This is a genomic window from Achromobacter sp. 10T422, assembly GCF_056394065.1.
Window position 1 is genome coordinate 681719 of record NZ_JBFTHD010000002.1, and the last position, 56184, is coordinate 737902.

General features: G+C 65.3%; 54 protein-coding genes (2 of these 54 only partly in view). 34 read left to right on the plus strand and 20 right to left on the minus strand.

What is annotated here, in order from left to right; genetic code table 11:
- The 3 genes from AC1DB0_RS07265 to AC1DB0_RS07275 all read left to right on the plus strand — a co-directional run.
- A protein-coding gene (locus AC1DB0_RS07265) for an efflux RND transporter permease subunit (protein ID WP_476757607.1) crosses the window boundary here: on the plus strand, positions 1-143 show its 3' end. 3040 nt of this gene lie to the left of the window's left edge; the window shows 143 of its 3183 coding nt (coding positions 3041-3183); the start codon falls outside the window, past its left edge; the stop codon is at positions 141-143.
- 40 nt (positions 144-183) lie between these two features.
- Positions 184-870, plus strand: a complete 687-nt coding sequence (locus AC1DB0_RS07270) for a heavy metal response regulator transcription factor (protein ID WP_476757606.1) — start codon at positions 184-186, stop codon at positions 868-870.
- 127 nt (positions 871-997) lie between these two features.
- Positions 998-2377 carry a heavy metal sensor histidine kinase gene (locus AC1DB0_RS07275; protein WP_476757605.1) on the plus strand — a complete coding sequence of 460 codons (1380 nt, stop codon included), beginning with the start codon at positions 998-1000 and terminating at the stop codon, positions 2375-2377.
- A gap of 84 nt (positions 2378-2461) precedes the next feature.
- Here AC1DB0_RS07275 and AC1DB0_RS07280 read toward each other — a convergent pair whose 3' ends face one another.
- The gene (locus AC1DB0_RS07280; protein ID WP_441372724.1) at positions 2462-3388 is read right to left on the minus strand and encodes a LysR substrate-binding domain-containing protein; all 927 of its coding nucleotides are present in this window, start codon (positions 3386-3388) and stop codon (positions 2462-2464) included.
- A 97-nt stretch (positions 3389-3485) separates the two neighbouring features.
- Between AC1DB0_RS07280 and AC1DB0_RS07285 the strand changes: the two genes are divergently transcribed.
- From AC1DB0_RS07285 to AC1DB0_RS07305, 5 genes are read left to right on the plus strand one after another with little or no spacing between them, the layout of a single operon-like run.
- Entirely contained in the window at positions 3486-4352 is an 867-nt protein-coding gene (locus tag AC1DB0_RS07285; RefSeq protein ID WP_476757604.1) for an amidohydrolase family protein, read from the plus strand.
- Positions 4353-4404: 52 nt separating this feature from the next.
- Positions 4405-5358: a Bug family tripartite tricarboxylate transporter substrate binding protein gene (locus AC1DB0_RS07290; protein WP_175172015.1), complete on the plus strand. Its 954-nt coding sequence runs from the start codon at positions 4405-4407 to the stop codon at positions 5356-5358.
- Positions 5359-5360: 2 nt separating this feature from the next.
- On the plus strand, positions 5361-5891 hold the full coding sequence (locus AC1DB0_RS07295; protein WP_476757603.1) for a carboxymuconolactone decarboxylase family protein: 531 nt from the start codon (positions 5361-5363) through the stop codon (positions 5889-5891).
- A 12-nt stretch (positions 5892-5903) separates the two neighbouring features.
- Positions 5904-6467: a hypothetical protein gene (locus tag AC1DB0_RS07300; RefSeq protein ID WP_441372722.1), complete on the plus strand. Its 564-nt coding sequence runs from the start codon at positions 5904-5906 to the stop codon at positions 6465-6467.
- A 32-nt stretch (positions 6468-6499) separates the two neighbouring features.
- Positions 6500-7351: an alpha/beta fold hydrolase gene (locus AC1DB0_RS07305; protein ID WP_425286185.1), complete on the plus strand. Its 852-nt coding sequence runs from the start codon at positions 6500-6502 to the stop codon at positions 7349-7351.
- An 81-nt stretch (positions 7352-7432) separates the two neighbouring features.
- Here AC1DB0_RS07305 and argF read toward each other — a convergent pair whose 3' ends face one another.
- Positions 7433-8374: an ornithine carbamoyltransferase gene (argF, locus tag AC1DB0_RS07310; RefSeq protein WP_054424607.1), complete on the minus strand. Its 942-nt coding sequence runs from the start codon at positions 8372-8374 to the stop codon at positions 7433-7435.
- A 56-nt stretch (positions 8375-8430) separates the two neighbouring features.
- Complete coding sequence (locus AC1DB0_RS07315) at positions 8431-9612, minus strand: acetylornithine transaminase (protein ID WP_476757602.1); 1182 nt, start codon at positions 9610-9612, stop codon at positions 8431-8433.
- 189 nt (positions 9613-9801) lie between these two features.
- On the opposite strand from AC1DB0_RS07315, the gene AC1DB0_RS07320 reads away from it, so the two are divergent.
- Positions 9802-10092, plus strand: coding sequence for a DUF3579 domain-containing protein (locus tag AC1DB0_RS07320; RefSeq protein WP_013392635.1), 291 nt, complete (start codon positions 9802-9804; stop codon positions 10090-10092).
- An 81-nt stretch (positions 10093-10173) separates the two neighbouring features.
- Here AC1DB0_RS07320 and AC1DB0_RS07325 read toward each other — a convergent pair whose 3' ends face one another.
- Complete coding sequence (locus tag AC1DB0_RS07325; RefSeq protein WP_054423383.1) at positions 10174-10893, minus strand: GntR family transcriptional regulator; 720 nt, start codon at positions 10891-10893, stop codon at positions 10174-10176.
- 248 nt (positions 10894-11141) lie between these two features.
- Here AC1DB0_RS07325 and AC1DB0_RS07330 point away from each other — a divergent pair, with 248 nt between their 5' ends.
- The 8 genes from AC1DB0_RS07330 to AC1DB0_RS07365 all read left to right on the plus strand — a co-directional run bounded on the left by AC1DB0_RS07330 (position 11142) and on the right by AC1DB0_RS07365 (position 20573).
- The gene (locus AC1DB0_RS07330; protein ID WP_054423382.1) at positions 11142-11894 is read left to right on the plus strand and encodes an aspartate/glutamate racemase family protein; all 753 of its coding nucleotides are present in this window, start codon (positions 11142-11144) and stop codon (positions 11892-11894) included.
- A gap of 155 nt (positions 11895-12049) precedes the next feature.
- Positions 12050-13627, plus strand: a complete 1578-nt coding sequence (locus tag AC1DB0_RS07335; RefSeq protein WP_342067707.1) for an ABC transporter substrate-binding protein — start codon at positions 12050-12052, stop codon at positions 13625-13627.
- Between the two features lie 166 nt (positions 13628-13793).
- Positions 13794-14786 carry an ABC transporter permease gene (locus AC1DB0_RS07340; protein ID WP_476758632.1) on the plus strand — a complete coding sequence of 331 codons (993 nt, stop codon included), beginning with the start codon at positions 13794-13796 and terminating at the stop codon, positions 14784-14786.
- On the plus strand, positions 14776-15765 hold the full coding sequence (locus AC1DB0_RS07345) for an ABC transporter permease (protein WP_476757601.1): 990 nt from the start codon (positions 14776-14778) through the stop codon (positions 15763-15765). Before AC1DB0_RS07340 ends, AC1DB0_RS07345 begins: the two co-directional genes overlap by 11 nt.
- A 27-nt stretch (positions 15766-15792) precedes the next feature.
- The gene (locus AC1DB0_RS07350; protein ID WP_441372719.1) at positions 15793-17076 is read left to right on the plus strand and encodes an amidohydrolase family protein; all 1284 of its coding nucleotides are present in this window, start codon (positions 15793-15795) and stop codon (positions 17074-17076) included.
- Positions 17076-18563, plus strand: a complete 1488-nt coding sequence (locus AC1DB0_RS07355; protein WP_476757600.1) for an amidohydrolase family protein — start codon at positions 17076-17078, stop codon at positions 18561-18563. Before AC1DB0_RS07350 ends, AC1DB0_RS07355 begins: the two co-directional genes overlap by 1 nt.
- On the plus strand, positions 18560-19600 hold the full coding sequence (locus AC1DB0_RS07360; protein WP_054423376.1) for an ABC transporter ATP-binding protein: 1041 nt from the start codon (positions 18560-18562) through the stop codon (positions 19598-19600). Before AC1DB0_RS07355 ends, AC1DB0_RS07360 begins: the two co-directional genes overlap by 4 nt.
- Entirely contained in the window at positions 19590-20573 is a 984-nt protein-coding gene (locus AC1DB0_RS07365; RefSeq protein WP_054423375.1) for an ABC transporter ATP-binding protein, read from the plus strand. The genes AC1DB0_RS07360 and AC1DB0_RS07365 overlap by 11 nt, the downstream gene beginning before the upstream one ends.
- A 799-nt stretch (positions 20574-21372) precedes the next feature.
- Here the strand turns inward: AC1DB0_RS07365 and AC1DB0_RS07370 are convergent.
- The 3 genes from AC1DB0_RS07370 to AC1DB0_RS07380 all read right to left on the minus strand — a co-directional run bounded on the left by AC1DB0_RS07370 (position 21373) and on the right by AC1DB0_RS07380 (position 24446).
- The gene (locus AC1DB0_RS07370) at positions 21373-22689 is read right to left on the minus strand and encodes a TRAP transporter large permease (RefSeq protein ID WP_476758633.1); all 1317 of its coding nucleotides are present in this window, start codon (positions 22687-22689) and stop codon (positions 21373-21375) included.
- 36 nt (positions 22690-22725) lie between these two features.
- A complete protein-coding gene (locus AC1DB0_RS07375) occupies positions 22726-23226 on the minus strand; it encodes a TRAP transporter small permease (RefSeq protein ID WP_054428127.1) in 501 nt (166 codons plus the stop codon).
- A 245-nt stretch (positions 23227-23471) separates the two neighbouring features.
- Positions 23472-24446, minus strand: a complete 975-nt coding sequence (locus AC1DB0_RS07380) for a TRAP transporter substrate-binding protein (RefSeq protein ID WP_054428126.1) — start codon at positions 24444-24446, stop codon at positions 23472-23474.
- A 103-nt stretch (positions 24447-24549) separates the two neighbouring features.
- On the opposite strand from AC1DB0_RS07380, the gene AC1DB0_RS07385 reads away from it, so the two are divergent.
- The 9 genes from AC1DB0_RS07385 to AC1DB0_RS07425 all read left to right on the plus strand — a co-directional run bounded on the left by AC1DB0_RS07385 (position 24550) and on the right by AC1DB0_RS07425 (position 33434).
- Complete coding sequence (locus AC1DB0_RS07385; protein ID WP_082387329.1) at positions 24550-27081, plus strand: ABC transporter permease; 2532 nt, start codon at positions 24550-24552, stop codon at positions 27079-27081.
- On the plus strand, positions 27081-27503 hold the full coding sequence (locus tag AC1DB0_RS07390; protein ID WP_082387328.1) for a group II truncated hemoglobin: 423 nt from the start codon (positions 27081-27083) through the stop codon (positions 27501-27503). The genes AC1DB0_RS07385 and AC1DB0_RS07390 overlap by 1 nt, the downstream gene beginning before the upstream one ends.
- Positions 27504-27570: 67 nt before the next feature.
- Positions 27571-28239 carry a 3-deoxy-D-manno-octulosonic acid kinase gene (locus tag AC1DB0_RS07395; RefSeq protein WP_245636528.1) on the plus strand — a complete coding sequence of 223 codons (669 nt, stop codon included), beginning with the start codon at positions 27571-27573 and terminating at the stop codon, positions 28237-28239.
- A 142-nt stretch (positions 28240-28381) separates the two neighbouring features.
- Positions 28382-29485, plus strand: coding sequence for a polyamine ABC transporter substrate-binding protein (locus AC1DB0_RS07400; protein WP_054428123.1), 1104 nt, complete (start codon positions 28382-28384; stop codon positions 29483-29485).
- Positions 29486-29491: 6 nt separating this feature from the next.
- Positions 29492-30619 (plus strand): ABC transporter ATP-binding protein, encoded by a 1128-nt coding sequence (locus AC1DB0_RS07405; protein ID WP_054428122.1) that lies wholly within the window; start codon positions 29492-29494, stop codon positions 30617-30619.
- Positions 30616-31536, plus strand: a complete 921-nt coding sequence (locus AC1DB0_RS07410; protein ID WP_054428121.1) for an ABC transporter permease subunit — start codon at positions 30616-30618, stop codon at positions 31534-31536. Before AC1DB0_RS07405 ends, AC1DB0_RS07410 begins: the two co-directional genes overlap by 4 nt.
- Positions 31533-32342, plus strand: coding sequence for an ABC transporter permease subunit (locus AC1DB0_RS07415; RefSeq protein ID WP_054428120.1), 810 nt, complete (start codon positions 31533-31535; stop codon positions 32340-32342). Before AC1DB0_RS07410 ends, AC1DB0_RS07415 begins: the two co-directional genes overlap by 4 nt.
- Entirely contained in the window at positions 32339-32695 is a 357-nt protein-coding gene (locus AC1DB0_RS07420; RefSeq protein ID WP_175171998.1) for a Spx/MgsR family RNA polymerase-binding regulatory protein, read from the plus strand. The genes AC1DB0_RS07415 and AC1DB0_RS07420 overlap by 4 nt, the downstream gene beginning before the upstream one ends.
- A gap of 16 nt (positions 32696-32711) precedes the next feature.
- On the plus strand, positions 32712-33434 hold the full coding sequence (locus AC1DB0_RS07425) for a DNA-3-methyladenine glycosylase (RefSeq protein ID WP_346553474.1): 723 nt from the start codon (positions 32712-32714) through the stop codon (positions 33432-33434).
- Between the two features lie 80 nt (positions 33435-33514).
- On the opposite strand, the gene AC1DB0_RS07430 is transcribed toward AC1DB0_RS07425, so the two are convergent.
- On the minus strand, positions 33515-34192 hold the full coding sequence (locus tag AC1DB0_RS07430) for a PhoP regulatory network YrbL family protein (RefSeq protein ID WP_245636527.1): 678 nt from the start codon (positions 34190-34192) through the stop codon (positions 33515-33517).
- 142 nt (positions 34193-34334) lie between these two features.
- Between AC1DB0_RS07430 and AC1DB0_RS07435 the strand changes: the two genes are divergently transcribed.
- The 5 genes from AC1DB0_RS07435 to phoU all read left to right on the plus strand — a co-directional run bounded on the left by AC1DB0_RS07435 (position 34335) and on the right by phoU (position 40717).
- On the plus strand, positions 34335-35693 hold the full coding sequence (locus AC1DB0_RS07435; protein WP_476758518.1) for a DNA recombination protein RmuC: 1359 nt from the start codon (positions 34335-34337) through the stop codon (positions 35691-35693).
- 117 nt (positions 35694-35810) lie between these two features.
- The gene (locus AC1DB0_RS07440) at positions 35811-37340 is read left to right on the plus strand and encodes an amidase (RefSeq protein WP_054428116.1); all 1530 of its coding nucleotides are present in this window, start codon (positions 35811-35813) and stop codon (positions 37338-37340) included.
- A 26-nt stretch (positions 37341-37366) separates the two neighbouring features.
- A complete protein-coding gene (locus AC1DB0_RS07445) occupies positions 37367-39076 on the plus strand; it encodes an isovaleryl-CoA dehydrogenase (protein WP_476758517.1) in 1710 nt (569 codons plus the stop codon).
- Positions 39077-39114: 38 nt separating this feature from the next.
- Positions 39115-39795, plus strand: coding sequence for a ribose-5-phosphate isomerase RpiA (rpiA, locus tag AC1DB0_RS07450; RefSeq protein WP_054428114.1), 681 nt, complete (start codon positions 39115-39117; stop codon positions 39793-39795).
- 196 nt (positions 39796-39991) lie between these two features.
- A complete protein-coding gene (gene phoU, locus AC1DB0_RS07455; protein WP_054428113.1) occupies positions 39992-40717 on the plus strand; it encodes a phosphate signaling complex protein PhoU in 726 nt (241 codons plus the stop codon).
- Positions 40718-40817: 100 nt separating this feature from the next.
- Here phoU and AC1DB0_RS07460 read toward each other — a convergent pair whose 3' ends face one another.
- From AC1DB0_RS07460 to AC1DB0_RS07515, 12 genes are all read right to left on the minus strand, one after another.
- Complete coding sequence (locus AC1DB0_RS07460) at positions 40818-42770, minus strand: phosphocholine-specific phospholipase C (protein WP_476758516.1); 1953 nt, start codon at positions 42768-42770, stop codon at positions 40818-40820.
- A gap of 158 nt (positions 42771-42928) precedes the next feature.
- Positions 42929-43201, minus strand: a complete 273-nt coding sequence (locus AC1DB0_RS07465) for an oxidative damage protection protein (protein WP_006218476.1) — start codon at positions 43199-43201, stop codon at positions 42929-42931.
- 129 nt (positions 43202-43330) lie between these two features.
- A complete protein-coding gene (argA, locus tag AC1DB0_RS07470; protein WP_054428111.1) occupies positions 43331-44689 on the minus strand; it encodes an amino-acid N-acetyltransferase in 1359 nt (452 codons plus the stop codon).
- Positions 44690-44927: 238 nt separating this feature from the next.
- Positions 44928-45602 carry an amino acid ABC transporter permease gene (locus AC1DB0_RS07475; protein WP_476758634.1) on the minus strand — a complete coding sequence of 225 codons (675 nt, stop codon included), beginning with the start codon at positions 45600-45602 and terminating at the stop codon, positions 44928-44930.
- A 142-nt stretch (positions 45603-45744) separates the two neighbouring features.
- The gene (locus tag AC1DB0_RS07480; RefSeq protein ID WP_233214170.1) at positions 45745-46422 is read right to left on the minus strand and encodes an amino acid ABC transporter permease; all 678 of its coding nucleotides are present in this window, start codon (positions 46420-46422) and stop codon (positions 45745-45747) included.
- Between the two features lie 21 nt (positions 46423-46443).
- Positions 46444-47190: an amino acid ABC transporter ATP-binding protein gene (locus AC1DB0_RS07485; protein ID WP_054428109.1), complete on the minus strand. Its 747-nt coding sequence runs from the start codon at positions 47188-47190 to the stop codon at positions 46444-46446.
- Between the two features lie 29 nt (positions 47191-47219).
- The gene (locus AC1DB0_RS07490; RefSeq protein WP_054428108.1) at positions 47220-48074 is read right to left on the minus strand and encodes a transporter substrate-binding domain-containing protein; all 855 of its coding nucleotides are present in this window, start codon (positions 48072-48074) and stop codon (positions 47220-47222) included.
- Between the two features lie 10 nt (positions 48075-48084).
- Positions 48085-49032, minus strand: coding sequence for an N-carbamoyl-D-amino-acid hydrolase (locus AC1DB0_RS07495; RefSeq protein ID WP_054428107.1), 948 nt, complete (start codon positions 49030-49032; stop codon positions 48085-48087).
- A 35-nt stretch (positions 49033-49067) separates the two neighbouring features.
- On the minus strand, positions 49068-50564 hold the full coding sequence (hydA, locus tag AC1DB0_RS07500) for a dihydropyrimidinase (RefSeq protein ID WP_476758635.1): 1497 nt from the start codon (positions 50562-50564) through the stop codon (positions 49068-49070).
- 25 nt (positions 50565-50589) lie between these two features.
- Positions 50590-51369 carry an SDR family oxidoreductase gene (locus AC1DB0_RS07505; protein WP_054428105.1) on the minus strand — a complete coding sequence of 260 codons (780 nt, stop codon included), beginning with the start codon at positions 51367-51369 and terminating at the stop codon, positions 50590-50592.
- 11 nt (positions 51370-51380) lie between these two features.
- A complete protein-coding gene (locus AC1DB0_RS07510; protein ID WP_476758636.1) occupies positions 51381-52310 on the minus strand; it encodes a dihydrodipicolinate synthase family protein in 930 nt (309 codons plus the stop codon).
- A 118-nt stretch (positions 52311-52428) separates the two neighbouring features.
- A complete protein-coding gene (locus AC1DB0_RS07515) occupies positions 52429-53370 on the minus strand; it encodes a LysR family transcriptional regulator (RefSeq protein WP_054428104.1) in 942 nt (313 codons plus the stop codon).
- A 187-nt stretch (positions 53371-53557) separates the two neighbouring features.
- Between AC1DB0_RS07515 and AC1DB0_RS07520 the strand changes: the two genes are divergently transcribed.
- The 3 genes from AC1DB0_RS07520 to hrpA form a co-directional block, all read left to right on the plus strand.
- Entirely contained in the window at positions 53558-54238 is a 681-nt protein-coding gene (locus tag AC1DB0_RS07520; RefSeq protein ID WP_156337068.1) for an aspartate/glutamate racemase family protein, read from the plus strand.
- 7 nt (positions 54239-54245) lie between these two features.
- Positions 54246-55655: an FAD-binding oxidoreductase gene (locus AC1DB0_RS07525; protein WP_175171982.1), complete on the plus strand. Its 1410-nt coding sequence runs from the start codon at positions 54246-54248 to the stop codon at positions 55653-55655.
- Between the two features lie 94 nt (positions 55656-55749).
- Positions 55750-56184, plus strand: the 5' portion of a protein-coding gene (gene hrpA / locus AC1DB0_RS07530) for an ATP-dependent RNA helicase HrpA (protein WP_054428101.1). 3504 nt of this gene lie beyond the right edge of the window; the window shows 435 of its 3939 coding nt (coding positions 1-435); it begins with the start codon at positions 55750-55752; the stop codon falls past the right edge of the window.

A 56184-nucleotide genomic window follows, 5' to 3' on the forward strand; every position in this document is an offset into this window, starting at 1 on the left:
TGTTCACGACGCCGGTCGTCTACCTGTATCTGGACCGGGCGCACTACTGGTACATGGAACGCAAGGCGGCGCGGGCGGCAAGAAAGGCAGGGCAGGTGACGATGGCGAATCAGGCAAAGGCGCGCAGCGCCGGGCGGACTTGAGTCAAAATAGCGGTCAACCGTAGCGTTTGCGGGGCGGCACATGAAAATCCTGATAGTCGAAGACGAACTGAAGACGGCGGATTACCTGCGCAAAGGCTTGGGCGAGCAGGGCTGCGCGGTCGATGTTGCGCATAACGGCATTGACGGCCAGCACCTGGCCCTGGAGCACGATTACGACGTGATCGTGCTGGACGCCATGCTGCCCGGCATGGACGGCTTTGCAGTGCTGCGATCGCTGCGCACGGTGCGGCAGACGCCCGTCATCATGCTGACCGCCCGCGATGGCGTCGAAGACCGCATTCGCGGCCTGCACGACGGGGCCGACGATTACCTGGTCAAGCCTTTTTCCTTTCTTGAATTGCTGGCGCGCCTGCAGGCGCTGACCCGGCGCGGCCGCGCGCAGGAACCCGTGCAACTGCGCATTGGTGATTTGCAGATTGACCTGATCAGCCGCAAAGCCTGGCGGGCCGGCACCCGGCTGGACCTGACCGCCAAGGAATTCGCGTTGCTGGCCGTGCTGGCGCGCCGCCAGGGCGAAATCCTGTCCAAGACCGCGATAGCGGAACTGGTCTGGGACATGAATTTCGACAGCAACGTGAACGTGGTGGAAGTGGCCATCAAGCGGCTGCGCGGCAAGGTGGATGCCCCCTTTGGCCGGCGCCTGCTGCACACGATACGCGGCATGGGCTATGTGCTGGAGCTGCGCGATGAAGCGGCCGCGCCATGAGGGGCGGGCGGTGCGGACGAACGCGAACGAGTCCGGACGAACCCGGACGAACCGGACAAGCCGGACGAACCCGGACGAGCGAACCGGAATCGGCAAATGATCAGGTGTGAACGATGAAGCGCCCTTCATGAAGACGTCACTGAAATCCCGGCTGGTCATCTTGTACGCGGTAGCGGCGGCGGTGACGTTTGCGCTGACCGGGGTGGCGCTCTACGGCGTGCTGGACCGCCAGCTTGACCGCATCCAGCAAGACGCGCTGCGCACGACGGCGCAAGAGGTCAGTTATTCGCTGGCCCGCAGCGGCGACCTTGACCGCTGGGGCCGCTTCAAGACCAAGCTCGACACCCTGACGCCCGCCGATGGCAGCTTGCGCTTCTGGGTGCTGTCGGACGACCCGGCCTACGAATATGGCAAGGGTCTGGCCGACATCAGCAGCCTGGAACGCCACCCCGACGGCTTTGGCAAGATCACCTTGCCCGAGCGCGATTACGCGCTGCGCACGCTGACGGTGACGGTCGACGCGTATCTGGCGCGGCCGCCGGTGCGGCTGATTGTCGGCATGGATTCCGCGCCCTACGCGCATACGTTGCGCTACCTGCTGTGGGCGATGGCGGGCCTGTCGCTGACGGCCATTCTGCTGGTGGCGCTGTTGGGGTTCTGGGTGACGCGCCTGGGTCTGCGGCCCTTGAACCGGCTGTCGGCCGAGGCGCGGGCGCTGCGGCCCAGCGCCTTGTCTCAGCGGCTCAGCATGGCCGAGCTGCCGGTGGAACTGGAAGACCTGGCCACCTCGTTCAATGGGGCTTTGGCGCGGCTGGAGGGCGCGTACAACCAGCTGGAAGGGTTCAACGCGGACGTTGCCCACGAGCTGCGCACGCCGCTCACGAACCTGATCGGCCAGACTCAGGTGGCGTTGTCGCGTCCGCGCAGCGCGGACGATCTGCAAGAGGTGTTGCAATCGAATCTGGAAGAGCTGGACCGCTTGCGCGCCATGATCAACGACATGCTGTTCCTGGCGCGCGCCGATCAGGGCGAGGCCGCCAGTGGACGGGTCCATGCGGTGCTGGCGGACGAAGTCGGCAAGACGGCGGAGTTCTTTGAGTTCCTGCTGGATGAAGCTGGCATGCGGCTGCGCATTGACGGCGACCGCGACGCCAGCGCGCTGATCGACACCGCCTTGTTCCGGCGCGCCGTCACAAACCTGCTGCAAAACGCCATCCAGTATTCGCAGCCGGGCGCGGAAATCGGCATCGACATTCAGCGCCAGGGCGACCACTTGGAAGTGGCCGTCAGCAATGCGGGGCCGGCGATCGACCCGGCGCATCTGCCGCACTTGTTTCAGCGCTTTTACCGCGTGGATGCCGCGCGCCGGGGCGATGGCGTGGAGCACAGCCACGGCCTGGGGCTGGCCATCGTGAAGGCGGTGGCGCTCATGCACGGGGGCGCGGTGTCCGCCAGCAGCGAAGGCGGCACGACGCGCGTGGCGTTCAGCGTGGAGGGGCGGCCGTAGCGGCCGTAATAATCGCAGTGGCCGCAGTGGCCGCAGTGACCGCAGTGACCATAGCGACCGCAGTGTCCGCCGTAGCCGTCGTCGCTATCCCGTCCGGCGCGCGTGGCCCGCGGGTTGGAACAATTCCGCGAGCTTCAATTGCCGGATCATCTGGCCCGTTGCGGTGGCCAGCCGCGTGGCCGGCCGATGGCGGGCGCTGGCCAGCACCAGGTTATTGGTGATCTTGGGCGACCCGATGTCGCACAGCGACAGCGCGTGTTCGGCGGCCGGGCCTTGGGCGGCGGAGCGCGGCAAGATGGCATAGGCGTCGCCTTGGGCCGCGAGCTCAACAATCGTTTGCACCGCATCCACCTCGGCTGCCACCTTCAGCCGCACGCCTTGCGCGCGGCACACGCTTTCCACCAAGGTGCGGATGGCGTTGGGCAGGCTGGGCAGCACCAGCGGGTAATTGCCCAGCTGCGCCACGGCCACGCGCGCGGGCAGCGGCGGCTGATGCCCCGCCGCGGCGGCCAGCACCAGGTCTTCGCGAAACAGCGATTCATACGCCAGCTGGGGCGAGGGCGCGGGGTCGTACAGCAGGGCCAGGTCCACACGGCCCGCCAGCAGCCATTCGCGCACCTGGGCGCTCAGGCCTTCGGCAACCGCGATAGAGGCGTCGGGAAAGCTGCGGCGAAAGGCCTGCACCAGCGGCGGCGTCAGCACGCGCGCGATGCGCGGCGGCAGGCCCACCACGACCTTGCCCGTGGGCGTTTCTCGCAGCGTTTGCAAATCTTCCTTGGCGCGTTCGGCCAGCGTCAGCAACGCGCGGGCGTGTTCCAGAAAGCGCAGGCCGGCCTCGGTGGGTTCCGCGCCGCGGCCGTTGCGGTACAGCAGATGCTGGCCCAGTTCGAGTTCCAGCAGGCGCACCTGCCGGCTGAGCGTGGGTTGGGCCACGTCCAGCATTTCGGCGGCGCGCGAGAAGCTGCGCCGCTCGGCGACCCTGACGAAGTATTCGATTTGCTTGAGGTCCATCTGATATGTAGTTTTTCTATATCTGAAATCAAAGATATAGCATTGTTAGCCAGCCCGCAATCCGGGACGATGTCGGTTTCCCCGCAGGAATTCGCCCGTGCCAGATTGCCGCCCTCCGCTTGCGTCTCCTTCCCGTCCCCGCCACGCCTTGCCGCCTGGCGCGTGCGACGCCCATTGCCATGTCTTCGGGCCGGGCGACGTGTTCCCGTATGCCGAGGGCCGTTCGTACACGCCGCCTGATGCGCCCTACGCAAAGATGGCGGCCTTGCACGCGCATCTGGGCATTGAGCGCGCCGTGGTGGTGCAGGCCAATTGCCATGGGTCGGACCACAGCGCCTTGCTGGATGCGCTGGCGCAAAGCGGCGGCCGTTATCGGGGCGTGGCGCTGTTGGGCGCGGACGCTACGGCTGACAGCGTCAAGCGGCTGCATGACGGCGGCGTGCGCGCTGCGCGATTCAATTTCGTGCCGCACCTGGGCGGCGCGCCCGACCCGGCGGTGTTCGACCATGTGGTGTCGCTGATTGCGCCGCTGGGCTGGCATCTGTGCCTGCACGTGGACGGCGCCATGCTGCCCGACTTGCTGCCGCGCCTGCTGGCGTTGCCGGTGCCGTTCGTCGTGGACCACATGGGCCGGCTGAAGGCGGCCGATGGTCTGGATTCCCCCGCGATGCGCGCCTTGCTCAGCTTGGCGGATGTGCCGCAAGCGTGGGTCAAGGTGTCGGGCATTGACCGCATCGCGTCCGGCAAGCGGCCCTTCGCCGAAGGCATTCCGTTTGTGCGCGCCCTGATCGACGCCATGCCCGACCGCACCTTGTGGGGCACCGACTGGCCGCATCCGAACGTGGCGGGCGACATGCCCGACGACGGCGAATTGGTGGAGTCGTTTTTCGAAGCGTGTCCCGACGCCGCGTTGCGCCAACGCGTGCTGGTCGACAACCCGGCCCGGCTGTACGGATTTCTGTAATCGGCGACGCCTGTTCGTCAGGCCATAAAAATTCATTCATTGAGGAGACACCATGTTCAAGAAAATCATCTCGGCCACCGTGCTGAGCCTGGCCGCGGTCAGCGCGGCGCACGCCGATGGCCCCGTCCGCCTGATCATCGCGTTCCCGCCCGGCGGGCCGGTGGATCTGGTGGGGCGTGTGTTGGCCGAGCAATTGGGCAAGGAGCTTAAGCAGCAGGTCATCGTTGAAAACAAGGCCGGCGCTAACGGCAACATCGCCGCGGCCTATGTGGCCAAGGCGCCGGGCGATGGTTCGGTGCTGTTTCTGACGAGCGTGGGCGCGGTGGCGATCAGCCCGGCGCTGTACAAAGACCTGCCTTACGATCCGGTGCGCGACTTTGCGCCCGTGTCCAAGGTCGTGAACAACGCGACGGTGTTCGTCGTGAACCCGTCCAACCCGGCCACCGACGCCGCCGATTTCGTGAAGAAGTCGCAAGCCGCGTCGCAGTCGGTGGCGATTGGGTCGTCGGGCATCGGCAGCATTCCGCATCTGACGATGGAAATGTTTGCCGACGCCAGCAAGGCCAACGTGCTGCATGTGCCGTACAAGGGCGCGGCCCCCGTCATCAACGACGTGATGGGCAATCAGGTTGCCGGCTTTTTTGGCGATGTGCCGGGCCTGATCGGCCACATCCAGGGCGGCAAGCTGAAGCCGCTGGGCATCGCCGCGCCGACGCGCCACCCGCTGTTGCCGGACGTGAAGACGCTGGCCGAGCAGGGCATTGCGGGCGTCGAGTCGAACAACTGGTATGGCATCGTGGCGCCCGCGTCCACGCCCCCCGCCACCGTCGACAAGCTGAACCAGGCCGTGCGCGCCGCATTGGGCAACGAAGCCGTGCGCGCCAAGCTTGAGAAATTCGGCGCCCAGGCCGCGCCCAGCTCGCCGCAAGAACTGGCCGCTTTGATCGCGTCCGACCGCGACAAGTGGACCGCGCTGATCCAGCGCAAGAACATTCGTCCGGAGTAAACATGAGCGCAAGCCGAGTTGCGCCCGTTGAACCGGGCACCCGTCAGGAACTGGCCACGCTTGAGGCGCGCATCAGCGCCGCGCGCGGCCGGATTTCACCGCTGTATCAGGTGCTGCTGAACAGCCCCGCCGTGGTCGAAGGCTGGGAAGCCATGCTGACTGCCATCCGCCAGAAGACGTCGCTGGCGCCGCGCTTGCGCGAGCTGATCATTCTGCGCGTGGCGACGTTGAACAACGCGCCTTATGAATTCGATGCGCACGTGCCGCATGCGCTGGCGGGCGGCATGCCGCAGCAAGTGATCGATGCGCTGCGCAGCAACCCTGCGCCGGATGTCGTCGACGGGTTGGCGCCCGGCGAGGCCGAGGTGCTGGCGCTGACCGACGCCATGACGCGCGACATTGACGTGCCGGACGCCGTGTTCGCGCCCTTGCGCGCACGCTACGATGACACGCAATTGGTCGAGCTGGCGGCCACGGTGGGGGCGTACAACATGGTGTCGCGCTTCCTTGTGGCGCTGCGCGTCGGCCACTGAAAGGAGAAGACTGTGCAGGAATCGGTATTGCTGGTGTCGCTGGGCGAGCGCTTTGACGAAGCGCGCGCGGCGGATATGGCCCAACGTTTGACGCAAGGGCTGACGGGCGTGTCCGTCAGCGCGTTCGCCGCGCTGGAAGAGGAAGACACCTACGTGTACCTGCGCGGCGCGCCGGACGCGTTGCCCGAGATTCAGGCGCGTCTGGCCGAGAGCTTTCCCGGTGCGCGGGCGCGCGTGCTGCATCAGACGCTGGATTTGGCGGGCGCATCGGCCGGGCAGGATGCGCCGTGGCACTACATCGTTGAAACCGATGTCGTGCCCGAGGCCGAAGCCGATCTGAACGCCTGGTACGACCAGGAGCATTTGCCGGGTCTGGCATCCGTGCCGGGCACGGTGCGCGCGATGCGGTATGAATGCCGCGACGAAGCGCCGCGCTATCTGGCCTGCTACGACCTGCACACGCGCGAAACCTTCGGCAGCCCGCCGTGGCTGGCGGTGCGCGCCACCGATTGGAGCAGCCGCGTGCGCCCGTCGTTTCGCAATACGCGCCGGACGATGTTCCGCAAAATCCTGTAAACGCAGCGGGCGCAGACCCGAACCGAGGAGACATGATGATGAAGTTCTTGCTGAGCGGCTTGACGCTGTCGTGCGCGGCCGTGGCCGCTAGCCCCGCGTTGGCCGATGCGCCCAAGCGCGTGAATGTGGTGGTGGGCAACGGCGCCAGCATCGAAGTGCTGGACCAGGGCACCGGCCCGGCGCTGGTGTTGCTGCCGTCGCGCGGCCGTGGCGCGGAAGATTTCGATGTGCTGGCCGACCGTTTCGTGCAAGCCGGCTACCGCGTATTGCGTCCGCAACCGCGCGGCATCGGCGGCAGCACGGGGCCGATGTCCGGCATCACGCTGCACGATCTGGCCGAAGATCAGGCGGCAGTGATTCGCAACGTGGCGCGCCAGCCTGTCGTGATGGTCGGCCATGCCTTTGGCAATTGGGTGGCGCGCACGACGGGCGTGGATCACCCCGAACTGGTGCGCGGCGTCGTCATCGTGGCCGCCGCAGCCAAGCAGTATCCCAAGGGCTTGAGCGAACACGTGGACCGCAGCGCCGAGCTATCGCTGCCGGACGCCGAACGCTTGAAGTCCATCCAGTACGCGTTCTTCGCGCCGGCCAACGACGCGCGCGTGTGGCTCAATGGCTGGTATCCCGAGGTCAGCGAAAGCCAGCGCCTGGCGGGCAAGGCGACGCAGCAATCCGATTGGTGGTCGGGCGGCAACAAACCCCTGCTGGATTTGCAGGCCGAGCTGGACTTGTTCAAACCGCCCGCCACGCGCAACGAAATCCGCGATGAGTTCGGTAGCCGGGTGTCGGTAGTGGTGATTGATGGGGCAGGGCATGCATTGGTGCCCGAGAAGCCGCAAGCGGTGGTCGACGCCATCGCCGCGTGGGAACGCACGCTGCGCTGAGCGCTGCCGCCAAGCATCGAAAGAAACAGAAAGGGCCTGGATATCGCAAGACATCCAGGCCCTTTTCCATGCCGAGCGGGCTTACTTCAGTTGGCCCAGCAGCAGGAATTCCATCAGCGCCTTTTGCACGTGCAAACGGTTTTCGGCTTCGTCCCAGACCACGCTTTGCGGGCCGTCGATGACTTCACCGGTGACTTCTTCGCCGCGGTGGGCGGGCAGGCAGTGCATGAAGACGGCTTCGGCGTCGGCCGCGGCCATCATTTCGGCGTCCACGCACCAGTCGGCAAACGCCGCGCGGCGCTCTTCGTTTTCAGCTTCGTAGCCCATGCTGGTCCAGACGTCGGTCGTGACCAGGTGCGCGCCCTTGCACGCTTCCATGGGGTCCTTGAACTGGCGCAGCACCTTGGCGGACGGCGTGCCGATGCGCGAGGCTTCGAGCTCGTAGCCGGCCGGCGTGGACACATGCAGCGTGAAGCCCAGCATTTCGGCCGCGTGCAGCCACGTGTAGGCCATGTTGTTGGCGTCGCCCACCCAGGCCACCGTCTTGCCGGCGATGGGGCCGCGGTGCTCGATGTAGGTGAAGATGTCGGCCAGGATCTGGCAGGGGTGGAATTCGTTGGTCAGGCCGTTGATGACCGGCACGCGCGAATGCGAGGCGAAGCGCTCGATGCGGGTCTGCTCGAACGTGCGGATCATGACGATGTCGACCATGCGCGAGATGACGCGCGCGGTGTCTTCGATGGGCTCCGAGCGGCCCAGCTGCGAATCGTTCGAGGTCAGGTTGATGACCGATCCGCCCATCTGGTACATGCCGGCTTCAAACGACACGCGGGTGCGGGTGCTGGCCTTTTCAAACACCATCGCCAGCGTGCGGTCGTGCAGCGGCATGTGGGGTTCGTAGCGCTTGAACTTTTCTTTGATCAGGCGCGCGCGGTCCAGCACGTAGGCGATCTCGGCGGGCGAGAAATCTTTGAACTGAAGAAAATGCCGCAACGGGCCGTTTTGAGTCGTGGGAGGAGTCATGGTGATGTCGCAGGTCATTGGGTCTCGCCAGGCTCGTGGCCCGGGCGGGACGTTGATTATGGTTTTTCGGCCAGGAACTGTTGGATGAGCGGAACCAGGGTGTTGACGATCTGGTCCGCCTCTTGATGGTTCAGGATCAGGGGCGGCAGCATACGGATGACGCGGTCGCGCGTGACGTTGATGAGCAGGCCGGCTTCCAGCGCACGCAGCGCCAGCACGCCGCAGGGGCGCGCAAGCTCGATGCCCAGCATCAGGCCCCGGCCACGCACCTCGGTCACGCCTGGGGTGCCTGACAGGGCGCTGGCCAGCTTGTCTTTCAGGTAGTCGCCCACGGTGAGGGCGTTGTGCAGCAGATTTTCGGATTCGAGCGCGTCCAGCACGGCAAGGCCGGCTGCGCACACCAGCGGGCCGCCGCCGAAGGTCGTGCCATGGCTGCCCGGCGTGAAGACGCCCGCGGCGGGGCCAGCGGCCAGCATCGCACCGATGGGTACGCCGCCCGCCAGGCCCTTGGCCAAGGTCATGACGTCCGGCACGATGTCTGCCCACTGGTGGGCGAACCACTTGCCGGTCCGGCCGATGCCGGACTGCACTTCGTCGATCATCAGCAGCCAGCCGCGTTCGGTGCACAAACGGCGCAGCGCTTGCAGATAGGCGATGTCGGACGGGCGAATGCCGCCTTCGCCTTGCAGCACTTCCAGCAGCACCGCCGTGGTGCGCGGTTCGGCGTCACCCGCGTCGCGCACGGCGTCAAGATGGTTGTAGGGCACCTGGATGAAGCCCGAGGGCAGGGGTTCGAAACCCTTGCGCGCCTTGTCGCTGCCGGTTGCCGCCAGCGTGGCCAGCGTGCGGCCATGCCAGGACGAGTCCATGGTGATGATGTGGGCGTGCTTGTTGCCGCGTTGGTAGGCGTAGTAGCGCGCCAGCTTGATGGCGGCCTCGTTGGCTTCAGAGCCGCTGTTGTTGAACGCAACTTCCTGCATGCCGGACAAGGCCGTCAGGCGCGCGGCCAAGGCCGTCTGCTGGGGCACTTCGTAGATGTTCGACGTGTGGATGACGCGCGCGGCCTGCTCGCTGATGGCGGCAACCAGTTTCGGATGGGCGTGGCCCAAGCACGACACGCCGATGCCGGCGAGGGCGTCCAGATATTTTCGGCCTTCGGCATCCCACAACCAGACGCCCTGGCCGTGCGTGAACGCAACCGGCAGGCGGGCATAAATATTGGCCAGAGGCGAGGTCATTGCGGATCCTCCTGGGGGATTACCAAAAAAATCGGCCCTCTTTTCGATAGGTTCAGACGCGATTCCCTGGGGGAAACGGCTTTTGAAAGAGGGCAAAGGATCAATCATATACAATTCGCGGCGCAGGGCGCATGTTTGATCACGCCGAAGATCCGGCTTTCGTGAAAGGCGCGCTGTAGTGAAGAACTCATGGCAACTCGCGTCAGACAATTCGTAATTCATGGCGTTACCGAAAGCGGTAGCCGATTCCGCCCCAGCGATTGGGCGGAGCGGCTCGCTGGCGTAATGGCACAATTCCGGCCCGCCGGCTGTGCTGGTAACCACCTCACCTATTCGCCTTATGTGCTGCCCGTCGTTATCGACGGCGTGCGCGGAATCGTGGTCGACTTGCGTTTGCGCGACCTGGAACCGCTGGCGTACAAGTTCGTGGTGGATTTCGCTCGCGACAACAACCTCAAGACGGAAGAACGCGAAATCTAGGCCCAAGAACGAAAAAGCGCCCCGACCGGGCGCTTTTCTCATTCTCGGGGGAACCGGCACGCCCATCGGGCGGGCCCGGCCCTACGTGCCGTATCGATCCAGGATCTTGCGGATATCGCGCACGCCTGCGCCGTCCGTGCTGAGCAGCGCGCGCGCAGTGACGGATTCCAGATGGTGCTCCAGCAGATGCAGCACATGCTTCTCGTCGCGCGCACGCAACCCTTCCACAATTTCCATGTGTTCGCTGACCGCGCATTCGCTTGAATGCGGCCGGCCGTAAAGCGCCAGGATCAGCGAGCAGCGCGACACAATCTCGTTCACGTAGCGGGCATACACCGCATTGCCCGACAGCTCGGCCATCAGGATGTGGAATTCGCCCGACAGCCGGATGGATTCATTCGTGCTGTTGCGCTTGCGGGCCGCTTCCTCTTCTTTCACATGCTGCGCCAGCCGCGTCAGCCCGGCTTCGGTGATGTGTTGCAGCAGCCGGCGCGCCACGTCGCGTTCCAGGCAGCGGCGGGCTTCGAAAATGTCGTGCGCTTCTTCCAGGCTCGGGCGCGCCACCGCCGCACCGCGGTTGGGCCGTAAATCCACCAGCCCTTCACTGAACAAGCGCGTCAGCACGCCCCGCACGATGGTCCGGCTGACGCCAAAGCGCTCGCCGATGATGTCTTCGGGCAGCTTGTCGCCAGGCAGCAGCGCCTGCTCAATGATGGCGCGGCGCAAATTTATGTATACGATTTCGCTGCGATTTGTGTCTTTCTTGGCGGGCTCGTTGGCCGGCGGCGCGAGGGTTGTCATCGTCTTATTGGCTCCTGTGCATGCGCATTTTCATTGTAATGGGAGGGGTCCGGCATTCGCTGCCGGCGCGCACTGCGGGGTGTAGGCAAGCATACACCAGCTGACGGTAAGGGTTAGCGATAGCTTGAAGGCAGATTTGAAGCGCGTACATTGTCGGCATAAATCGTATACAAACATTTATACAAAATAGCTCAGATCTATCGGGGTTGAGCCGTGTGTTTGTATACATACCGACAGAGGTTTGTTTCATGCCAGCCACGCACGACGCCATCGTCCTTGATCCGCCCGCGATCAATCGGCCCGCCTTTCAGCCCTACCGCCTGCTGGTGGTCAACGGCAACACCACGTCCGACCTGACCACCAGTCTGGCCAACCAGGCGCGCGTGTTCTTTGACGGCGCCGCCCACGTGCATGCCGTCACCGCCGTGTTCGGCCCGGCCTATATCGCCAGCCGCGTGGAAGCCGCCGTGGCCGCCCACGCCGTGCTGGAAACCGTGGAGCGCGAAGTGACGCAGGCCGAGGCGCCGTTCGATGCCTGCTTACTGGCCTGTTTTGGCGAGCCCGGCATTGGCGCCGTGCGCGAAACCTTGAGCGTGCCGGTGGTGGGCATGGCCGAAGCGTCGATCATGGCCGCCATGCAGCGCGGCGACCGCTACGCCATCGTGACCGTCGGGCAGCGCTGGCCCGGCATGCTGCGCGAACAGATCCGCCAGCTTGGCCTGGACGCGCGCTGCGCCGGCATCATCGCCTTGCCGGGCAACGCGCTGGACTACGTGTCGCGCACGCCCGAGTCCGCCGCCGAGGTCAGCCGCGCGCTGGATGCCGCCGTGGCGCAGGGCGCCGACGTGGTGATCGTGGCGGGCGCGGCGCTGGCGGGCTATCTGCCCGTGCTGCCGCGCAAACCCGCCGTGCCCATCATCGATTCCTACCGCGCGGCGCTTGCGCAAGTGCTGGCGCTGGCCTCGCTGGACCGCGCGCAACGCCAGTTCGCCCCGGCGTGATCTGGCCAACCCCGGACCTACCCGGCCAGCCCAGCCCAGCCCAGCCCAGCCCAGCCCAGCCCAGCCGGACCGATCACTTCACACACCGCGCCGGGCCTGTCCCCGGCCACATCAAACCGGTATTGAAAACCGATAGACAAGGGAGAGTTGCAGCCATGAAGACGTTGCTCAAATGGACAGCCGGCGCCGTGATCGCGTTGTCGGCCATCTCGGGGGCTTCGGCCGCCAACACGCTGAAGTGGGGCGCCGCGCGCGACCTGGATTCGCTGGACCCGTATTCCTACGGCAGCACGTTCAACCTGGCGTTTCTTAACCATGTGTACGAAGCGCTGATCCGCTACGACGACAAATTCAACATCACCCCGGCGCTGGCCGAATCCTGGGAAACCACGTCGCCCACCGTGTTGCGCTTCAAGCTGCGCCAGGGCGTGAAGTTCCACAACGGCGCGCCGTTCACGGCGGACGACGTCGTCGCTTCGATGACCCGCGTGTCGGATGACGCGTCGCCCTTGAAGGGCAACCTGCCCGCCTTCAAAGCCGTGCGCAAGGTGGACGACTTCACCGTCGACATCGAAATGACGCACCCGTACCCGCTGATGTTGAACGACCTGACCAACATCTTCATCTTCAACCGCCAGTGGCTGGTGGACAACAACAGCACCAAGCCGACGGACGCCGCCAAGAAGATCGAGGGCTACGCCACGCACAACGCCAACGGCACCGGCCCGTTCAAGGTGGAGTCGTACCGGCCCGACACGCGCACCGTGCTGGTCGTGAACAAAGACTGGTGGGACAAGCCCCGCCACAACCTGGACCGCATCGAATTCACGCCCATCGCGTCCGCGCCGACCCGGGTGGCCGCGCTGCTGTCGGGCGACATCAACTTCACCGAGAACGCGCCGTTGCAGGATCTGGACCGCCTGCGCGCCGCCTCCAACGTGAAGGTGCTGGCATCCACCGAGCTGCGCACGCTGTACTTCGGTTTCAACCTGGGCGACAAGCTCGTCGGTTCGAACATCACCGACAAGAACCCGCTGAAAGACCTGCGCGTGCGTCAGGCGCTGTACATGGCGCTGTCGCCCGACCTGTTGCAAAAGCGCGTGATGCGCGGCTTGTCGCGCACCACGGGCGCACTGGTGGCCCCGTCGATTCCGGGCTACGAGGTCAAGCAGGAAGAGCGCTTGCCGTTTGACGCCGCGAAGGCCAAGAAGCTGCTGGCGGATGCCGGGTATCCCGATGGCTTCACGGTGTCGCTGCTGTGTTCGAACGACATGTTCGTGAACGAAGAAGAACTGTGCCAGGCCGCCGCGTCGATGTGGGCGCGCATTGGGGTGAAGGCGTCGCTCGCCAGCGGGCCGCGTTCGTTGCAGAACCCGAAGCGTTCGCGCGGCGAGTTCGACATCACCATTCACGGCTGGGCCAACGAGCCGCAGATTGATGCCTTGTCGATTCTGCTGCAAGTGATGCATAGCCGCACCGGCCCCGCTGGCGTCTTCAACTGGGGGCAGTGGGGCGATGCCGCGCTTGACGCCAAGATCGATGCGGCCGCCGCCGAGATGGATCGCCCGAAGCGCATCCAGATGATGTCCGAGGTGTTGCAGACCCTGCATGACGATGTGCGCTTCCTGCCGCTGCACCAACAGCCGATGGCCTGGGCCGTGGGCGACAAGGTGGGCGACGTGCTGCAAATGCCGGACAACAAGGCGCGCCTGTGGACGGTGCGCATGCAGTAACGCGCCGTGATGGGCGCGGGTAGTAATGCGCCGTGACGGGCGCGGGCAGTAGCGCGCCGTGACGGGCGCATGCAGTGACGCGCCGTGATGGGCGTATGAGCGGGGGCGGCGTCTGAAGCCGGGCGCTGCCGCCAGAGTCTGACATCGGGTTTGAAGGGAGCCACACATGCTGGCGTTCATTGTTAGACGGGTCTTCAACGCGGTTGGCGTGATGCTGGCGGTGGCGTTGCTGGCCTTTGTGATATTCCGCTTTGTCGGCGACCCCGTCGACATGATGTTGAACGAGCAGGCCTCGCAGACGCAGCGCGACGAACTGCGCGAACGCCTGGGGCTGAACGCGTCGGTGGGCATGCAGTTCGTGCACTTCGTCACGAACGCCGCGCAAGGCGAGTTCGGCATTTCGTACCGCAATCAACAGGACGTGTTCGCGCTGGTGGCCGAACGCTTTCYGGCCACGTTTGAACTGGTGATGATGGCGACGCTGCTGTCGCTGGTGATCGGCGTGCCGCTGGGCGTGCTGACGGCCATCTATCGAAAATCCCGCTTGGCGCAGGCCTTGCAGTTTGTGTCCATCCTGGGCATTTCGCTGCCCAGCTTCGTGGTCGGCATCATGCTGATCCTGATCTTTTCGGTGCAGCTGGGCTGGCTGCCGGGCTTTGGCCGCGGCGAAACGGTGAAGATCGGCTGGTGGTCCACGGGGCTGTTGACGCCATCGGGCCGGGCCGCGCTGGTGCTGCCGTCAATCACCCTGGCGTTGTTCCAGATCACGCTGATCATGCGGCTGGTGCGCGCCGAAATGCTGGAAACGCTGCGCACGGAATTCATCAAGTTCGCGCGCGCCCGCGGCCTGCCGAACCGCATCGTTCACTTCCGGCTGGCCCTGCGCAACTGTCTGATGCCCGTCATCACCGTGACGGGCATGCAGATCGGCAACCTGATCGCCTTCGCGCTGATCACGGAAACCGTCTTCCAGTGGCCGGGCATGGGGCTGTTGTTCATCCAATCGGTCATGTTCGTGGACATTCCCGTCATGGCCGCCTATCTGGTGATCGTGTCCTTCATCTTCGTGGCGCTGAACACGTTGGTGGACATGATGTACGGCGTGGTTGACCCGCGCCTGCGCAGCCAGCACGTCAAAGGAGGCGCAAATGCTCACTAATCCCTTTACCAAACCCGCCGCCAAACCCGCCTCCAAGCCCGGTACCAAACCCTTCAAGGGCGGTGCGCAAAGCCGGTTGTCGCGCTTCCTGCAAAGCGATCTGTGGTGGAGCCTGCGGCACGATTACGTGGCCATGGGCGCGAGCATCGTGCTGCTGGTGGTGGTGCTGCTGGCCGTGTTCGCGCCGTGGATCGCGACGCAGAACCCCTACGATCTGGCGCAGCTGGACTTGCTGAACGCCGAGCTGCCGCCTTTCTGGGTGGACGGCGCCGACCCGCAGTTCCTGCTGGGCACCGACACGCAGGGCCGCGATGTGTGGTCGGCCATTTTGTATGGCTCGCGCATGTCGCTGGTCATTGGATTGGCGACGGTGGTGTTGTCATTGGCGATCGGGCTGATGGTGGGCTTGGCGGCCGGTTACTTCGGCGGCTGGGTCGATAACGCGCTGATGCGCCTGGGCGACACGCTGCTCAGCATCCCGACCATTCTGGTCGCCATCCTGGTGACGGCAGTGTTCCGCCAGCTGCTGCCCCCGGGCCTGCGCGAAACGTTGTCGGCGGTGATCCTGATCCTGGCGATTTCGATGACCAATTGGGTGCAGTACGCGCGCACGGTGCGGGCGTCGGCGCTGGTTGAGCGCGGCAAGGAATACGTGCAGGCGGCGCGGCTGATCCGCGTGAGCCCAATGCGCATCATGCTCACGCACATCCTGCCCAACACGCTGACGCCGGTGATGGTGACGGCCACGCTGAACCTGGGCCTGGCCATTTTGATCGAGGCCACGCTGAGCTTTCTGGGCGTGGGCATGCCGCCTACTGAACCGTCGCTGGGCACCTTGATTCGTCTGGGCAACCAGTTCCTGTTTTCGGGGCAATGGTGGGTGGTGGTGTTTCCCGCCCTGTATCTGAGCATGATTGTGCTGGTGGTGAACTTGCTAGGCGACTGGCTGCGCGATGCGCTGAACCCCCGTTTGCGCTGAGGCGCGCTGTTGAATAAAGGTTGAAGCATGGAAAACGCAACGCTGTATACGAACGTCCGTCCGGCCGGTGGCGAGCTGACATCGGTGCTGGTGCGAGACGGGCGCATTCTGGCGCGGGGCATCCCGGCGCGGGGCATCCCGGCGGTGGGCAACCCGGCGCGGGACAACCCGGCGATGGTCAACCCGGCGCAGGGCAACCCGGCGCTGAGCGCCTCGTCGCTGGAAGGCGCGCTGGTGGTGGATGGGGGCGGCGCGCTGATGTTGCCGGGGCTGATCGACGCCCACGCGCATCTGGACAAGACGATGTACGGCATGCCCTGGTATCGCAACGAGGTCGGGCCGCGGCTGATCGACAAGATCGACAACGAGCGCGCTGAAAAGAAGCGCTTGGGTATTGATCCCTACCGGCAGTCGGCGCGGCAGATCGTGATGTCGATCGCCGATGGAACCAGCCATATCCGCAGCCATGTGGATGTGGACACGGATATCGGCCTGGCTGCCATCGAAGGCGTGATGCGCGCACGCGAACAATACCGTGACCAGATCGACGTGGAACTCGTCGCCTTTCCGCAAAGCGGGCTGCTGATTCGCCCCGGCACGCTGGAGCTGATGGACGAAGCCTTGCGCATGGGCGCGGAAGTGGTGGGCGGGCTGGACCCGGCCGGCATGGACCGCGATCCCAAGGGCCATCTGGATGCCATCTTCGGGCTGGCCGACAAGCATGGCAAGCCCATCGACATCCACCTGCACGAGGCCGGCGAGCTGGGCGCGTTTTCGATGCAGATGACGATAGACCGCGTGCTGGCGCTGGGCATGCAGGGCAAGGTCACCTTGTCGCACTCGTTCTGTCTGGGCATGCCCGACACGCAGGCGGTGCAGGCGCTGACCGAGGGCTTGCTGAAGGCGGGCGTGCACATCATGACAACGGGCTCGGCGTCGCGCCCGGTGCCGCATGTGGCCAGCCTGCGTGCGGCGGGCGTCACGATCTGTACGGGCAATGATGGCATGCGCGATACCTGGGGGCCTTACGGCAAACCCGACATGCTGGAACGCACCATGCTGGTGGGCCTGCGCAACAACTTCCGCCGCGACGACGAGCTGGCGCTGGCGCTGGACGTGGCCACCTATGGCAACGCGCGCGTCATGAAGCTGGCCGACTACGGGCTGGCGCCGGGCTGCCATGCTGACTTCGTGTTGGTGCAAGCCGAGACGGTGGCCGAGGCCATCGTGTCGCGTCCGGTAAGAAAACTGGTCGTCAAGCGGGGCCGCGTGGTCGCGCGCGATGGCCGCGCCTTGGTGGAGGCGCCGTGATGCCCGCCGCCGAAGGCCCCATCCTGCTGACGGCCCGTTGGGTGGTGGGCCACGAGAACGGCCGCCATTGCCTGTATGAGAATGGTGAAGTCGTGTTCGAGGACGACCGCATCGTCTACGTCGGCCACCACTATCCGGGGCCGGTGGCGCGCCGCCACGATTACGGCCGAGCGGTGATCGGGCCAGGTTTCGTAGACTTGGACGCCTTGTCAGACCTGGACACCACCATCCTGGGCTTTGACAATTCGCCCGCGTGGCGCAAGGGCCGGATCTGGCCCGACAGCTACATGAAGCGCGGGCCGTATGAGATGTATACCCCCGCCGAATTGGCGTTTCAGAAGCGCTACGCGTTTGCGCAGCTGATCCGCAACGGCATCACCACGGCGCTGCCGATTGCGTCGCTGTTCTACCGCGTATGGGGTGAAACCCGCGAAGAATTCCTGTCAGCGGCCAACGCCGCAGGCGAGCTGGGCTTGCGCGTGTATCTGGGGCCGGCCTACCGCAGCGGGCACACGTATGTGGATGCCGAAGGCAAGATTCGTTGCCACTACGACGAGGCGCGCGGCATGGCGGGCCTGTCCGACGCCTTGGCGTTTTGCGACGAAATCGAAGGGCGCCACGACGGCCGCGTGCGCGCCATGCTGTCTCCCGACCGCATCGAAACCTGTACGCCAGACTTGTTGCGCATGTCAGCCGCCGCCGCGCGTGAACGGGAGATGCCGATCCGGCTGCATTGCTGCCAATCGCGCCTGGAATATGACCTGGTCGTGGAGCAGCACGGCATGAGTCCGCCGGAATGGCTGCAAAGCCTGGGATTTTTGTCCGAACGCGCGCTGCTGCCGCATGGCACGTATGTGTCGGGGTCGCGGCATATCGAACGCCCGGGGCGTGATCTTGACATCATCCGCGACGCCGGCGCCAGCATCGTGCATTGCCCGTTGGTGTCGGCGCGCCACGGCGCGACGTTGGAGTCCTTCGCGCGGTATCGCAAGCAAGGGGTGAACATCGGCATGGGCACGGACACCTGGCCGCCCGACATGGTGTTGAACATGCAGGTCGGAATGATGCTGTGCCGCGTGGCCGACGGTTCGACCGAGGCCGTGCGCTCCGAAGACTATTACGACGCCGCTACGGTGGGCGGCGCCAATGCGTTGGGGCGGCCGGACCTGGGCCGCTTGGCCGTAGGCGCCAAGGCCGACATCGTGGTGTTCGATTTCTCGCACGACCGCAACGGCCAGATGATCGACCCGATCCAGACCTTGATGGTCAGCGGCAGCGGCCGCGATGTGTCGCAGGTGATCATCGATGGCCGCTTCGTCATGATCGACGGCCATATCCCCGGCTTCGACGCCCGTCTGGCGCAAGAACAGGCGCAGGCGCAGTTCGACGGCCTGGTTGCACGCTATCCCGACCGCACCTGGGGGCATCCCCCGGTTGAACAGATTTTTTCCTCAAGCTATCCGCGTCCCGCAAGGAGCCCGTCATGATGGCCATTGTTCCCAACAACACGCAGCCGCCGGCCCAGACCGGCCCGGCAGGTATTCCGACGTTGTCCGTGCGCGGCCTGTCGGTGGAATTTCCCACGCGCCACGGCACGCTGGTCGCCACGCGCGACATCAGTTTCGATATCCAGCCCGGCGAAATCCTGGGCATGGTGGGGGAGTCCGGCGCGGGCAAGTCCCTGACCGGGATGGCGGTGATCGGCCTGCTGGAGCCGCCCGGGCGCTTGGGCGGCGGCGAGATCCATCTGGCGGGCAAGCGCATCGACAACCTGCCGCCCAAGGCGCGCCAGCGTCTGCGCGGCAAGGAAATCGGCGCCATCTTTCAAGACCCGCTGACTAGCCTGCACCCCTTGTTCACGGTGGGCGACCAACTGGTCGAGACCATCCGCCACCACGACAAGTCATCCGCAGCGGCCGCACGCGCGCGTGCGCTGGAGCTGCTGCTGGCGGTGGGCATTCCCGCTGCCGACAAGCGCATTGATCACTATCCGCACCAGTTCTCTGGCGGCATGCGTCAGCGCGTGGTGATTGCGCTGGCCTTGGCCGCGCGGCCGGCGCTGATCATCGCGGACGAACCGACGACGGCGCTGGACGTGTCGGTGCAGGCGCAGATCACCGCGCTGCTGCGCCGGCTGTGCCGCGAGCAGGGCACGTCGGTGCTGCTGGTGACGCACGATATGGGCGTGATTGCCGAAACGGCTGACCGCGTGGCGGTGATGTACGCGGGCCGCATTGTGGAGATCGGCCCGGTGCTGGACGTGCTGCGCCGGCCCGGTCATCCCTACACGCAGGGCTTGATGAATGCGATTCCGGGCTTGCGGCATCGCGCTGCGCGCCTGAACCAGATCGACGGCGCCATGCCGCGCTTGCACGCCATGCCCGATGGCTGCGCGTTTCATCCCCGCTGCACGCTGGCGGGCCCGCGCTGCGCACAGACACGCCCGGCGCTCGCGCCATCGCCAACCGGCGCGACGGTCAGCGCGTGCTGGCTGCATCAAGGAGGAGTCGCCCATGCCGCGTAACGATGATTTTCTCTTGCGGGCCGATGACCTGGCCTGCTGGTTCGACGTGTCGCCGCCCTGGCTGGAACGCACGCTGTCACGGCAGCCGGCGCAAACGTTGAAGGCGGTGGATGGCGTATCGCTGGCCGTGCCAAGAGGCACGACGCTAAGCATCGTGGGCGAATCGGGTTGCGGCAAGTCGACCCTTGCGAAGCTGCTGGTGGGCCTGGTTGCCCCCACGCGCGGCAAGCTGGCGTATGGCCGCAACCGTTCAGGCGGCGTGTTGCACCCGCAGATGATTTTCCAGGACCCCTACGCCAGCCTGAACCCGCGCTGGCGTGTGGGCAACATCGTGGCCGAACCCATCATTACGCTGGGCTTGCGGCCAACGCCCGCCGAAACGCGCCGCCGCGTGGACGAGCTGCTGGAACTGGTGGGCTTGTCCGCCAGCGACGCGGGGCGCTTTCCACATGAGTTCTCGGGCGGTCAACGACAGCGTATTTCGATTGCCCGTGCGTTGGCGACGGAAGCGGAATTTCTGGTCTGCGACGAGCCCACGTCCGCGCTGGACGTGTCGGTGCAAGCGCAGATTCTGAACCTGATGGGCGACTTGCAGAAAGAGTTCGGGCTGACGTATGTGTTCATCAGCCACAACCTGTCGGTGGTGCGCCACGTGTCGGATAACGTGGCGGTGATGTACCTGGGAAGAATCGTCGAGCAGGCGCCGGCCGATCAGCTATTCGATGCCCCGCAGCATCCGTATACGCGGATGTTGCTGGATACGATTCCCGATCTGGAAGATCCCAGACGGGATCGGGAGCCGATGGGGGGAGAGGTGCCAAATCCGATCCAACCGCCAGCGGGATGCACGTTTCATCCCCGGTGTCCGGACGCAAGAGATGAGTGCCGCACGGATGTGCCAGAGGTGAGTGTCGTGGCTGGGCGACAGGTTCGGTGCCATGCGGTGAATTGGGTTCGGGCGGTGGCGGCTTAGGGTTTGGTTTTGTTGTTGTTGTTGTTGTTGTTGTTGTTGTTGTTGTTGTTGTTGGGTTCTTGAGACGCCCGTGGCGTCGGGGGCCTGGGGTGCGCGGGGCAACGATTGCGGTCCGGAGCCTTCGCTCCGGACTGCCCCGTCGTCATCTTCGTCACCCGCCTGCGGCGGGTTCCTTCAGATTCCCTCGGGCTTATCGACGCCCCGTGCACCCCAGGCCCCCGACGCCACGGGCTCCGTCAGTTGCAATCTGACGTCAGCTGGGGCGATTTGTTTTCTTAGGGTTCTCGCCACGAAGTTTTGGGGGTGAAAGATCTTGCGGGGCCCGCTCCATGCCGGCCGCGCGGGCGGCCTTTTGGAGCTTACGCGTAGTGGTACGTCGTCGCAGAGTTCGCTTCGCGTGTGGCGGCGTTGCTCGGGTTTTTTAGCGTCGTAATTCTGGTGTCGGACTGCATTTATTCGAGGATCTCAATTTCGGTGTCAGACTGCAATTATTGGCAGCTAGGGCGAAAGTCCGTTCCTCACGTGGATCTGCAGTCAGACTGCATTTCCCATCCAACGAATGATGGCCGGCACTTGAACCCCGGTGCGTGGCGCGCAATGGGTCTGCATGCGCAAGACAGTGGGCGCTGCGCGCCACCTTTCTCCCCCCCAAAAAACTGCGGAAGGACCATTAGCAAACAGCTCTACAAATTCGCGAAAGCGACCACCGCCCAATCGACCACCAACGTGTATGCCGAGTAAGGCCGCCCGCGCGGCCGGCACTCGGCGGGCCCCGCAGCACTCGTGATTAAGGCAAATCCTAGCAGCGCCTCGACCCAAGACATCGGCAGCCCGTCGGCGCGGTGGCCCTGACGGCGCGCAACCTCGATGCGCCCGAGGGAATCTGAAGGGAGCCGAAGGCGGACGAAGATGACGAAGGGGCAGTCCGGAGCGAAGGCTCCGGACCGCAATCGTGCAGCGGCAACTTCGCCACTGCGCATGCCGCGAAAAGATTCACGCCGAACGGCGGTGTAATCATCCCCAATGCCAGGTTGACCACCATGATGATGCCGAAGTGCACCGGCTCCACACCGAACTTCAGCGCCACCGGCAGCAGTAACGGCGCCAGCACCACGATCGACGCCGACGTTTCGATGAACATGCCGATCACGAACAGCGCGGCGTTCACGCCCATCAGGAACGAGAACTTCGTATCGAAGATCTGCGACAGCCAGACGCCCAGCGCGTCCGGGATGCCTGCGCGGTTCAGCAGGAAGCTGAAGACGCCTGCGTTGGCGATCACGAACATGATCACTGCCGTCGACACCACCGACTTGTGCAGCGTCACCGACAGCTGCTTGAAGCTCAAGCGGCGGTAGATGAACTTGCCGACCACCACCGCGTACATCACTGCGACCACTGACGCTTCCGTCGGCGTGAACACGCCGCCGTAAATGCCGCCCAGGATGATGACCGGCATCATCAGCGCCAGCCAGGCGCTCTTGAAGGCGGGCCACAGCGGCAGGCGGCCTTCGCCGTCGCGCTTGCCCAGGTTGTTGCGCTTGGCGTAGATCCACACGTAGAACATCAGCGCCACGCCGATCAAGATGCCGGGCATCACGCCCGCAATGAACAGCTCGCCGGTCGAGGTGTCGGTGGACACGGCGAACAGAATCATCGGAATCGACGGCGGAATGATCACGCCCAGCTCCGCCGCGCTGGCCTGTAATGACGCCGCGAAGGGCGCCGGGTAGCCGTGCCGGATCATGGCCGGAATCAGGATTGCGCCCACCGCGAACGTCGTGGCCACGCTGGAGCCGGCCACGGCGGCGAAGATCATGCAGGTCAGCACGCAGGTGCAGGCGAGCCCGCCCTGGATGCCGCCCACCACGCTCTTGGCGAACTCCACCATGCGTTCGGAAATGCCGCCGGCTTCCATCAGGTTGCCGGCGAGGATGAAGAAGGGGATGGCGACAAGCGGGTACTTGTCCAGCGCGGCGTACAGCTGCTGGGCGACAACCACCCACGGCAGGCCCGCGGTGCCGACGCCCGCCAGGCTGGCCAAACCGATCGACACGGCGACCGGCACGGACAGCCCGAAGAAAATCAGCATCGAGACAATCATTATTTGAGACATGGCGATATCTGCTGCTCAGGTTCGATAAGGGGCGGCTCAGCCTTGCGCGTCGTTGCGCACAGGCACGTCTTCTTCTTCGCCGGCGCACCAGCGGGCCAGCACGGCAATGGCGGCCAGCGTTGCGCCAACGGGAATCGCCAGGTAGATCCAGGAAATGGAAATGTCCAGGCTGGGCACTGTCTGGAAGCGCACGCGATAGGTCATGTTGCCGCCGATCCAGGCCAGAAAGCCCAGGAAGCTGGCGCAGATCAAGCCGATCACCGCTTCAAGCACGCGGCGCTTCGTGCCGCCCAGCAGGTTGCGCAGCAGTTCGACGCTGATCATGGCGCCATGGCGGAAGGCCAGGGCCACGCCCAGCAGCACCGTCCAGATCAGGAGGGCGCGGGTCAGCACCTCGCTCCAGTCGGAGGGTGAATGCAGCACGAAGCGGGCAATGACCTGGTAGAAGGCGGCGGCCGCGGCGGCCACCAGCAAAAGTTGGGCAAGAACCGAGACCAGCTTGAACAGGCCGCGGTCGAAAGCGCAGAGCAAACGCATGATGAATCCCGATAGCGAGGGGCGCAAAGGATGGGGGACGACAAGCGGCGGGACCGGAATCCCGCCGCCAAGGGCGACGTGTCCAATGCAAGGACGGCGTGCCCGATATCAAGACAACGTGCCTAAAACACGACGACGTGTCTAAAAAGACGACAAGGTGCCTAGAACATCGAAGGCGTGCCTGGCAAAAGGACGGCCTGCCAGGCACGAGGACGACGTACCAAATAAAAGAGGGCGAGCCCCGCTTACTTGGTGTCGCGGATCGAGTCGATCAGCTTCTTGTCGAACTTCTTGTAGTACTCGGGGTACGCGGGTTCCACAGCGGCGGCGAATGCAGCGCGGTCCACCTCGGACACTTGCATGCCTTCCTTCTTCAGCTGTTCGACACCGGTCTTCTCAATGTTGTCGACGTAGGCGCGCATGGCTTGGGCGGAGTCCTTGCCGGCCTTGTCGAAGTTGGCCTTGTCGGCAGCCGACAGGCCTTCATAGACGTTGGCCGACATCAGCACCAGCGCCGGGCCGTACACGTGGCCGGTCAACGACAGGTACTTCTGCATTTGCGACAGTTTGGCCGACGTGATCACCGACAGGGGGTTTTCCTGGCCGTCGATGGTGCCTTGCTGCAAGGCGGTGGCTACTTCCGGCCAGGCCATGGGCGTGGGCAGAATGCCGATCTGGCGGAAAGCCGTGATATGGATGGGGTTTTCCGTGGTGCGGATCTTCAGGCCCTTGGCGTCCGCCGGGGTCTTGACCGGGCGCACGTTGTTGGTCAGGTGGCGAAAGCCCTGTTCACCCCAGGCCAGGGCGATGATGCCGCGGCTGGGAAACTTGGCCAGCATGTCCTGGCCGATCTTGCTGTCGAGCACCGTGCGGGCGTGTTGCAGGTCGCGCAGCAGGAAGGGGATATCGAAAACCCCCGTCTCGGGAACAAAATTCAGGGTAGCGCCTGTCGAAACGATGGCCAGGTCGATGGTGCCGATCTGCAGGCCTTCGATCACTTCGCGCTCGCCGCCCAGCGCGCTGTTGGCGAATTGCTGTACCTTGTACTTTCCGTTGGTCGATGCCTCCAGCGACTTGGCCAGGGCTTCGGCGCCGGCGCCGTAGTGCGACGAAGCCGACAGGGCGTAGGCCATCTTCAAGGTGTTCTGAGCTGCCGAGGGCAGGGATGTGGCGGCCGCGCAGGCGGCCAGAATCGTGGCCGCAAGCCAGGATTTACGCATTGTCTTCTCCGGTATTTAGGTATCTTTATGGGCGGCGTTGCCTCCCGCCCCGGGATGATATCGGGATTCGGACGCCGTCTATGCCGGTTTTTAACTATGTTGAATGATGGATTTCCCTGATATGTCACAGGCCAAGCGCCCCGGTTTATGGTCCACCCTGCGCCTGGGCGCCAGGATGATGATGCGAGACGCCCGCGCGGGCGAGCTGCGCTTGCTGGTGCTGGCGCTGGTCGTGGCGGTGGCCGCGGTAACCAGCGTGGGCTTCCTGGCCGACCGCGTCAGCCGCGCGCTGGAACGCGACGCGGGCCAGATGTTGGGCGCCGATCTGGTGCTGGATGCCGACGAGCCAGTGCCGGCTCAATTCCTGGACCAGGCGCGCGAACGCGGCCTGACCCTGTCCAGCACCTGGCAGTTTCCGTCCATGGTGGGCGCAGGCGACGGCGCGCAACTGGCCGCGTTGAAGGCCGTTGAACCCGGCTACCCATTGCGCGGCGCGCTGCGCGTGGCCGATGCCCCCTTCGCACCCGACGCCGTCACCCGAGACATCCCGCCCGAAGGCGCGGTCTGGGTCGATGCCCAACTGCTGTCTCTGTTGAACCTGAAAGTGGGCGACACGCTGAACGTGGGCGACGCGCATCTGCGGGTGGACCGCGTGATTACCTATGAGCCGGATCGCGGCATGCAGTTCGTCAACGTGGCGCCGCGCGTGCTGCTGCGCGCCAGCGATCTGCCTGCCACCGGGCTGATTGCACCGGGCAGCCGCATCGGTTACGCCATGCTGGTGGCCGGCCAGCCGGATGCCGTGGCGGGTTACGCCACCTGGCTCAATCAGCATCTGAAGCGCGGGCAGAAGGTCGCCACGCTGGAGTCGGGCCGGCCGGAAGTGCGCCGCACGCTGGACCGCGCGCAACGCTTTCTGTCGCTGGTGGCCTTGCTGGCGGTGCTGATTTCGGCGGTGGCCGTGGCCTTGGCCGCCGGCCGTTACATGACGCGGCACCGTGATGGCATCGCCGTCATGCGTTGCCTGGGCGCGGTGCAATCCCAGGTGTCGCGGATGCTGACCTTGGAATTTACGCTGGTCGGCCTGCTCTCGTCGGTGGTGGGCTGCCTGCTGGGTTATGCCGTGCACCAGGTGCTGGTGATGCTGCTGGGGTCACTGATCGACACCAGCCTGCCCGCGCCGTCGGCCATTCCCGCCTTGCAGGGCGTGTTGACCGGGCTGTTGCTGCTGCTGGGCTTCGCTTTGCCCGCGCTGGCGCAACTGCGCCATGTGCCGCCGGCCCGCGTGCTGCGGCGTGATGCGGACACGATCAGCGCCCGCAGCGCGTTCGGCTACGCGCTGGGCGCGACGGGTTTCGCGTTGCTGATCTGGTGGTTCGCGGGCGACGCCAAGCTGGGCGCGGTGGTGGCGGGGGGCTTTCTGGGCGCCTTCGTCGTCTTCGCGCTGGTGGCGTGGCTGTGCATTCTGGGCCTGGCGCGGCTGCGTGGGCTGGCGGCGGGCTTGCCCGCGCTGCGCTTTGCGCTGGCCGGCGTCGTACGCCGGCGCGCCGCCACCATCACGCAGGTGTGCGCGCTGGCGGTGGGTTTGATGGCGCTGCTGTTGCTGACCATGACGCGCACCGACCTGATCCAGGGCTGGCAGCGCACCATGCCGCCGGATGCGCCCAACCGTTTCCTGATTAACGTGCAGCCCGACCAGCGCCAGGCCGTGACCGATGCGCTGACCCGCGAAGGGCTGGGCCGCATCACACTGTCGCCGATGGTGCGCGGCCGTCTGATCGCCATCAACGGCAAGCCCGTGGGGCCGGACGACTACGAAGAGCCGCGCGCCAAGCGGCTGGTGGACCGCGAGTTCAATTTGTCCTACACCGACGAGATGCCGTCGTCTAACAAGATCGAGCAGGGCCGGTGGCTGGCGCCCGGGTCGTCCGAGGTGTCGTTGGAGTCAGGTCTTGCCAAGTCGCTGGGCCTGAAGCTGGGCGACAAGATGACGTTTGATGTGGCCGGCCAGCAGGTCGAGGCCGCCGTCTCCAGCACCCGGCGCGTGGATTGGGATACGATGCGCGTCAATTTTTTCGCCATCCTGACCCCCGCCGCGTTGGCCGACATGCCCCAAAGCTGGATCACCTCTTTCTACCTGCCGCCCGAAAAGGCGTCGGTGCTGCCCGCGCTGGTGCGCGAATTTCCGAACCTGACCGTGTTCGACGTGGGCGCCATTCTGCAACAATTGCAGTCGGTGCTGAATGAAGTGGGCAAGGCGGTGCAGCTGCTGTTCCTGTTCACGCTGGCGGCAGGCGTGCTGGTGTTGTCGGCGGCGCTGACGGCCACGCGCGACGAGCGCATGCGCGAAGCGGCGGTGCTGCGGGCGCTGGGCGCCACGCGCACGCAGTTGGCGCGTTCCCAGCGTATTGAGCTTTGGGCGGTGGGCGGCCTGGCGGGCCTGTTGGCCGCGGCCGGGGCCACCGCCATCGCTTGGGTTTTATCAACCCAGGTGTTCGATTTCACCATTACCCTCAGCCTCTGGCCGTGGCTGGCGGGCATCGGCGCGGGTATGCTGGGCGCCTGGGCGGGCGGCGCCCTGGCCCTGCGCGGCGTGTTGCGCACGCCGCCGCTCGTCACCCTTCGAGAAACCTGATGACGACCCGCGTCCATACCATTAGCGAACCCGTGGAAAATTCCAGCAGTATTTTTGACCTTCTTGGCGGCGAACCCGGCGTGCGTGCGCTGGTCGACCGTTTCTATGACCTGATGGACATGGAGCCCGACCTGAAAGAACTGCGCGCCGCGCACGGCCCCAGCCTGGACGACGCGCGCGACAAGCTGTTCTGGTTCCTGTGCGGCTACTTCGGCGGCCCCGACCACTACATCGAACGTTTCGGCCACCCCCGGCTGCGCGCGCGGCACTTGCCATTTTCGATTGGCGAGATCGAGCGCGACCAGTGGGTGACCTGCATCGGCCGCGCCATGGAAGACCAGGGCATCGCCCCGGCGCTGGTGGAACGGCTGCTGGGATCTTTCTACGGCGTGGCCGACTGGATGCGCAACCGTGAAGGCTGAAGGGAAGGCCACCGACCCGCGATCCGGCGCACAGCGCCAGTCCTGGCCGGGGCCGCTGGCCGGCGCCATGCTGAGCGACGCGCAGCGCCTGGCGCAAGCCGGACCCGAAATCTTCAACCCCGCCCACTATGGCGACCGCGCCCGCCCCGTGGACGCGGGCGGCCGTCAGGCCGCCTGGTTCGTGCAGGGGCCGGGTTGGCAGGGCGTGCTGCGGCGCTACCGGCGCGGCGGAATGATCGCGCGCATCAGCCGCGACGCCTATCTGTGGAACGGCGAGGACCGCACCCGCAGCTTTCGTGAATACCGCCTGCTGGCCGCCATGCGCGCCCAAGGGCTGGCCGTGCCAGCGCCGCTGGCCGCGGCCTACTGGCGCCAGGGGCCGATCTACCGCGCGGCCATTGTGGTTGAGCGCATACCCGGCGTGCGCCCGCTGGCTCACGCGCTGGCCGAGCCGATCTGGGGCGCAGTGGCCGACGCCATCGTCCGCATGCACCGGGCGGGCGTCTGGCATGCGGATCTGAACGCCTTCAATATCCTGATCGGCAGCGATGACCGCGTCTGGCTGATCGATTTCGACCGCGGCACGCAAGGTTCGTTGTCCGAGCGTCAGCGCCAGGGCAATCTGGACCGCCTTCGCCGCTCGCTCGTCAAAGTGGCAGGCGAAGAGGGCGACCGTTTCTGGATGAAAATGCGCGACAGCTACTGGACGGCCTGGGGCGTGGGCGTGCAGCCCTGACAGGCCAGACACACCAGGGGCCGCCATCGGCCCCTAATTGCGTCAATTACCCGGCAAAGTTGGGCAGGTGATCGCTAAAAGGCTTTATCATTTCGCCTTTTGGTAGTCCTGACATACACGGCATACAGCAAGGGGTCTCGTAATGGAACTAAGGGCGGGAGTGCGCTGGGCGCTTGGCGCGGTGCTGGTTGCGGCATCGGCTTCGCCGGCGGTCGCTCAGAACAAGGTCGTCAACGTCTACAACTGGGCCGAATACACGGCGCCGGACACAATTCCGGGTTTCGAAAAGGAAACCGGCATCAAGGTCCGCTATGACGTTTACGACAGCAACGACACGCTGCAAGCCAAATTGCTGGCGGGCAAGTCGGGTTACGACGTCGTTGTCCCGTCCACCCATTACGCCTCGCGCCAGATCGAGGCCGGCCTGTTCCAGAAGCTGGACAAGTCCAAGATCCCGAACTGGAAGTACCTGGACCCCGAAGTGATGGCGCTGGTCGCCACGGTCGACCCGGGTAACGAGTACGCCATTCCGTGGGGCTACGGCACCAACGGCCTGGGCTACAACGTCACCAAGGTCAAGCAGATCATGGGCGACAACGTCGACCTGGCCAACTGGGACATGATCTTCAAGCCCGAGAACGCCGCCAAGCTGAAAGAGTGCGGCATCTCGATGCTGGACGAAGCCGCGCAGGTGTTCCCGGCCGTGCTGAAGTATCTGGGCAAAGACCCCAACAGCACCAACGCCGACGACTACAAGGCCGCGCTGGATGTGCTGAAGCAGATCCGCCCGTACATCCGCCAGTTCAGTTCGTCGGGCTATATCGACGAGCTGGCCGTGGGCGACCTGTGCATGGTCTACGGTTTTTCGGGCGACGTGATGATCGCCCGCAAACGCGCGCAAGAAGCCAAGAAGACGTATGAAGTGAACTACTTCATCCCGAAGGGCGGCGCGCCCGCGTGGTTCGACCTGATGGTCATTCCGAAGGATGCCCCGCATCCCGAAGAGGCCCTGGCGTTCATCAACTACATTGAAACGCCGAAGGTTCACGCCGCCATCACCAACACCATGTTCTACCCGAACGCCAACAAAGAGGCGCGGCAGTACGTGGTGAAGGACGTGGCCGACAACCCCATGATCTACCCGCCGGCAGAGGTCTCCAAGACCTTGTATGTGATCAAGGCGCTGCCCTTGAACATTCAACGCCTGCAAAACCGGATGTGGTCCGAGCTGAAGTCTGGAAGATAAGTCATCATGAGCGATAGCCGTTACTCGGCGCCGCATACCGTGGACCCGGACGAGTTCGTCCGGGTCTCCGATGTGGTCAAGATTTTTGGCGATGTGGTCGCCGTGCGTTCCGTCAACCTGTCCGTCAAGCGCAACGAGATCTTCGCGCTGCTGGGAAGCTCTGGCAGCGGCAAGTCGACCTTGCTGCGCATGCTGGCGGGCTTTGAGGACGCCACCTCTGGGCAGATTCTGCTGGATGGCGAAGACATCACCAGCGTGCCGCCTTACCGCCGGCCCGTGAACATGATGTTCCAGTCCTACGCGCTGTTCCCGCACATGACGGTCGAAGCCAACGTGGCGTTCGGCCTGAAGCAGGAAGGCGTGGACCGCGCCGAAATCCACGACCGCGTGTTCGAAGCGCTGGATCTTGTCCAGATGGCCGGCTATTCGCGCCGCAAGCCGCATCAGTTGTCGGGCGGCCAGCAGCAGCGTGTGGCGTTGGCGCGCAGCCTGGTCAAGCGGCCCAAGCTGCTGTTGCTGGATGAACCGATGTCCGCGCTGGACAAGCAGATTCGCCAGAAGACGCAGATCGAGCTCGTGAAGATTCTGGAACAAGTCGGTGTGACCTGCATCATGGTCACGCACGACCAGGAAGAAGCGATGACCATGGCGCACCGCCTGGCCGTCATGACCGAAGGGCAGATCGTCCAATGCGGCACGCCGCAGGACGTCTACGCGTTCCCGAATTCGCGCTTCGTGGCCAGCTTCATCGGGTCGACGAATATGTTCACCGGCACCATCGTGGTGGACGAGCCCGATCACGTCGCCATCGAATGCGGCGAATTGACGCGGCCGCTGTTCGTGAACCACGGCGTGAGCGAGCCGCTGGGCATGGAAGTGCACGTCTCCATCCGGCCCGAGCGCCTGGTGGTGTCGCGTGACCAGCCGCCGGGTGAATACAACTGGGCGCACGGCATGGTCAGCCACATGGCGTGGATGGGCAGCTACGCGCTCTATCAGATTCGCCTGGACTCCGGCAAAACGGTGGAAGCCAGCGTGCCCAGCCTGCTGCTGGCGCAGATGGACGCCCCGGGTATCGACGAAGAAATCTTCGTCAGCTGGGGCGAAGACAGCGCGACGGTGCTGGCGTCATGATCCGCTTTTCGCCCCGCGACTGGTTGCCATCGGGCCGGGCGCTGGCGGTGGTGCCGCCGTTTGCCTGGCTGGTGCTGTTCCTGCTGCTGCCCTTCCTGCTGGTGCTGAAGATCAGTTTTGCCGAAGTGAAGTTCGGCATCCCGCCCTATACGTCGCTGGCGGAATTCCAGGACGAGGCCGTGCAGTTCAGTCTGCACCTGCGCGGCTACATCCTGCTGTTCACCGACAGCCTGTACTTCAAGACCTACCTGAGCTCGGTGAAAATTGCCGGCATCACCACGCTGATCTGCGTGCTGATCGGGTACCCCATCGCGTACTACATCGCGCGTTCCTCGCCCCGCGTGCGCAACCTGCTGCTGCTGGGCGTGATCCTGCCGTTCTGGACGTCGCTGCTGCTGCGCGTGTATGCCTGGGTGGGCATCCTGCGTAACGATGGCTTGTTGAACAACCTGCTGCAAAGCCTGGGAATTATTTCCAGCCCGCTGGAAATTTATCGCACCGATGTGGCGGTGTATATCGGCATGGTCTATGCGTATCTGCCGTTCTTCATCCTGCCGCTGTACGCCACGCTGGTGAAGATGGACTTGCGTCTGCTGGAAGCCGCGTATGACCTTGGCGCCAAGCCGTGGCAGGCGTTCTGGCAGATCACCGTGCCGCTGTCGCGCCAGGGTGTGATTGCCGGCGCCATGCTCGTGTTCATTCCGGCCGTGGGCGAATACGTGATTCCGGAAATGCTGGGCGGGGCCAACACACTGATGATGGGCCGCGTCATGTGGAACGAATTCTTCAATAACGCTGACTGGCCCATGGCGTCCGCCGTGACGTGCGTGATGGTGCTGTTGCTGCTCGTGCCGCTGGTCGTCTTCCAGTACAACCAGGTCAAGCAGCAGGAACTGGCGAACGGAGGCCGCAAATGAAGGGTCCCAACAAGACCTTGCGCGCCGTGGTGTTGGGGCTGGGGTATTTCTTCCTGTACGTGCCCATCCTGAGCCTGATGGTGTTCTCGTTCAACGAGTCGCCCACCGTGACGTCGTGGGCGGGCTTTTCGTTCCGCTGGTATCACGCGCTGTTCAATGACGATGCGCTGCTGCGCGCGGCCTGGCTGTCGTTTCGCATTGCTGCGATGACGGCGACGGCCGCCGTCATCATCGGCACGTGGGCGGGCTATGTGCTGGGGCGCATGGGGCGCTTCCGCGGCTTTGCGCTGTACGTCGGCATGCTGAGCGCGCCGCTCGTCATTCCCGAAGTGGTGCTGGGCATTTCGCTGCTGCTGATGTTCGTGGAATTGCGCGGCAGCCTGGGCTGGCCCGCCGAGAACGGCGTGTTCACGATCTGGGTCGGGCACGTGACGCTGTGCATGGCGTTTGTGGCGGTCGTCATTCAGACCCGTATCCGCGACCTCGACCGTTCGCTGGAAGAGGCCGCGCTGGATCTGGGCGCCACCCCCATCACCGTGTTCTTCAAGATCACGCTGCCGCTGATTGCGCCAGCCCTGGCGTCGGCCTGGCTGCTGTCTTTCACGCTGTCACTGGACGACGTCGTTCTGGCGTCGTTCCTGTCCGGCCCCAGTTCCAGCACGCTGCCGATGGAAGTGTTCTCGCGGGTGCGCCTGGGGCTGAAACCCGAGATCAACGCGCTGGCCACCTTGTTCATCCTGGCGGTGGGCACGTGCGTGATCCTGGCCAACCGCCTGCAATGGCGCAAGGAGTCCGAATCCAAATGAAGCAAACCACTCTGTATGGGCTGACCAAGTGCAGCACCTGCGTCAAGGCGCGTGACTGGTTGTCCGAGCATGGCGTGGACCACGCGTTTGTGGATTACCGCGATCATCCCGTGCCTGCCGCCACGCTGAAATCCTGGTCGGAAAAAGTGGGCGGCTGGGAAAAGCTGGTCAACCGCACGTCGATGACGTGGCGCAACCTGGCCGAAGATCGCAAGTCGGCCCAAACCGACGCCGAATGGAGCCAGCTGATTGCTGAATTCCCGGCGCTGGTGCGCCGCCCGGTCACGGTCACGCCCGATGGCGAGGTCACCGTGGGCTTCAGCGAAAAGCGCTACGGCGAACGCTTCGCCTGACGTTGCGTTGCACGTGATGGCGTCCTCCATCCAGGCATCGCGCGGCGCCGGCAAGGCGTTGCCCGATGCCTTTTTTGACCGCGACGCCCGCGCGCTGGCGCGCGATCTGCTGGGCAAGGTCATCCGCCATCGTGTGGACGGGCTGTGGTTGTCGGCCCGCATCATCGAGACCGAAGCCTATTACCTGGAAGAAAAGGGCAGCCACGCGTCGCTGGGCTACACGCACAAGCGGCGCGCGCTGTTCATGGACGGCGGCGTTATCTATATGTATTACGCGCGCGGCGGTGATTCGCTGAATTTCAGCGCCGCAGGACCCGGCAACGCCGTGCTGATCAAATCGGCTCATCCCTGGACGGACGCGCTCTCCGGCCCGGATGCGCTGGCCCGCATGCAGCAGTTGAACCCGGATGCCCAAGGCCAGCCGCGTCCGCCATCGCGGTTGTGCGCCGGCCAGACGCTGCTTTGCCGTTCGCTGGGCTTGAGGGTGCCGGAATGGGACGCGCGCCGCTTCGATCCGGATGCGCTGTATGTCGAGGATGTGGGCGATTCACCCGAGGTGCTGATCTGCACGACGCGCCTGGGCATCCCGGCAGGGCGCGACGAGCATCTGCATTACCGCTATGTGGACCCGGCATACGCCACGGTCTGCACGCGTAATCCGCTGCGGCGCGGGCAACGTGCCGGGCACGACTATGTGTGGGTGGATCGGCAGGGCGTGGTGCTGCCGGACGCGCCGTAGGCAGGGTGGCCAAGGCGGAGCCGCCGAGCCGGGGGCGCCGAGCCGGGGCCACCGAGGTGGGGCCGCCGAGGTGGGCCGCTTCAGGCCTGACCTTGCCCGTGCCCCATCGCCCGGATTCGTGCTTCCAGCGACCGGCGCATTTTCTGGTACTTGCGCAACATGCGCCAGCGGTTCAGCCGCTTGCTCCACGCGTACAGCGGCACTAGCGGCAGCACCCCGAAGCCGTCGATCAGGTACATGCCCGGCTTGCCGTCGGCGTTCTGGCCGCAGGCAATGTTGCTGGCCGACACGTCGTGCAGCACAACATGGGCATCGGCCAGGTCGTCGAAGAATTCGTCCAATTGTTCGAAAAACTTGGCGTCCACGCGGCCCTGCTTGGCCAGGTCAGTCACCGTGGGGGCGATATTGCCGGCGGCATCGGTGATTTTCTCGACCAGCAGGCCCAGCCCCAACGAGGTTTGCGCCACGCCCACGATGCGCGCCATGGGCACCTGCCATACGCCAGACGGGCGGGTCGTCGTGGTGACGTATTCCGAGAGCTCGTTCAGATACACGCGATACGCGCTTTCGCGCTGAAACTGCTTGTACCAGCGCTTGAGCGGCCGCGCCTCTAGGTAGACGGCGCGCGCGCGCATGTCCATGACTTTGACCAGCAGGGAGGCGGCGTTGGGGTGTTGAAAAATGTGGCGGTCGCCGCCGATGGCGAGCGGAGCCTCGGCGTCGAGATCCAGTGGGCCGAAGACGGACTGGAACGACACCGAAGGCTGACAGGAAGGGAGGTCAGCAGGATTCAATGGGGTCGAGCGATCAGTTCAGAGTAGGGGGAGTTTAATCCTGTTGAGCGCCGGCAGCGGCCAGATCTGTGGCAATTTCATGTCGCTTGGTTACAGAGGCGGGGTGATGCGTCCTACAATTCCGGCTTTGGAGAGGCCACTTTTGAACGACATTCTGCTTTGGGTTGCCGCGGTTGGCGCGGTGTTGGCGTGTTTGGCGGCGTTATTTGCGTGCTTGCGGCCGCCCGCCAGGGATGCGCGTCTGGACGCGGTGCTTGACGGTCTGGAACGCACCGAACGCGCCTTGCGCGCCGATATCGCGGAAAGCCAGCGCGGCCTGCGCAGCGAAATTGCGGAATCCACCCGGGCGGCGCGTGCGGAATCGGCCGAATCCCTGGCGCGGTTCGCCGCGGGCTTCGGTGAGCAGTTGCAGGGGCTAATTCAGATCAACGAGCGCCGCCTGATGGAAGTGCGCGCCACCGTCGACCAGCGCTTGCAGTCGCTACAAACTGAAAACAGCGCCAAGCTGGACGAAATGCGCCGTACCGTGGACGAAAAGCTCCATGCCACGCTTGAGCAGCGCCTGGGGGAGTCCTTCAAACTGGTGTCCGACCGGCTGGAAGCCGTGCACAAGGGGCTGGGCGAAATGCAGGCGCTGGCGGCCGGCGTGGGCGACCTGAAGCGCGTGCTGACCAACGTGAAGTCCCGCGGCACCTGGGGCGAAGTGCAACTGGCCCGCCTGATCGAAGACAACATGACGCCCGACCAGTACGCCAGCAACATCAAGCCGGTGCCGGGCAGCGATGCGGTCGTCGAATTCGCCATCCGCTTGCCGGGGCGTGGCGATGGGGGCGAACCCGTCTGGCTGCCGATCGACGCGAAATTCCCCAAGGAGGAATACGAACGCCTGATGGACGCGCAAGACGCCGCGGATGCCGAAGGCGTCAAGGCGGCGGGCGCGGCGCTGGGCCGGGCGGTGGAATTGCAGGCGCGCCTGATCGCCAGCAAGTATGTCGCGCCGCCGCACACAACCGATTTCGCCATCATGTTCCTGCCCACCGAAAGCCTGTATGCCGAAGTGCTGCGCCGCCCCGGCCTGCTCGACAAGCTGCATGACCTGCGCATCAACGTGGCCGGCCCCAGCAATCTGGCGGCGCTGCTCAATAGCTTGCAGATGGGGTTCCGCACCTTGGCCATTGAGCAGCGGTCGTCGGAAGTCTGGCAGGTGCTGCGCGCGGTCAAGACCGAATTCGGCAAATTCGGCGACGCCCTGGCCAGCGTGAAAAAGACCTTGGACACGGCCAGCAACAAGATCGGCCTGACCGAAGTGCGCACCCGCGCCATGCTGAAGAACCTGAAAAACGTCGAAGCCTTGCCGGAAGCAGATGCCCTAAGGCTATTGGGTGAGGCCGGCACCGCGGATGACGACAACGACCCGGATGACGACGCCGAGCCGCGCAACGTCTCGTCCACGGGCACGAACTGATCCGTTTGTCTTGACGTCGCGCGGCCACCCAGGGCCGCGCGTGCTTGTTGCCTACGCAGACTGTCGATATCCTGGCATGTGCGGCATTTCGCCGTCGAACCCTGGAGCATCGTAAGCATGAGCACCGCTGAACGCCATGATTCCTCTTCCCTCGACGCGACGGCGCTGGGCGCCGACATCGCACAAGGGGTCATAACCGCCCGTGCTGCGATGCAGCAGGCGGTGGACCGGGTAGCGGCGCGCAATCCGTCGATCAACGCGGCCTGCGGCGTTGAAGCCGAAACGGGCCTGCGGCTGGCTCAGGCCCTGGACGACGAACTGGCGGCGCTGTCGCCGGAGCAGCGGCAGGCGCAATTGCAGCACCGGCCATTCCTGGGCGTGCCGACCTTGCTCAAGGACTTGGGCACCGCCGCGCTCGGCCTGCCCAGCGCGATGGGATCAGTGCTGTACGGCCATGTCGCCTGGGACGTCGACGCCGAGATCGTCAAACGATATCGCCATGCGGGCCTGATTCCGTTTGGCCGCACCACCAGCGCCGAGCTGGGCTTGAGCCCCACGACGGAATCCCCGGCCTACGGGCCTCCCACCCAAAACCCCTGGAAAGCCGGCCATAGCGCAGGCGGCTCCAGCGGGGGCGCCGGGGCGGCGCTGGCCAGCGGCATGGTGCGGATCGCGCACGGCAGTGACGGCGGCGGCTCCATTCGCATTCCGGCATCCTGCTGCGGGGTGCTGGGCCTGAAGCCGTCGCGCGGGCTGATGCCGCTGGGTCCGCTGAAGGGCGAAGGCTGGGGCGGTTTGGCGACCGAGCACATGATGACGATTTCGGTGCGCGACTGCGCCGCGTCCCTGGATATCAGCGCGGGCGCCGACGTGGGCGCGCCTTATGCGGCCCCGGCGCAGCCAGCGCAATCCTACCGGGCCGTGGTGGCGCGCGTGTCGGCCGATCCGCAAAGCGCCACGCGCCGCCGTATCGCTTTCATCAACACCACCTATGAAGGCGGTGTCATCCACCCGGAAGTGGCCGCCACCGTGGACGAGGCCGCGCGCTTTTTCGCCGCGCTGGGCCATGAACTGGTGCCGGCCTTGCCGCCGGTGGGGTCTGAAGAGGTGTTGTCGCCGATGCTGCCGCTGATTGCCAGCGCCGCGGCCAATGCCATCGACAGTTTCGTCGCGGCGCGCGGACGCCGTTTGGCCGCTGATGAATTGCAGCCCACGACGCTGGGCGCGCGCGAGTACGCCCGCGCGATCTCGGGTTCGCAATATGTGGCGTGCGTGGATACCTGCCACGAAATCACGCGCCGCATTGGCCGCTTCCTGCATCGCGATGGCGCGCACGGCTATGACCTGTTCCTGACGCCGGTGCTGGCGCAGCCGCCCGCGCCCATCGGCCGCTACGCCATGGACAACGCCGATTACCTGGCCTACCGTCTGGGCAAGAAGGGCGTGATCGGCTATTCGCCCTTTGCGCCCTTGGCCAACCTGACCGGCATGCCCGCGATTTCCATCCCCTTTGGCATGTCGTCTGACGGCTTGCCGATCGGCATCCAGGTGATGGGCCCGCTGGGCAGCGAAGCGCTGCTGCTGGAGCTGGCCGCGCAGGTCGAGGCCTTGCGGCCCTGGGCGTTGGTGGCGCCCATGGCCAGATAGATAGCCGAATGCTCCAGGGAGCCGCCATGTCTTCGTTTGCGACGCATACCGTGCAGAACCAGGCGCCCGCCCTGGAAGACTATTCCCTGTACGACACGGACCCGGCCTTGCGCGAGGCGGTGCGCCGCGAAGGGGCCGAAAGCTGGTCGGGCGATCTGGCCGCGCATGGGGCGTGGCTGGGCCGCGCGCAAACGCTGGCGGCTGGCGCCGAGGCCAACCGTTGCCCGCCCCGTTTGCTGAGCTATGACCGCAACGGCCACCGTATCGATCACGTTGAATTCCACCCCGCCTGGAACGTGCTGATGAGCGGCATCGTCGCGCGCGGCTTGCACAGCCGCGCCTGGGCGCAACCGGTGCCGGGCGCACAAGTGGCGCGGGCGGCGGCGTATCTGATGCAAGGGCAGGTTGAAGCCGGCACCTTGTGCCCCACCACCATGACGTTTGCCGCCGTGCCGTTGCTGCAACGTGAACCGGCGGGCGCCGTGGATTTTGCGGGGCAGTGGCTGCCTGCGTTGTACTCGCGCGAGTTCGACGCCGCCGACGCGCCGCTTGCCGCCAAGCGCAGCGCGCTTATCGGCATGGGGCTGACCGAAAAGCAGGGCGGTTCCGACTTGCGTGCGGTGACCACCCGCGCCACGCCCTTGGGCGCGCCGGGCCGGGGCAACGCCTACCAATTAGTGGGACACAAGTGGTTCTTCTCGGTGCCGCAAGCCGATGCGCATCTGGTGCTGGCGCAGACGGACGAGGGGCTGAGTTGCCTGTTCGTGCCGCGCTGGATTCCGGATGGCCCCCGCAACGCCGTGCGCGTGCGCCGCTTGAAAGACAAATTGGGCAACCGCAGCAACGCCAGCGCCGAGGTTGAATTCGAAGACGCCTGGGGCGTCATGGTGGGCGAACCCGGGCGCGGGCTGGCGGTGCTGCTGGAAATGGCGGCCACCACGCGGCTGGATTGCGTGCTGGGCAGTGCCGCGCTGCTGCGGCAGGCGCTGGTGCAATCCATCCATCATGCCCAGCATCGGCACGCGTTTGGCAAACCGCTGATTGCACAGCCGCTGATGCGCAATGTGTTGGCGGACCTGGCGTTGGAAAGCGAGGCGGCGATGGTGTTGGCGCTGCGGCTGGCGCGTGCGGTGGATGGGCGCGGAGGCGGACAACTAAACGGACAACTAAACGGACAAGAACGCGGGCAGGGCGGCGCGCAGAACCGCGCGCTGGTGCGCGTAGGCACGCCGGCCGCCAAGCTCTGGATCTGCAAGCGGGCAATCAGTGCGGTGGCCGAATGCATGGAAGTGTGGGGCGGCAACGGGTATGTCGAAGAGGGGCCCATGCCCCGTATCTATCGTGAAACCCCTGTCAATTCCGTTTGGGAAGGGTCGGGCAACGTAATGGCGCTGGATGTGCTGCGCGCCCTGCAACGCGAGCCCGACGCCTTGCCCGCGCTGGAACAGGAATTCGCAGCCGCTGCCGGCCAGCACCGTGCGTTCGACCAGGCGCTGGCGCAATGGCGGTCGATGCTGGCGGATACCAGCCAGGCGGAATTCCAGGCGCGGCGTATCGCTTGCGGGCTGGCGCGCTTGTGGCAGGCCGCTCTGTTGATCCAGCACGCGCCCGACGCGGTTGCGCAGGCGTTCGTCGCCAGCCGCCTGCGTGCCGATGGCGGCGTTTTCGGTGAACTCGCTGCTGGGGTGGATACGTCTGTCATCCTGTCGCGGGCCTGGCCCGCCGCCGCATGCTAAATTTCCTGGCTTAACCAACCTTCCCGCATTACTCCGCCATGCTCTCCCAGCAAGAACTCAAGCAGCAAGCCGCCGACGCCGCCCTGGAATTCGTTGAAGCCGTTGCCGGCCCGGACGCCATCATCGGCGTGGGCACCGGCTCCACCGCCGACCTGTTCATTGATGGCCTGGCGCGTTTCAAGGGCCGCATTGCCGGCACGGTCGCCAGTTCCGAGCGCAGCGCCGCCCGCTTGGCCGCCCACGGCTTGAAAGTGCTGGATTTGAACGACGTGTCGACGATGCCGATCTATGTAGACGGCGCGGACGAGATCGACGCGAATCTGTACATGATCAAGGGCGGCGGTGGCGCCCTGACGCGCGAGAAAATCGTTGCCTCGGTGGCTGAACGCTTCATCTGCATCGCCGACGAATCGAAGCTGGTCGACACTCTGGGCAAGTTCCCGCTGCCGCTGGAAGTGATTCCGATGGCGCGCGAATCGGTCGCGCGCGCGCTGACCATGCTGGGCGGCCAGCCGCGCCTGCGTGAGGGTTTCGTCACCGATAACGGCAACATCATCCTGGACGTGTCGGGTCTTTCGATCAAAGACGCGCTGGGGTTCGAGGCGCGCGTGAACAACCTGCCGGGGGTTGTCACCTGCGGCCTGTTCGCGTTGGCAGGCGCCGACGTGGCCTTGCTGGCCACCCAGAACGGCATTCGCCGCCTGGACCGCGTGGCGTAATTTCGGGCTCGCCACGCCCCTTTCCGCCTTCCTGCGCTGCCCGCGCATTGCCGCCGCCGCTCCGCCTTGCGGGCGGCGGAGGGCCGATTCATAATCCTGTCACACTTGGGTCATAACCTTGCCGGTTGTGCAGGCCCATCTCGTAACTCTCTTATTTCGGGGCAATGCAATGAGATCAACCACGCAGGGAGCCCGGATGACGGAGCATACAAACAAGCAGTTCGACGCCGATCTGGAAAGTGTCCGTTCGCAGTTCTTGCAAATGGGCGGCTTGGTGGAAGCCATGATCCAGGAAGCGATCGACGCGCTGGCCACCGGCGACCTGTCGCTGGTGGAAAAAGTCCGCGAGCGGGAAAAGGAAGTTAACCGCCACGAAGTCGAGATCGACGAAAGCATCAGCCGCATCCTGGCCCGGCACCAGCCCACCGCCATCGACCTGCGCATGCTGATGGCCGTGTCGAAGATGCTGACCGACATGGAGCGTTCTGGTGACGAGGCCGAGAAGGTCGCCACCGTTGCCCGCCGCATCCATGAAGCGGAACTGCGCCATATCCCCGTGATCGAACTGCGCCACATGGCCGCCAATGTGCGCACCATGCTGCACCAGGCGCTGGACGCGTTCGCACGCCTTGACCCGATTCTGGCCGCCGCCGTCGTGCGCAGCGACAAGGAAGTGGACAAGGAATGGAAGGGCGCGCTGCGTCACCTGATCACCTACATGATCGAAGACCCGCGCACCATCTCGCGCGCCATCGACATGATCTTCATCGCGCGCGCGCTGGAACGTATTGGCGACCACGCCAAGAACATGTCCGAACGCGTCATCTACATGGTCAAGGGCGCCGACGTGCGTCACACCGGCGTGAAGAACACCGAGCGCCTGGCGCGCGGTGAAGAAGAGTCGGAAGAGGACGACAAGTAAGCCTCTGCCGCCTCTGCCGCCTCTGCGGCCCGTGCGGCTTGCACGGCCAATCAAAAACCCCAGCGCATCCGCCCTGGGGTTTTTTACTGCCGCACTGTATTTACAGCGGCAGGGTAGCGCCCACACAAAGGCGGGGATCAGGCACGCCGGGCTTGCCGGCATCGATGCGGCCAGCCAGACGGCGTCCGAACGCCGGCATGGCGGGGGTGCTGATCTCCAGGTCGTACCACCCTTCGCACCCGGCGTACTTGAGCTCCAGCGCGCCGCCCGCCTGCACGTGCGCCATGGCGCGCCAGCCATCGCCCATGTGGGATTCCACCTTGAGGGGCTGCGGCATGTCGCTGTGGTTGACCAGACGCAGGCGCAGGCCCGACGTGACGGGCACCAGTTGCGTCTCTAGCAGGCCGGCATCGCGCGCATCACCTCGGAATTGCCGGTGAAATCCATCGGGCCCAAGCAGCCAGAGGTCGTACGCGCCGCCGTCACCCAAGCGCCACCCGTCATCCAGGCGGGCGCCCGCGCCCACGGTGTAGCGGCGGGGGGCGCGCGCCAGATTGTTGCGGTCGTACACATGCAGCACGGCGGCCACGGTGCCAGGGTTGCGCAAGGTCAGCCGGTAGTGCTCGCCATCGGCAGTGATGCGGCCCACGGCATCCAGCGCGTACGGCAGCGGACAGGCGTGGCGGTTGCTGTCGTGATGATGCGCGCCCCGGTCGCCCGCGAAGTCGAAGGCGGACGTCAGGTCCCCGGCCACGGCGCGGCGCCACGGGCTGATGTTGGGTTCTTCGACGCCGAAGCGGGCTTCAAGAAAGCGGATCACCGACGTGTGGTCAAACACCTGTGAATTGACCCAGCCGCCACGGCTCCACGGCGACACCACCAGCATCGGCACACGCGGCCCCAACCCGAAACCCCGGCCATGCAGGCTGGCCGGGTCTTCGGCGGTGGCGGCGCTGCGGCCGTGCCGCGCGTCGTGGTATTCGCCGTCCAGTTCCACCGTAGACAGGCCGCCGGACTCGCCATCGCTGCCGCGGGCCGGCGGTGCGGGCGGCGGCATGTGGTCGAAGAAACAGTCGTTCTCGTCATAGGTGACGAGCAACACGCAGCGGCTCCAGGTGTCCGGGTTCGCCGTCAGGATGTCCAGCACCCGTTCCGTGTAAGCGCCGCCTTGCTGGGGCGACGAGACCTCGGGGTGCTCGGAGTCTGCGGTGGGCGCAATGATCCAGGACACTTGCGGCAGCGTGCCGGCAGCGGCGTCGCGGGCCAGATCATCCAGCGTGCAGGTGGACAGGCCGCGGTCGCGCAACGGGGCTTGCGCCGCGCCGTTCGCGTGTTCGCGGCGGTATTGCTGGAAACCGGCCAGCGGGTTGTCGTGGAAGTTGTCCGCCATGTCCTGATAGATGCGCCAGTCCACGCCGGCTTGCTGCAAGCGCTCGGGGTAGGTGGTCCAGGCGTAGCCTTCGCCGGCGGGGCCCAAGCGGTCAAAGTGATTGACCAGCGCGGGGCCGCCCGCCAGGCCAGCGGGGTCATTCGTGCCGGTCCACAAGAACAGGCGATTCGGATTGGTGCCGCCTTGCAGCGAACAGTGGTAGGCGTCACATACCGTGAAGGCGTTGGCCAGCGCGGTCTGGAAAGGCACGTCGGCGCTTGTGTAAGCGCCCATGCCCAAACGGCTCTTGGCGGACAGCCATTGGTCCATGCGGCCGTCGTTCCAGGCGCGTTGCGCGTCGTCCCAGGTGTGCGGCGTGATGTAGCCAACCGGCGTGTGGCTGGCGTATTCCGCTTGCAGCGCATAGGGGCGGCATTGCGTATCGCCGTCCATCTGCGTCAGCACATTGCCTGCCAACGTGGGCAAAGGATGCGGGTCGGCAAAGCCGCGCACGCCGGGCAGGGTGCCGAAGTAATGGTCGAACGACCGGTTTTCCTGCATCAGGATGACGACGTGCCGCACATCTTGCAGCGTGCCCGTCTTGCGATCAGGGGCAATCGCCACGGCGCGCTGGATGGACGACGGCGGGTCAGCAGGACAGGGCGAGTGCGATTCTTCTTTCATGACAGCCTTAATACGGCCTGAATTCTTGCAATCTTAAGGGCTGCGCGTTTGCGCGCCACGATAAAGCTTGGATACGCCGGAAAACACGAAGCCCCTCGCGGACGAGGGGCTTCGTGGGGGAGCCGCGCGTTGCCTGTTGGCATGGCGGCGTAGCCAGATCAGGCCGACGGCGGAACGTAGCCGTGGGCTTCGACGGTGCCGTCTTCGAACAGGAAACGTTCCATCTGTTCCTTGAGGTACTTGCGTGCGCGGGCGTCAGCCAGGTTCAGGCGGTTTTCGTTGACCAGACGGGTCTGGATCGCCTTCCATTCTTCCCAAGCTTCCTTGGAAATGCTCTGCCAGATCTTGGTGCCGAGCTCGCCGGGGTAGGGAGGAAAATCCAGCCCTTCGGCTTCACGCTTCAATTTCACACAGTTGACGATACGGGACATGGTTCGCTGCCGGAAAGATAGATAACGGCGTATTTTAGCGGGCTTGGCGTCCTGCGGGCGCCAAGCCCCTTCAAGCCCTGCGGTCTGGCCGCCGGGGCGGGGCCGTCCGGGCAGGCCGTCGCCGGCCGGTTACAGCTTCTTGATGAAGACGAGGCTGTTGCGCGAACGGTTGTAGTTGTTCTGCTTTTCGCGGGGCAGGTCGGTAATGCCCCCCTGCACGAAACCGCGCTTCATGAACCAGTGCGACGTGCGCGTGGTCAGCACGAACAGGCGCTTGGCGCCGGTGGCGCGCGCGCGCGATTCCATGTGGCGCAAGAGGATTTCGCCTTCGCCGGAGCCTTGCCATTCGGGGTGCACGATCAGGCAGGCCATTTCGGCCATCTGCTCGTCGGCAAACGTATGCAGCGCGGCGCAGCCGTAAATCACGCCGTCGTGCTCCAGCACCGTGAAGTTTTCTACGTCGCGTTCGATCACGCTGCGCGGGCGCGGCACCAGGGTGCCGTCGGCTTCGAGCGGTTCGATCAGGCTCAGAATGGCGCCCACGTCGTCGATGGTGGCGGCGCGCAGATCGTCCAGCGTGTCTTCCACCACCATGGTGCCCACGCCATCGTGGGTGAAGATTTCAAGCAGCACGCTGCCATCCAGCGCAAACGGCAGCAGGTGGGCGCGCGCCACGCCGCGCTTGACCGCCAGCGATGCGTATTGCAGGAAGGCGTGCGTTTCTTCATCCAGCTCGCCGCCCGCCAAGAGCGCGTCGGCGTCCACGCGGGCAAGTTCCGTGTCCAGCGTGCCGTCGTCGTTCAGCACGCCGTGCGAACTGGACAGGAAAATCAGCTTTTCCGCGCGCAGCGCTACGGCGACGCTGGTGGCCAGGTCTTCCATGGCCAGGTTGAAGGCGTCGCCCGTCGGCGAGAAGCCCAGCGGCGACAGCAGCACTACCGACGAGCCTTTCTCGATGGCGAACTTCAGCGCGTCGACGTCAATCTTGCGCACCTGGCCGGTGTGCTTGTAGTCCACGCCTTCCAGCACGCCGGTCGGGCGCGCGGTGACGAAGTTGCCAGAAATGACGCGGATGTGCGCGTGCGACATCGGCGTGTTGGGCAGCCCCTGGCTGAACGCGGCTTCGATATCCAGGCGGATTTCGCCCGCCGCTTCCTTGGCGCATTCCAGCGCGGCGGCGTCGGTGGGCGCCAGGCCGCGGTCAAATTGCTGCGTATAACCCTTCAGGCGCAACTGCTCGTTGACCTGCGGACGCGAGCCGTGCACCAGCACCAGGCGGATGCCCAGCGACGACAGCAACGACAAATCCTGCACCAGCGTATTCAGCGCGCCGGCCTGCACCAGTTCACCGCCGAACGCCACCACGAAGGTCTTGCCTCGGAATGCATGCACATAGGGCGCCACGTCTCGAAACCATCGGACAAACTGGGCGGGTGCGAATTCTGGGGCTTCAAGGGCGGAGACGGTGTCGGGTTCCAGGTCGGGCATGATGTGCGTTGCAAGGTCCTATGAGATCGCGGGACGGCGTGGCCTTGGGCCTGGCCGCTCGCGCCGCCAGGGGGCGGCGCTACGCGGAATTATATGGCCGCAAGGCTCCCCCACCGTTGCAACGCGTGACAGGATTTGTTGCGCGCCGCCCACGGCCGTCTTGGTGACGGGTCTGAGTGACGAGTCTGAGTGGCGGGTCTTAGTGTCCCGTCTTAGTGTCCAGTCTTACTGTCCCGTCTCAGTGCCCCGGCAGATGCCGGTGCTCCAGCCGGCTCAACAGGCGCACCACCGGCCACAGCRGGATCAGGTAAAACAGCGCGGCCAGCACAATCGGCGACGGGTTGTAGACCAGCGACTGGGCGTCGCGCGCCACCCGCAGCAGCTCGGGCAGCGCCACGGCGCTGGCCAGCGTGGTCAGCTTGACCACTTCAAGCGTGTTGCTGATCAGATCGGGCATGACATTGCGCGTGGCTTGCGGAATCTGCACATGCCAAAGCGTTTGCCAGCTGGACAGCCCGGTGGATCGGGCCGCTTCGATCTGGCCGCGCGGCACGCTCTCCAGGCCGGCTCGGAACACCTCGCCATAATAAGAAGAATTATTCAGCATGAAGCCGATGGCCACCGCAAGCAGCTTGGGCAGGTCCAGGCCCAGGAACGGCGCGCCGAAGTAGATGAAGATCAGCAGCACCAGCGGCGGCAGCGCACGGAAAAAATCGATGTAAACCGCCAGCAGCACCCGCGCCCAGCGCCGCTTGAGCGTGATCGACAGCACGCCGATCAAAAGGCCGGAGGCCAGCCCCACCGGAATCACCATCGCCGACAGCAACAGCGTGCGCCCCAAGCCTTGCAGCAGGTAGGGCGCGACATTCTTGTAGATATTCAGATTGAAAAAGTTCTGCAGGATTTCATCCATGCCATTCCCCTTGGCGCGCGTGGCCGGTTTGATGCTGGCCCGCGACCTTGTGTTGTCTAACGTGTGCGTGTGCGTGTGCGTGTGCGTGTGCGGGTGATGGTGCTTATTGGTGCGAGCCTGGGCATGCCGCTCAGCGCGTCCCTCAGTGCTTCCACTTGAAGCGGGTTTCGGTCCATCGTCCCAGAATCACCACGGGCAGAAAGATCAGCAGGCAGGCGATGGCCGCCAGCGTCAGCGGCGTGGCATTGCCCGCGTTGCTGCTGGCCGACTGCGCGTTGTTGAGCACTTCGCTCAAGCCCACCACCGACCCCAGCGCCGTGCTCTTGGTGATGGCGATGACCCGGTTGGTCAGCGGCGCCACCGTCAGCCGCATCGCTTGCGGCATCACCACATACACCATGCTTTGCAGCCAGTTCAGGCCGGTGGAGCGGGCGGCTTCGGCCTGGCCGCGCGGCACCGACAGAATGCCGGCCCAGAAGATCTCTTCGGCAAACGCCGCCAGCACGAGCGACAGCGACAGCCAGCAGGCCATGAAGGCCGACATCGACAGGTTGATGTACGGGAACGCAAAGAACAGCAGCATGATGACCACCAGCGGCGGCAAGGCGCGCAGGATGTCGGCAAAGCAGATGATCAGGAAGTTCAGCGGCCGGATGCGCAGCGCGCGCACCACGGCCAGCACCAGGCCCAGCGCGACACCGGTGGCGGCCACCGCCACCCCCAGTTGCAGCGTTATCCACATGCCGGACAGGATGTCCGGCAGATACCGCCAGGCGACTTCCGCGTTGAAGAAAGAAAACAGCAGGGCTTTCAGATCCATGGAATACGTACCAGCTGCGCGCTAGGCGGCATGTTCCGCCATGCGGGCAAGGAATGCCTGCGTGCGGGGTTGACGGGGGGCGCCAAAGACGTCCTGCGGCGGGCCTTGCTCGACAATCACGCCGCCGTCCATGAACACGACGCGGTCGGCCGCCGCTTTGGCGAATCCCATTTCGTGGCTGACCACCATCATCGTCATGCCGTCTTTCTTCAATTCGCGCATGACGTTCAGCACGCTGCCCACCAGCTCAGGGTCCAGCGCGCTGGTGGGCTCGTCAAACAGCACCACCTTGGGCCGCAGCGCGAGCGACCGCGCAATGCCCACGCGCTGCTGCTGGCCGCCAGACAGCTGATCCGGAAACGACGACGCCTTGTCGGCCAGGCCGACGCGGTCCAGCGCTTCCATGCCGCGCCGGTCCGCCTCGGCCCGCGCCAGCTTCTGCACCTTGCGCAACGCCAGCGTGATGTTGCCCAGCACCGACATGTGGCGGTACAGGTTGAAGTGCTGAAACACCATGCCGATGTTCTGGCGGATGCGGTTCAACGGGGCGGCGGGCGCGGTGATTTCATCGCCATCGACATGGATGCTGCCGGCCGTGGGCTCTTCCAGCCGGTTGCAGCAGCGCAAGAGGCTGCTTTTCCCCGAGCCGGACGGGCCGATCATGAAGACCAGCTCGCCCCGTTTGACTTCCAGGTCGATACCCTTGAGCACCGCGTTGTCGCCGTAGGACTTGTGCAGCCCGGCGATTTTCAGGATAGGCGTGTCCATCGTGTGGCTCCTGGTTGGCGGGCGCGGGCTCAGCTGCAACGCAGTTCGACGGGCGTGGCGTCGTAGCCGGGCAGGTCCGGCACGCCCTGGCCCGGGGTGACGGTCACCGCGGCCGCGCCTGCCGGGGGCGTGAAGCCGAACCACTTCTGCGCAAGCTTGGACACCGTGCCGTCCTGCTTCAGGCACTTCAGCGCGGACGACACGCGGTTGCGGCCTTCCTTGTCGTCCAGCCGGAACGCCAGCGCCCAGACCAGCCCCGTCTTGATGGTGTAGCTGGTGCGCACGGCCGGGTTCTGCTTGGCGGCCCAGGCTGCAACCGTATTGCCGGCCAGGTTGGCGTCGGCGCGGCCGGACTGCACCGCCTGCACGGCGTCGGCGTTGGACGCATAGACGTCGTACTTGAAGCCGTATTTGGCGGCGTTGTCGCGCGCCCAGTTCTCGTAGGCCGAACCCTTGTTGACCGCCAGCTTGCGGCCCTTCAGGTCGTCCAGCCCCGAGATGTCCTTGCCGGACTTGGCGATCACGAACGTGTAGTCCGTGTTCAGGTAGCCCTCGGAAAACAGCAGCGCGCGGGCGCGTTCCTCAGTGGCCGTGGTGGGCGCCAGCACGAAGTCATACTTCTTGGCGTTCAGCCCCGGAATGAGCGCGGCGTACTCGGTGCCTTCAATGGTGATGGTGGTGCCCAGCTGCTTGGCCAGCGCCTGCCCCAGTTCGATGTTGAAGCCGTCCAGGCCGCCGCCCAGCTTGGGCATGGCGTGCGGCGCAAAGGTGGCGTCCACGCCTGTCGTCAGCGGTTGGGCGGCGTGCGCCAGGCCAGCGCCGGCCAGCAGCAGGGTCAGGCCACAGCGGCTGGCGAACGAGAAAATGCGGGAGTTGCGGTTCATGGCGGGTCCTTTAGGGAAGAGGCGTCTTGCCCAGCGCCGGCCCGGCTCCCACGCGCTCAAGAATCAAGCCGTAGTGTTCCGGGCGCCGATGGGCGGCGAAGTTGAAGATGTGCTGCTTGAAGGTGTCTCCCAATGCCAGGTCAGCCTGGCAAAAAATCACCTCATCCTCCTCCCCCTGTGCCTGCGCCACGATCTCGCCCGTGGGCGCGACGATGGCTGATCCGGCGATCAGGTGGCTGCCGTCTTCCACGCCGGCCTTGCCTGCGGCCGCCACCCACACCGCGTTTTGATACGCGGCGGCCTGCAAACTGAGCAGGTGGTGGAACATGCGCAAGTGGACCGGTTCATTCCAGTGGATATTCAATGACGGCGTGTTGTATCCCAGCGCCACGACCTCGGCGCCTTGCAGCGCCAGCACGCGCCAGGCTTCCGTCCAGCGGCGGTCGTTGCACAGACACATGCCGATGCGTGTGCCCAGGGTTTCCCAAACGTTGAAGCCTTCGTTGCCGACTTCAAAGAATTTCTTTTCCAGATGCTGGAACGGCGCCTGCGGCTTGTGGTCGCTGTGCCCCGGCAGATGAATCTTGCGATAGCGCCCGACGATGCGCGCGTTCGTATCAACCAGGATGCTGGTATTGAACCGGCGCCCGTCGGATGCAACTTCGGCATAGCCCAGATAAAAACCAATACCCAGCTCGCGCGCGGTGTCGAACAGGATGCGGGTATCGGGGCCCGGCATTTCCTTTTCGAAGTAGCGGGCCACGGCCTCTTCTTCGGTCATCCAATAGCGCGGAAAGAACGTCGTCAGCGCCAGCTCCGGAAACACCACCAGCTTCGCGCCGCGCGCATGGGCCTCGCGCATCATGGCCAGCAGCCGGGCCACGGCCTGGCGCCGGGTTTCGTCAGGCTGCACCGGGCCCATCTGCGCGACCGCCAGGCCAAAGGGACGTTTGCTCATCAGGGGTTCCTTATTCGTTGGAGTTGGCGGGCGCGTTACGTGTTGGAAGGGGCGGCGCTGGGGCTGGCACTGCTGAAGTACTTGCGCACCAGCGCGTCCGGGTTGCCGTTCAATCGCTGGCGCAGCACAGGTTCCGGCGTGCCGCGCTTGATGAACTGGCCGCTGCCGCGCGCCACTTGCAGTTCGCCGTTTTCAACGGCAATGCGCCCGCGGCTGATCACCACTTCCGGCCAGCCGCGCACCGTCTTGCCTTCGTAGGGCGTGTAGCCCACGTTGTCGTGCAGCATGGCGGTGCCGATCGTGACCTCGCGTTCCGGGTTCCAGATTGCGATGTCGGCGTCGGCGCCCACCGCGATCGTGCCTTTCTTCGGGTACAGGCCGTAAGTGCGGGCGTGGTTGGTAGCGGTCAGCGCGACGAAGCGTTCGATGCTCAGGCGGCCGCCCAGCACGCCTTCGGAGAACAGCAGCGGCATGCGCACTTCCAGGCCGGGCACGCCATTGGCCACATCCTTGAACGTGGTGTCTTCCCCCTTGGGCAACTTGCCGCTGGCGTCGAACCGGTAGGGGGCGTGGTCCGACGAATACAGTTGCAGCGTGCCGTTGATCAGCCCTTGCCATACGGCCTCTTGCGATGCCAGATCGCGCGGCGGCGGGCTGCAGCAGAACTTGGCGCCTTCCAGCCCGGGCTGGTCGATGTCTTGTGCCGTCAGGAAAAGATATTGCGGGCAGCTTTCAGCATGGATGGGCAGCCCCAGCGCCTGCGACGAATGCACCACGCGCACCGCTTCCTGGCCCGCCACGTGCACGATCAGGATCGGCACGTCCATCATGCGCGCCAAGGTCACGGCGCGGTTGGTCGCTTCGCTTTCGGCCAGCGGTGTGTGGGCCACGGCATGGTATTTGGGCGCGGTCATGCCGCGTTCGGCCAGGCGGCGCGCCACCCAGCGGATCATGTCGTTGTTCTCGGCATGCACCATCACCAGCGCGCCTTCGCGGTCGGCCACTTCCAGCACGTCCAGCAGCTGGTAGTCGTCGAGCTTCAAGCGGTCATAGGTCATGAAGACCTTGAACGAGGTGATGCCGTTGCGGATCAGTTCGGGCAGGTCGTGTTGCAGCGCCTGTTCGGTCGGGTCCGACAGAATCAGGTGAAAGCCGTAGTCGATGACGGCCTTCTCGGCGGCGCGGCGGGCGTAGTCGGAAACGACGTCGGGCAAGAGGTTGCCGCGATGCTGGGCCGCGAACGGAATGATGGTGGTGGTGCCGCCGAACGCGGCCGACACGGTGGCGCTGTAGAAGTMGTCGGCGCACATGATGCCCATGCCGGACAGCTGTTCGACGTGGCAATGGCTGTCGATGCCACCGGGCAGCACCCAGCGGCCGGCCGCGTCGATGTCCCGCTTGCCGGGCGCCAGGCCCTGGCCCAGCGCCGCGATCACGCCATCGCGCACGCCGATGTCGGCGGTGAAGGTGTCGGTGGCCGTGCTGATGCGGCCGTTGCGGATGGTCAGGTCAAAGGGGGCGGTGTCGGTCATGGGGGGCTGCAAGGGTAAGAAGGAGTCAGAGCGTGCCGGGGTAGATGCCGCCATCCAGCACCAGGTTCTGCCCGGTCATGAAACCGGCGCGGGCGCCGCACAGGAATGCGCAGGCGTCGCCGAATTCGGCCGGGTCGCCGTAGCGGCCGGCAGGCACCGTGGCCAGTCTTGCCGCCAGCACGTCATCCACGGTTTTGCCGCCGTCGCGCGCGGCGCGCTCGGCGGTCTGGCGCAGCCGGTCGGTCAGGAACGGGCCGGGCAGCAGGTTGTTGATGGTGACGTTGTGGCGCACGGTCTGGCGCGCCAGGCCCGCCACAAAACCCGTCAGGCCGGCGCGGGCGCCGTTGGACAGGCCAAGAATGTCGATGGGCATCTTCACGGCGGCCGACGTGATGTTGACGATGCGGCCGAACCGGCGCGCGATCATGCCGTCTACCGTGGCGCGGATCAGCGCAATCGGCGTCAGCATGTTGGCGTCCAGCGCCGCGATCCAGTCCTCGCGTGACCATTCGCGAAAATCTCCCGGCTTGGGGCCGCCGGCATTGGTGACAAGAATGTCGGGCTCGGGGCAGGCCGCCAGCAGCGCTTGCCGTCCTGCTTCGGTGGTGACGTCGGCAGCCACGGTGACGATGGTCGCGCCCGTATCCTTGCGTATGGCGTCGGCCGCCGCATCCAGCGTGGCCGCGGTGCGCGCGGCCATCACCACGTCGGCGCCTTCGCGCGCCAGCGACCACGCGCAGGCCAGGCCCAACCCTTTGCTGGACGCGCACACCAGCGCACGCTTGCCCTTGATTCCCAAATCCATGTCGAACCCCTTTAGTCTTGAACGGCTTGGCGGCCGGTGGCGGCCAGCGACAGGCCCACACGCGCAACGGTGGCTTCAAGTTCAGCGGCGGTAACCGGGTCGATGCGCATGCCGGGCGCGCGCAAGGCGTAGCTCTTGATGGCGCCGCGGCGCTGGTACACATACTTGCGCAGCGCCAGGCCGATCTTGGGCTGGAATTCGTAGCGGATCAGCGGGCAATAGCGGTCGAAGATGGCGGCGGCGCCGGCCTTGTCGCCGCGTGCGTAGCGCTCGTAGATGGCCACCAGGATTTCGGGAAACGCAAACCCCGTCATCGTGCCCACGGCGCCCCGTTGCAGCTCTTCCAGGAAGTACACGCCGCCCAGGCCGCCGAAGATTTTCATGGCTTCGTCAGGCACCAGTTCGCGGATGCGGCTGATCTTTTGCGCGACGGGCGGCTCTTCCATCTTGATCATGTGCACGCCGCCTTCGCGGCCCAGCCGCGCCACGACTTCGGGGCGGATCTCGGTGCCGAAGGAGTCCGGAAAGTCATGGATCACGACCGGAATCTTCACGGCGTCGGCAACCGCCTTGTAGTAGTCGAACAGCAGCGCGTCGTTGGCGTTGTCCAGCGGTGCGGCGAAGACGGCGGCGGCGCCCATGTCCTGGGCTTCCCGCGCCTGCTCGATGGCGCCTGCGATGCCGTGGGCGCGCACGCCTACCCACACCGGCACGCGGCCGTCGGTATGGTTGACGAAGGTCTCCAGCACCTGCCGGCGCTCTGCGTTGGACAGCTTGTGCAGCTCGCCCAGGAATCCCAGGATGGCCAGGCCAGTCACGCCCGTTTCCAACAGGAAATCGACCAGCGTGCGGATGCTGTCGGCATCCACCTTCAGGGCGTCGTCAAAGGGCGTGGGGCAAATGGTGAAGACGCCTTTGGCGTCGATGGAGTCAGCCATCATCTCTCCGTCAGGATGCGTGAAAACCGAAAGCGAAAACAGCGTTTCGGATGTCATCCTAATGCGGATGTTTTAGAACTCCACTTGCTTTTTTATTGCCTGGGTATAACACCCAGTTAAGTCAAGGTTTACCCTGGGCAGGGTTTGCCTGGACGGGATTCGAGAGCTCAAAACCCTGTTCTTGCAGCGTGTGCCGCAAGACATCCACGAAGGCTTGCGCCAGCTGAGACAGGGGTTCGAATCGCGATTGCACCAGGTTCGCCGTCAGGATCTTTGCCTGGTTGATTGGACGCACGACGAAGTCTCCCTGCGTGCGGCTCTTGACCGAAAATTCGTCCACGATGGCGATGCCGGCGCCGGCTTGCACGAGCGAACACGCGTTCTGCGGCGAGCTGACTTCCACCGCCAGCCGGCGGGTGTGTCCGGCCTCTTGGTACATCTGTTCAACCAGCATGCCAAAGGGCGTGTCGCCGCCGTACGAAATCAGCGGATACGGCAGCAGATCGGCGATGGACAAGAGCGAGCGGTGCGCCAGCGGATGGTTGTACGGGCAGATGCAGACCAGGCGCGCCTGGCCAATGGCTTGCGTGAGCAGGTTGGGGTGCTGGACAGGCAAAATCACTACGCCCAGCTCTGCGCGGTTATCCAGCAGCATCTGCGTCAGGGGCTGCTGGGTCAGCGGCTGGAACGTGATCTTCACGTCGGGATGCGTTTCGCGAAAACGCGTGATGGACATCGGAATCAGCATGTGGCCGATGCTGGGGCTGGACACCAGATGCAAAATGCCGCTGCGGCGTTCGGCCAGTTCGGAGGCCAGCTCGCCCACGCGCCGCACGCCGGCATACACCGCTTCAACCTCACGGAACAACTGGCGCGATTCGGGCGTGGGGTAGAGCCTGCCCTTGATGCGCTCGAACAGGGCAAACCCCAATCGCTGTTCGGTGTGCGACAAGAGGCGGCTGACGGCGGGCTGCGAAACGAACAAGAGTTTGGCCGCTCCGCTGATTGTGCCGGTCGTCATGACCGCGCGGAATACCTCGATTTGTCGCAAGTTCAGTTGCATGGCGCACACGCTGGGGTGGGGTCGCAAAAGCATAACAAAGGGTTAAGGGCAGCGCACAAATTGACATTGGATGCTTATGCGGCGGCGCAGCTAGACTGACGCCGTATTTTGACCAATCCCTTGCCCAATCCCTTGCCCAGTCGCTCGCCCAGGACGGATGGCACAGACCCTGATGGAAAAGCCCCTGATGGAACAGACCCTTTTTGTCATCAACCCGAATTCCACCCAGGCCGTCACGGACGCCTTCGATGCGGCGCTTGAACCCTTGCGGATGGCGGGCGGCCCCCGCATTCAATGCCTGACGCTGGCCGAAGGCCCGGCCGGCGTGCAGACGCAGATGGATGTGGAAAGCGTGACCTTGCCGCTGGCCCGGCGCGTGCGCGAACTGGACGCCGAGTATGGCGCGGCTGCGGCGGGCTACGTCATCGCCTGCTTCAGCGACCCGGGCCTGCACGCCGTGCGCGAAGTCACGGCCAAACCCGTCTTGGGCATCAGCGAATGCGGCATGCTGACCGCGCTGACGCTGGGCCAGCGCGTGGGCGTGATCGCCATCCTGCGCCAGTCGCTGCCGCGCCACGGCCGGCTGTTTGGCGCAGCCGGGCTGTCGGGGCGCGTGGCCGCCGAGTTGCCGTTGGACCTGGCCGTGGTGGAATTGTCCGACGTGGCCCGCACCCGCGAACGGCTGCTGCAAGTGGGCCGCCGCCTGCGCGACGAGCACCTGGCCGACGTGCTGGTGCTGGGCTGCGCCGGCATGGCCGACTACCGCGGCTGGCTGCAAGCCGAACTGGGGGTGCCCGTGGTCGAGCCGACGCAGGCGGCCGCCGCCATGGCCATCGGCCGAATCCGGCTCAATTGGCACGGCGCCTGAGGCCCCCATGCGCAACCCGGAATTGATCGAACGCTTATCGCATCTGGTGGGCGATAGCGGGCTGGTGCTGGATGCGGAAGGGCAGGCGCCTTACGTGCGGGATTGGCTGGGTAAATGGCAAGGCGGCACGCCCGTGGTGGTGCGTCCGCGCAACGCCACCGAGGTCTCGGCGGTGATGCGGTTGTGCCACCAGAGCCGTACGCCGGTGGTGCCGCAGGGCGGCAACACGGGCATGAGCGGCGGCGCAACGCCAGACGCGAGCGGCGCGCAGGTGATCCTGAGCCTGAATCGCATGAAGCGCATCCGCGAGGTGGACCCGGTCAACAACACGCTTTGCGCCGATGCCGGCGTGCTGCTGGCCGACGTGCAGCAGGCCGCGCGCGGGGTGGGGCGGCTATTTCCGCTGAGCCTGGGTTCCGAAGGCAGCTGCACCATCGGCGGCAACCTGGCCACGAATGCCGGCGGCACGGCGGTGCTGCGTTACGGCAATACGCGCGATCTGACTCTGGGCCTGGAAGTGGTGTTGCCGGATGGCCGGGTCTGGAACGGTCTGCGCGGGCTGCGCAAGGACAACACCGGCTACGACCTGAAAAGCCTGTTCATCGGCTCGGAAGGCACGCTGGGCATCATCACGGGCGCCATGCTGAAGCTGTTTCCCGCGCCGGCCGGCCGGGCCACCGCGTGGGTCGGGGCGGACTCGCCCGAGCAGGTGGTCAGCCTGCTGACACGTTTGCAGACGGCCTGTGGAGACCGGCTGACCGCGTTCGAAATGATGTCGGCGCGTTGTCTGGACCTGGTGGTGGCCCATGTCAGCGGCGCGGTCAATCCGCTGAGCGAGCGCCATCCGTACTATGCGTTGCTGGAACTGTCCGACACCGAGCCGTCCGGCCTGCCGGCCATGCTGGAATCCGCGCTGGGCGCGGCGCTTGAAGCCGGTGTGATTCAGGGTTGCGTGATTGCCACGAACGACACGCAGGCGCAATCGATGTGGCGATTGCGCGAAGGCATTTCGCAGGCGCAGGTTCGGGCGGGCAAGGCCGTCAAGCACGACATCGCCGTACCCATTTCGCGATTGGCGGCTTTTGTGGAAGAGGCCGACCTGGCGCTGATGTCTGAGTTTCCCCATCTGCCCATCGTGAATTTTGGCCATATCGGCGACGGCAATCTGCATTACAACGTGCTGTTGCCGCTGGACACCGCGCCCGCGGAACACGCCCGATTGACGGCCGCGCTGAACCGCCGCGTTCACGATCTGGTGGCGCAGCGCGGGGGCAGCATCAGCGCGGAGCACGGGGTGGGGCAGTTGCGCCGCGACGAGCTGCGGCGCTACAAGTCGCCCGTGGAAATGGATCTGATGCTGATGATCAAACGGGCGCTGGACCCCAACCAGCTGATGAACCCGGGCAAGCTGCTGTAGCGGCGGCATTTGGGCACGGGCTGCGAGTGGCCGGATGGCCCAGGCGCGAAATCGCCAGAAATTTATAATGTCGGGCTAATTGGATAAATCCTACATGCCTGAATCCTCCAGCCCGCGGGCGCCCAGAACGCCGGCGCCGCAATCCGGGGGCCAGAAAGCGCCCCGGAACGAGTCCCGTGGCACGCCCCGGCCCGAGCGCCCCATCCCCGTGGTGACCTACCCCGAAGACCTGCCCGTCAGCGCACGGCGGCAGGAGATTGCGCGCGCCATCGCCGGCCACCAGGTCGTGATCGTCAGCGGGGAAACCGGCTCGGGCAAGACCACGCAGCTGCCCAAGATCTGCCTGGAGCTGGGCCGTGGCCGCCAGAAGATGATCGGCCATACCCAGCCGCGCCGCCTGGCGGCGACGTCGGTGGCCAAGCGTATCGCCGAAGAACTGAACTCGCCGATGGGCGAAGTGGTGGGCTATCAGGTGCGGTTCAACGACCGCACCGGTCCGAACGCGTCGATCAAGCTGATGACGGACGGC

What these genes read in the sequence shown, in the direction of transcription:
- AC1DB0_RS07415 (WP_054428120.1), top strand. Translation starts at nt 31,533, where the DNA reads ATGAAGGGTCCCAACAAGACCTTGCGCGCCGTGGTGTTGGGGCTGGGG.
- AC1DB0_RS07465 (WP_006218476.1), bottom strand. Translation starts at nt 43,201, where the DNA reads ATGTCCCGTATCGTCAACTGTGTGAAATTGAAGCGTGAAGCCGAAGGG.
- AC1DB0_RS07375 (WP_054428127.1), bottom strand. Translation starts at nt 23,226, where the DNA reads ATGCGTTTGCTCTGCGCTTTCGACCGCGGCCTGTTCAAGCTGGTCTCG.
- AC1DB0_RS07390 (WP_082387328.1), top strand. Translation starts at nt 27,081, where the DNA reads ATGACGACCCGCGTCCATACCATTAGCGAACCCGTGGAAAATTCCAGC.
- AC1DB0_RS07480 (WP_233214170.1), bottom strand. Translation starts at nt 46,422, where the DNA reads ATGGATCTGAAAGCCCTGCTGTTTTCTTTCTTCAACGCGGAAGTCGCC.
- AC1DB0_RS07280 (WP_441372724.1), bottom strand. Translation starts at nt 3,388, where the DNA reads ATGGACCTCAAGCAAATCGAATACTTCGTCAGGGTCGCCGAGCGGCGC.
- AC1DB0_RS07330 (WP_054423382.1), top strand. Translation starts at nt 11,142, where the DNA reads ATGCCAGCCACGCACGACGCCATCGTCCTTGATCCGCCCGCGATCAAT.
- AC1DB0_RS07350 (WP_441372719.1), top strand. Translation starts at nt 15,793, where the DNA reads ATGGAAAACGCAACGCTGTATACGAACGTCCGTCCGGCCGGTGGCGAG.
- AC1DB0_RS07345 (WP_476757601.1), top strand. Translation starts at nt 14,776, where the DNA reads ATGCTCACTAATCCCTTTACCAAACCCGCCGCCAAACCCGCCTCCAAG.
- AC1DB0_RS07525 (WP_175171982.1), top strand. Translation starts at nt 54,246, where the DNA reads ATGCGCAACCCGGAATTGATCGAACGCTTATCGCATCTGGTGGGCGAT.
- AC1DB0_RS07365 (WP_054423375.1), top strand. Translation starts at nt 19,590, where the DNA reads ATGCCGCGTAACGATGATTTTCTCTTGCGGGCCGATGACCTGGCCTGC.
- AC1DB0_RS07490 (WP_054428108.1), bottom strand. Translation starts at nt 48,074, where the DNA reads ATGAACCGCAACTCCCGCATTTTCTCGTTCGCCAGCCGCTGTGGCCTG.
- AC1DB0_RS07295 (WP_476757603.1), top strand. Translation starts at nt 5,361, where the DNA reads ATGAGCGCAAGCCGAGTTGCGCCCGTTGAACCGGGCACCCGTCAGGAA.
- AC1DB0_RS07405 (WP_054428122.1), top strand. Translation starts at nt 29,492, where the DNA reads ATGAGCGATAGCCGTTACTCGGCGCCGCATACCGTGGACCCGGACGAG.
- AC1DB0_RS07400 (WP_054428123.1), top strand. Translation starts at nt 28,382, where the DNA reads ATGGAACTAAGGGCGGGAGTGCGCTGGGCGCTTGGCGCGGTGCTGGTT.
- AC1DB0_RS07445 (WP_476758517.1), top strand. Translation starts at nt 37,367, where the DNA reads ATGTCTTCGTTTGCGACGCATACCGTGCAGAACCAGGCGCCCGCCCTG.
- rpiA (WP_054428114.1), top strand. Translation starts at nt 39,115, where the DNA reads ATGCTCTCCCAGCAAGAACTCAAGCAGCAAGCCGCCGACGCCGCCCTG.
- AC1DB0_RS07315 (WP_476757602.1), bottom strand. Translation starts at nt 9,612, where the DNA reads ATGACCTCGCCTCTGGCCAATATTTATGCCCGCCTGCCGGTTGCGTTC.
- AC1DB0_RS07520 (WP_156337068.1), top strand. Translation starts at nt 53,558, where the DNA reads ATGGAACAGACCCTTTTTGTCATCAACCCGAATTCCACCCAGGCCGTC.
- argF (WP_054424607.1), bottom strand. Translation starts at nt 8,374, where the DNA reads ATGACTCCTCCCACGACTCAAAACGGCCCGTTGCGGCATTTTCTTCAG.
- AC1DB0_RS07495 (WP_054428107.1), bottom strand. Translation starts at nt 49,032, where the DNA reads ATGAGCAAACGTCCCTTTGGCCTGGCGGTCGCGCAGATGGGCCCGGTG.
- AC1DB0_RS07290 (WP_175172015.1), top strand. Translation starts at nt 4,405, where the DNA reads ATGTTCAAGAAAATCATCTCGGCCACCGTGCTGAGCCTGGCCGCGGTC.
- AC1DB0_RS07425 (WP_346553474.1), top strand. Translation starts at nt 32,712, where the DNA reads ATGGCGTCCTCCATCCAGGCATCGCGCGGCGCCGGCAAGGCGTTGCCC.
- AC1DB0_RS07320 (WP_013392635.1), top strand. Translation starts at nt 9,802, where the DNA reads ATGGCAACTCGCGTCAGACAATTCGTAATTCATGGCGTTACCGAAAGC.
- AC1DB0_RS07370 (WP_476758633.1), bottom strand. Translation starts at nt 22,689, where the DNA reads ATGTCTCAAATAATGATTGTCTCGATGCTGATTTTCTTCGGGCTGTCC.
- AC1DB0_RS07270 (WP_476757606.1), top strand. Translation starts at nt 184, where the DNA reads ATGAAAATCCTGATAGTCGAAGACGAACTGAAGACGGCGGATTACCTG.
- AC1DB0_RS07460 (WP_476758516.1), bottom strand. Translation starts at nt 42,770, where the DNA reads ATGAAAGAAGAATCGCACTCGCCCTGTCCTGCTGACCCGCCGTCGTCC.
- AC1DB0_RS07410 (WP_054428121.1), top strand. Translation starts at nt 30,616, where the DNA reads ATGATCCGCTTTTCGCCCCGCGACTGGTTGCCATCGGGCCGGGCGCTG.
- phoU (WP_054428113.1), top strand. Translation starts at nt 39,992, where the DNA reads ATGACGGAGCATACAAACAAGCAGTTCGACGCCGATCTGGAAAGTGTC.
- AC1DB0_RS07385 (WP_082387329.1), top strand. Translation starts at nt 24,550, where the DNA reads ATGATGGATTTCCCTGATATGTCACAGGCCAAGCGCCCCGGTTTATGG.
- AC1DB0_RS07505 (WP_054428105.1), bottom strand. Translation starts at nt 51,369, where the DNA reads ATGGATTTGGGAATCAAGGGCAAGCGTGCGCTGGTGTGCGCGTCCAGC.
- argA (WP_054428111.1), bottom strand. Translation starts at nt 44,689, where the DNA reads ATGCCCGACCTGGAACCCGACACCGTCTCCGCCCTTGAAGCCCCAGAA.
- AC1DB0_RS07420 (WP_175171998.1), top strand. Translation starts at nt 32,339, where the DNA reads ATGAAGCAAACCACTCTGTATGGGCTGACCAAGTGCAGCACCTGCGTC.
- AC1DB0_RS07355 (WP_476757600.1), top strand. Translation starts at nt 17,076, where the DNA reads ATGCCCGCCGCCGAAGGCCCCATCCTGCTGACGGCCCGTTGGGTGGTG.
- AC1DB0_RS07380 (WP_054428126.1), bottom strand. Translation starts at nt 24,446, where the DNA reads ATGCGTAAATCCTGGCTTGCGGCCACGATTCTGGCCGCCTGCGCGGCC.
- AC1DB0_RS07435 (WP_476758518.1), top strand. Translation starts at nt 34,335, where the DNA reads ATGCGTCCTACAATTCCGGCTTTGGAGAGGCCACTTTTGAACGACATT.
- AC1DB0_RS07305 (WP_425286185.1), top strand. Translation starts at nt 6,500, where the DNA reads ATGATGATGAAGTTCTTGCTGAGCGGCTTGACGCTGTCGTGCGCGGCC.
- AC1DB0_RS07485 (WP_054428109.1), bottom strand. Translation starts at nt 47,190, where the DNA reads ATGGACACGCCTATCCTGAAAATCGCCGGGCTGCACAAGTCCTACGGC.
- AC1DB0_RS07335 (WP_342067707.1), top strand. Translation starts at nt 12,050, where the DNA reads ATGAAGACGTTGCTCAAATGGACAGCCGGCGCCGTGATCGCGTTGTCG.
- AC1DB0_RS07360 (WP_054423376.1), top strand. Translation starts at nt 18,560, where the DNA reads ATGATGGCCATTGTTCCCAACAACACGCAGCCGCCGGCCCAGACCGGC.
- AC1DB0_RS07440 (WP_054428116.1), top strand. Translation starts at nt 35,811, where the DNA reads ATGAGCACCGCTGAACGCCATGATTCCTCTTCCCTCGACGCGACGGCG.
- AC1DB0_RS07515 (WP_054428104.1), bottom strand. Translation starts at nt 53,370, where the DNA reads ATGCAACTGAACTTGCGACAAATCGAGGTATTCCGCGCGGTCATGACG.
- AC1DB0_RS07325 (WP_054423383.1), bottom strand. Translation starts at nt 10,893, where the DNA reads ATGACAACCCTCGCGCCGCCGGCCAACGAGCCCGCCAAGAAAGACACA.
- AC1DB0_RS07275 (WP_476757605.1), top strand. Translation starts at nt 998, where the DNA reads ATGAAGACGTCACTGAAATCCCGGCTGGTCATCTTGTACGCGGTAGCG.
- AC1DB0_RS07510 (WP_476758636.1), bottom strand. Translation starts at nt 52,310, where the DNA reads ATGATGGCTGACTCCATCGACGCCAAAGGCGTCTTCACCATTTGCCCC.
- AC1DB0_RS07395 (WP_245636528.1), top strand. Translation starts at nt 27,571, where the DNA reads ATGCTGAGCGACGCGCAGCGCCTGGCGCAAGCCGGACCCGAAATCTTC.